Raw genomic sequence first — 57671 nt, forward strand, 5'->3', positions numbered from 1 at the left:
GTCAGGTTCCCTTCGACGGGTAAAAACAGTCGGTCCGGGTTCTTGATGGCCTCCTGGGAGGGCAGGGGGGCGTTGCCGATCAGGGCGTGGGCCCGACCCATGAGCAGTTCCTGGACGGCCTGGGGCTCCTTGTCGAAATATTTGCGTTGGGCCTTGGGAAAGAGATTTTCCGCGGCGCGCTGGGCCGTGGTCCCGGTGCGGGTGACGATGGTCACCTCGGGCTTGTTGAAGTCCTCCAGGGTGGTGAAGCCCGCGGCCTTTTCCTTGTGGGCCACCAGGGCCTGGCCGGTGAAGTAGTAGGGCATGCTGAAGTAGACCTGCTGGGCCCGATCCGCCCGGATGCTCATTCCGCCGATGAGCAAGTCGAACTTGCCGGTGAGCAGGGCCGGGATGATCCCCCGCCACGCCGTGGGCACCAGTTCGACGCGTACGCCGAGGTCTTCGGCGAAACGTTTGGCCACGTCGATCTCGAAGCCGATGAATTCCCCGGTCTTGTCCTGCATGGCCCAGGGCACGAAGGTGTCGAAGCCCACCCGCAACGCCCCGCGCTCCATGATGCCGGTCAGGGTGCTTTCCCTGGTGATCTGTTGGCTGATGTTCTGGGCCTGGGCCAGGGCGGCGACCAGCAGAATCAGGCCGACCGCCAGGGCCGCCAGACTGCTAAGGGCGAGTTTGCGTGTCGTGTTCATTTGTGCTCCTTTGAGTTGAGGTTTGATCCGGGCGACCCGGTGATTGAGCCTGGGACCGGTCCGCACAGAATTTGGCCGAGAAAGTCGCGGGTGCGCTCTTGTCTCGGGTTGTTGAAAAAGTCGTCGCTGGAGGCTTCCTCCAGGAGTCGCCCGTCTTCCATGAAGATCACTCGGTCACCGGCTTCACGGGCAAAGCCCATTTCATGGGTGACCACGACCATGGTCATGCCGTCCCGGGCCAGGCCCTTCATCACCTCCAGGACTTCGCCGATGGTTTCCGGGTCCAGGGCGCTGGTGGCCTCGTCAAAAAGCATCACCTTGGGATGCATGGCCAGGGCTCGAGCAATGGCCACGCGCTGCTGCTGACCGCCGGAAAGCTGGGCCGGATAGGCCCGGGCCTTGTCCGTCAGGCCGACCCGTGCGAGCAGGGCCATGGTGGCTTCCTCGGCCTCTTTCCGGGATTTGCCCCGGACCTGCTCCTGGGCCAGGTTGATGTTTTGGAGCACGGTCATATGCGGAAACAGGTTGAAGGACTGGAAGACCATGCCCACCTCGGTTCGGATGGTCAGCCGGTTTCGGGGATCGTCGTCCAAAGGCACGCCGTCGATGACGATTTCCCCGGAATCAATCTCCTCCAGGCCGTTCAGGCAGCGCAGCAGGGTGGACTTGCCCGAGCCGGACGGCCCGATGATCACAACCACCTCCTTTTGCCGTACGGACAGCGAAACATGATCCAGGGCGCGCAACCCTCCGGGATACGTCTTGACGATCTCCCGCACGGAGATGATTTCCGGGCCGAGGCGGACGTTTTCGCGTGTTGGTGCTTGTCGGGCTTCGATCATGGCGGGGATTGCGGTCATGCGGATGCTCTGGTTTTTTGGGTTCACGGTTTAACGGTTGCGGTCGCGGATGGTTTCAGGGAGTTATTTTTCTGACTTCTGACTTCTGACTTCTGACTTCTGACTTCTGACTTCTGACTTCTGACTTCTGACTCCTGCCCCCCCCTCATTCCGCCGTGCGCATCCGTTTGCCCAACTCCGCCACGAGCATGGACAGGGGGAAGGTGACGGCCAAATAGATGGCCGCCACGGTGAACCAGACCTCGAAGACCATGAAGGTGTCCGAGGAAACAATGTTGCCTTGCTGGGTCAGCTCATAGATGGCTATGGTGCTGGCCAGGGAGGAGTCCTTGATCAGGGTTACGCCCACGCCGGTCAGGGGAGGCAGGATGCGCCGGACGGCCTGTGGGACGATCACCTTGCGATAGGTGTCCAATTTGGACAGCCCCAGACTATGGGCGGCCTCCCACTGGCCTTTGTGGATGGAAACGATTCCGGCCCGGAAGATTTCCGAGGCGTAGGCCCCTTCGAACAGGGACAGGGCCAGGACGGCGGAGCCGAAGGCGCCTAGGCCGAAGACCGGGCCGATGACGTAGTAGATGAAGAAAATCTGGGTCAGCAGCGGGGTGTTGCGGATGAATTCCACGTAGCCCTTGGCCACGAGCCGGGCCGTGAACGAGTCGGAAAGCCGGAAGATTGCCGCAGTCAGTCCGAAGATCATGGCCAGGATCAGGCTCAGCCCGGAAATCTTGAAGGTCACGATCAGCCCCTGCAGCAGAGGCCCGAGCACCCAGCCGTCCTCGGTGAATTGGATCAGGTAGCGGGGCATGCGGTACCACTTCCAGTGATAGCCCATGCCTTGTTCGCCGCTGGCGATGAACCAGGCCACCGCGCCCAGGAACAGGCCGTAAAGCAGGAAGTCCCGGTAGTGGGCGGCCAGAAATCCAGATCGTGTGGCGGCCTTGGTTTGGACGGTCACGGCGCGACCTCGGTGAATGTGGTCGAAACGGGGAAGAATGCGCTGCGGCGTGGTGAAGAGAGGCGGCGGGGAGCGGGGGAAGCAAAGAAAAGAACGGGAGGCAAGGGCGGACGGAGCGGGGCGAAGCACGTTCTCACCGGACAACCTCCGGGGCCGAAGAACACCTCGGAAAGTCGGCGCGACCTGGAGGGCCGTCGGATTGGATTGGAGTCGCCCAAAGCGCGGGCTTGGGCGCGGGGCTGGCGAGCGACACTATGCATGACGCTCATACCGTAGGTTTCGGGGGTGAGGTTGTCAAATACGTCTGTTCGGATCAAGATACTAGGTGGACATTTCTCCAAGCATGGGAAACAGATGACGAACGGGACCGGGTTCGCCTAGGCCGCAGCCTCGAGGGTGTTTGACGATGAGTTGCTCAATAATCTATCAAATCGTTTTACGAAGCAGGGAAAACGTATTCATAATCGTACCAAGGAGCTTGTGTGATGCGGGATATCGCGCTGTTGCGAAAAAAGCAGGTCGGACTGCGGTTGCCTGTGTATCTTGTCGATGAAATTGACGATTTATCACGAATGCATGACTTGAACCGCAGCGAGGTCATCACCGAGGCCATCCGGAGCTACGTGGAAGAGCAGAAGGCTCAGCGGCTCCATATTGAGTTCGACCAGGCCGTCAAGGAGTTGAAATTGGCGATTCAAGAGGGCGGAACCACTACGCTGAGCGAGCTGATCCATGAGCTTGAAGATCTTTAGCCTGCCCAGCTTTGAAAGAGATGTCAAAAGGCTGCATAAGAAATACAAAAAATTGCCAGAGGACCTGAAGCGCCTTCAGGACACCTTGACGAACGATCCTCGGGCCGGGATCGCCCTTACCGCCTCATTGCACAAACTTCGCCTTTCCAACTCTTCGACGGCCACGGGGAAAAGCGTGGGATTTCGGGTTATTTACTACTATATCGACCGTCGGGGGCACCTGTATCTTCTCAAGCTGTATTCAAAGACGGAGGTGGCCGGCATCAGTGAGGACACGTTGAAGGCCATTCTTCAGGAGAATGGGTTGGCGTAGCATCTTCCGCGTTGCCTGGTTCGACAAGTCCGTCATTGCGCCTCAAGCTCGGGCAAAGGGTGGTCTTGGGAAGAGATCAGCAGCCGGATCTGTTCCCAGAGCGTTTCCCGGCCCTGGCGGGTCTTGGCGGAAAAGAAGACCGGGGCGGCTTCCGGACCCAGCAGCTCTATCCAGGCGCGCTTGGCGGCGGCGATTTCGCGCTGGGAGCACTTGTCCGCTTTGGTGAGCACGGGCAGGAGGGGTAGGCCCTGCTCCAGGGCCATGCCCGCCATTTCCTTGTCCGGGGCTTGGGGCGGCAGGCGGCTGTCCAGAACCAGGATCAGCCCCACCAGGCCCTTGTTGCTGGTCAAAAAGCGCCGCATCAAATTGCCCCAGGCGTTGCGCTCGCTTTTCGGGCGTTTGGCGTAGCCGTATCCGGGCAGGTCCACCAGGTAGTAGTGCTCCGGATGGACCAGATAGTAATTCAGGCTGCGGGTTTTGCCCGGAACCGAGCTGGTCTTGGCTAGGTTTTTTCGATTGGCCAGACAGTTCAACAGGGAGGATTTGCCCACGTTGGAGCGTCCGGCCAGGGCGATTTGCGGAACGGTGATCCGTTCCATCTGGTCCAGGGTATAAATGGTTTTTTCCAGGCTGACGCTGGAGGATTGTGGCGCTTGAGGGAGTTCCGGGCTTGTCATCGGGCGATTCCTGTACCATGATGCGGGGTTGAGGTGATAAGCGACGACGGTTCGCCGTCTCCTGTCTCCCCTACCCGTGGAAGATCAACTCTGCAAGGAGAAGTCTCGTGAAGTCGATCATCGTGTTGTTCCTTGGATTGCTTCAGGTCGTCCTGCTGTGCGCCTGTGCGCCCCGGGGCGCCGACCAGGGCTGGAAGTTTGCCGAGGAAGCCCCAACCGCGTTGTATCAGGAAACGGAGATCACGGTGTCCATTGTACCGGATCCGGTCATGGAATACGACGGAATGTGCGAGAAGCTGAGGGCCGCGTCCCGGGAACAGGGCGTGGAGGAATTGTTGCACATGTACGTCACCCAGGCGATGTTGCTGCGCCCTTCGCTCCCCATGACACTTCCCTCGAATGAGAGCGGAAACGCCGAGTTTCTGGAGGGCAGTCCAGAAACAGAGATCGCCGCTGCAAGCAATGAATCAAGTTGCGACCCTTGGCTGGACAGCGTCACGGGAATGGTTTTGCAGCGAACGGCCTTCTTTTCCACCCTGGTTCCGGAGCGACGCCTGGGAGGAGTGATCGACGCCCTGCAGGAAGACCAAACCATGGGGGGGATGCTTTCCAAGGCCTATGTTTCCTTGTGGGGCCCACCCCAGGGGCAGGCGCCGATCCCGGTGCTCATCGTCCAGCGTTCCAGCGGCCTGGAGCAAGGTATGGTCCAGGTCATCGGGGCCGGATTGATTACGCAGACCACGGACACGACGAGCCAGATGCGCATTCTGGAGTCCACCCGGGAGATATTTCCGGGCGATCTGTTCTTCCAGCTTCAGGTCAGGGCCGAAGGGTTGCCCATGGAAGGCGATTTGTTGCCGCTGGGGCCTGAAGTGGAGTAGGGGCACAAGGGGTTGAGACTGCTTTGACGAAACGCCGGGATAATCAGGAGGCTCCATGCAAGTTGTCCAGACACGAATAAGAGAAATCGAGTCCAGCCTCTCTCCGGATTCAATGGACTTGTGGCTGGAATTTGGAGATTTTTTACGCCAAAAAGATTTTCAGCAAAGAGGTGCTCAACCTCACAATCTCCTTGAACTGGCCGGTGGCCTGGAGCATTCAAAGAACTTTTCCGGCGATCCTCTCGAGATTCAGGAGAAATTGCGAAGTGAGTGGGATTAACTTTTTGCTCGACACGAACTTCGTCCTAGGGCTGTTGAAACGGGAGGAGCGTATCATCGAACTGGCATCTCATCGCAAAATCGTGCCCAAATTTTGCGGAGTGAGCGCCATAACGCGGATGGAGCTACTTGGTTTTCCCGGCATTGCCTCGGAGGAGGAGCAGCTTCTCAAAGAGCGGTTGAGTCAATTTCGATATGTGCCGATCACGAGAGAAATAGAAAACGTCGTGATCTCGCTGCGCCGAATACGGCAGATCAAGCTTCCGGATGCAATCATCGCCGGAACGGCCTTCTATCTCCGTGCCGAATTGCTTACTCTTGACCAGAGGCTGCTTGCACTTTCGTTTCGGCTGAGGGAAATCTTCGACCAAACTTCGCCTATCACGGATTGAGTAAGCGGATTGGGGGAATATCCGGTACGCTACTCACGCGACGAGGAGTCGACGGCCCGTTCCCTGTTCTTTTCAGCCAGCCGCATTGCCCGGCGAACCTTGGCCTCTTCGAAACGGTGAATTTCATCCGGCGTGGTGGGGTGGTAGGGCCGGGCCGGGGTGGGGCGGCCTTTTTTGTCCAGGGCCACGAAAGTCAGATAGGCCGAGGCGGTGTGCCGGATTTCCCCGGTCAGGAGGTTTTCCGCCTCCACCCGAACCCCGACCTCGATGGACGTCCGGCCCACCAGGTTGACGCTGGCCTTGAGCATGAGCAGGTCGCCGACATAGGCCGGATGGTGAAAATCCAGCCGGTCGATGGACGCGGTCACGGCGTTGCCCCGGACGTGCCGGATGGCCACGATGCCCGCGGCGGTGTCGATATGCTTCATGATGATTCCGCCGTGGATGCTGCCGTACGGGTTCGCGTCCTGAGGCAGCATCTGTACGGCCATGGTCAGGGACGTGTCTGAAGTGCAGGTGGTTTGCATGGTGGCTCCGTGTCGCCGAGGTGAGTTCGAGATGGATTTTTCCCGTTGCCTCAAAACGTAACAACAAAAGGTTTTATCGCGTGTACCACCCGAATATTGATCCCGTGGCTTTCGCCCTTGGACCGCTGGAGGTCCGATGGTACGGCCTGATGTATCTGATCGGCTTTCTGGCGGCGTGGCTGCTGGGGCATCTGCGGGCCAAGCGGCCGGGGTCCGGTTGGAATCCCCAGGAACTGCCGGACCTGATCACCTATTGCGCCTTGGGGCTCTTACTGGGTGCACGGCTAGGGTACGTGCTGTTCTACGACTTCGCAACATTCATCGACCACCCCCTGGAAATCCTGAAGATATGGAAGGGCGGGATGTCCTTTCACGGCGGCCTGTTGGGCGTGATGCTGGCCATCTGGCTCTACGCCCTGCGCAGCCGACGGAGTTTTTTTCAGGTGGCCGATTTCGTGGCTCCGCTGGCGCCCATCGGGATCTGCGCCGGGCGGATCGGCAATTTCATCAACGGCGAGCTCTGGGGCCGGGCCACGGACGCCCCGTGGGGCATGATCTTCGCCGACCCGAACGCCGGATTCATTCCCCGGCACCCGTCCCAGTTGTACCAGGCCTTTCTGGAAGGCCTGGTCCTCTTCGCTTTGCTTTGGTCCTTCTCGGCCAAACCCCGCCCAACCATGGCCGTTTCCGGATTGTTCGCCCTGCTCTACGGCGTGTTCCGCTTCAGCGTGGAATTCTTCCGCGAACCGGACGCCCACCTCGGCTTTGTCGCCTTTGACTGGATGAGCATGGGCCAGGTTCTTTCCCTGCCCATGATCGCGTTGGGGGGGGTGTTGCTTTGGCTGGCGGGGAGGCGGAAGGAAGAGGTCAGGAGTCAGAAGCCAGGAGTCAGGAGATAGAAGCCGGAGCATCGACGAACGGTGTAGGGTTGGTTGGCGATCTGAAAACATTCTTATCGTGCCCGTGCCCAACCGCTTGCGGTTGGGCACGGGCACGTTTTTTTTGGTCCTGAAACGAAGAGAAACGCTTCACGTCCGATATTTCGCGTTGATCCGGATGTACTCCTCGGTCAGGTCCGAGGTCTGGAGGGTGTAGCGGCCCTGGCCGCGGCCCAGGGTGATGTCCAGGTGGACGTCCTGGCGGCAGAGGGCCGCGGCCAGGAGATTGTCCCAGTCCATGGGTACCGGGGTGCCTTGGTGGAAGATGGTTTGTCCGGCCAGGGCCACGCTGACATGGTCGGGGTTGAATTCGGCTCCGCTGCGGCCCAGGGCGGCCACGATCCGGCCCCAGTTGGGGTCCTGGCCGTACATCGCGGTTTTGACCAGCGGAGAGTGGCCCACGGCTCGGGCGGCCAGTTCGGCCTGGCGGGTGCTTTTGGCCCCGCTGACCCGGATGTGGATCACCTTGGTCCCGCCTTCGGCGTCCTGGACGATCAGGCCGGCCAGTTCCGCGCACACTTCGGCCAGGGTCTTGGCCAGCGCGGCCAGTTCCTTTTTTCCCCGCACCACTCCGGCCCGTCCGTTGGCCAGGGCCAGGACGCAGTCGTTGGTGCTGGTGTCCCCGTCCACGGTGATCCGGTTGAAGCTGTGCTCCACGGCCGTGGACACGGCTTCCCGCCACCAGTCTTGATCCACTCCCGCGTCGCAGATGATGAAGCCGAGCATGGTGGCCATGTTCGGGCAGATCATGCCCGCGCCCTTGGCCATGCCCAGGACCCGGACCTCTCCGGTTCCCAAGGATAGGGAGCGCCAGGCCAGTTTGGGGTATTTGTCCGTGGTCATGATCGCCCGGGCCGCGTCAAGAGCCGTGGCCCGTCCCAGGCTTTCACCCAGGGCCGGCAGGGCCTGCTTCCAGCGTTCCAGCTTGATCCGGTCGCCGATGACCCCGGTGGAGGCGGGGAGGATTTCCTCCGGTGACAGTCCGAGGGCTTCGGCGGTCATGGCCAGGGCGTCCTGGCAGTCCGCCAGCCCCTGTTCCCCGGTGCAGGCGTTGGCCTGTCCGGCGTTGACCGCCACGGCCCGGACCGGACGGTCCGGAGAGCCGGAGGCCAACAATTCCTTGACCACCAACACCGGCGCGGCCTGGAACAGGTTGCGGGTCAGCGTGGCGGCCCAGACGCAGGGTGCGTCGCTGCGGATCACGGTCAGGTCGTTGCGCTGGGCGTATTTGAAGCCGGCTTCGGCCACGGCGAAATCAAATCCTCGAGGGACGGGAATCATGCGGGTTCTCCTGAAGGCGAGGTTGAGGTGGATGAGTCGGAGTCGGTCGGACTATGATCCGGTGATGTCTGGTCCGGTGGTGGCTGGGTTGGGCCGCTCAAGGGCAGGCGGACGGTGAATCGCGCCCCTTGATCCGGGGCGGACCAGACCGTGATCTCGCCGCCGTGGTCCTGGACCAGTTTGTAGCTCACGGCCAGCCCCAGGCCGGTGCCTTTGGCCTTGGTGCTGAAGAAGGGGTGGAAGAGTTTTTTCATGATTTCTTCCGGGATGCCCCGACCGGTGTCCTTGATCTCGATCCGGACGAAATCAGCGTCCTGGCCGGTGCTGATGAACAGTTCTCCGCCGTCGGGCATGGCTTCCAGGGCGTTTTTGGTCAGGTTGATCAGTACCTGTTTGATTTGGTTGGGGTCCAGCGGACATGCGGGTAGCTCCGGGGCTAAATCCAGCCGGGCGGTCACGCCTTGGGCAGCGGCTTGCTCCTGGAACAGGCCGGCCACCTGCCGAACCAGCTCGTTGAGCGCGGTTTCAACCAAGGAAGGACGGGGCGGCCGGGTGAAGTCGCGCACCTCCACGAGCAGATGCTCCAGCCGCTTGGCCTCCCCGGCGATGATTCCCAGCTTTTCCACGCGCGGATCGTCTTCGGACAAGGTGCGTCGGACCTGCTGGGCGAATCCGCCCATGAGCAGCAAGGGATTCTTGATCTCATGAGAGAGATGGGCCGCGGCTTCGCCAATGGCGGCGAAGCGCTCCGAGAGCATCAGTTTTTCCTGGGTTTGCAGCAGCTGGTCCATGCTTTGGCGGACCTTGTCCCGTTCCCTGCGCAATTCCGTTTCCGAGCGCCGGAGGTGCTCGGTTTTGGCGTCCACTTCCCGTTTCAAGGTTTCAGACCAGCGCAGGGCGATGAATAGGAATCCGGCGGCGGCAAAAAGCACGGCCAGGAAAAACAGCCCGACCATCAACCATTGCCGCGCCACCACCGGCTGCATCAAACCATAGACCTCGGTGTCCGGAGCGGCCAGTCCCACGGACCAGAAGCGGCGCTCTCCGTCGGGCCCTGGGGGCAGAGCCACGGGGCTGAAGGCCAGGAGCTTGCGCATTTCCCCGCTCACGTCCCAGTGCCAGCCCGAAATGTACCAGTCCGTTCCCTCCTCGCCGCGCAGCAGACGGGTTCGTACCAACTGGTTGATTCGTTCGTAGGAAATGTCCGGGTTTCGAGCTTGGCGGATCGTATAGGAGCTTTGACCGTGAAAGTCGCTTTCCACATGGAACAGGAAGTCGCCCTGGTGGTCGATGACCCAGGCGTATCCGGTCTTTCCGGAGCGGACGCCCGCGGCGTATCGCGCGGCCACGGCCTGGAGATCCAAAAGAAAAAACAAGACCTCCGGGCGTTCGGGCCTCGAAGGAAGGAGCAGGGGGGCCACGAAGCGTCCGGCAAATGGACCGGAGGCGAGGGCGAGAGGAGTTCCGAGCATGGCCTGGTTCGGATCCCGATCGGTGGAAAGCCGGGCCGCGTCCCGGTTGATGCCGGCCGATAGTTCCGAGGCTGGAACGTCTTCTCGGGGTGAGAAAAGCATGGTTCCAGGTTCAAGGGCGCCTTTGTCCGGGGTCGCCAGTCCGATCCCCAACACTCCCCATTCCTCGAAAAAGGAGAGGTAGTGATCCAGTCCGGCTTGATCCAGGGCCGGGCGACGTTCCGCGAGAAGCCGAAGGCCCTGTTCCAGAAGCTGGAAGTTTGTCTGAATGTCCTTGGCGATCTGTCGGGTCAGCCCGAGTTGTTGCTCGTTGAACTGGCTGGAGACGAGTTTTTCCAGTTCGGTGTCCGCCCGCAGGGCCAACCCGAAAACGGCCAGTATAATGGCGATGCAGGAAAGGACGAGGCCGGTCAGGAAGCGTTTGCGCATGGGGTGACGAGGCTGGTTGGTGAATTGGGTGGCGTCCCCGAACCATTCGCTGATTACGCCTTTGACCCTGGGAATTCAAGGCGTTTGATGGGCGAATCAAACCTCCAGTTCGTACTTCTTCAACAACGCGTAGAAGTGGGAGCGCGACAACTCGGAAATTTCGAGCATCCGGGGGATGTCGCCGCCGGTTTTGCGAATCAGGGTTTCCAAGTAGCGGTGTTCGCTGGCGGCCTTGAACGCCTTGAGGGACGGCAAGTCGCCTTCAAGAGGTGCGCCTTCCAGGAAATCCGGTTCGCCGTCACGAACCTCGGGCTTGTCGGCCGTCAGCCGCGCCCGGGTCACCTTGATGCGCAGATCCTTGGGCAGATGCATGGCGTAGAGGAATTTTTCCACGCCCGAGGCCACGAAGGCCCGCTCCATGACGTTGCCCAGTTCCCGGACATTGCCCGGCCAGTCGTAATCGGCCAGGGCGGCGAAGAAATCCGAGCCGAAGACCTTGGTCTTGATCCCGGAAGCGACGCACAGTCGCTGGATGAAGTGGGTGGCCAGGGGCTTGATGTCCTCGGGGCGCTGGCGCAGGGCGGGCAGTTGAAGTTTGATGGTCTTGACCCGAAAGTAGAGATCTTGGCGAAACCTGCCGGATTCGATCAGTTCGTCCAGATTTTGATTGGTAGCGGCGATCAACCGGAAGTCGCTCTCCTGCTCCCGGTTTTCTCCCAGAGGGCGGAACCGGCGCTCCTGAAGCACCCGGAGCAGGGACTTCTGCATGGCCAACGGCAGTTCCCCCAACTCGTCCAGGAACAGAACCCCGGTATGGGCTTGGCGGACAAGGCCTTCCCGGTCCGCCAGCGCACCGGTGAACGCGCCCTTGCGGTGCCCGAACAGGGTGCTTTCCAGCAGCGTGTCGGTCATGGCCGCGCAGTCCACGACCACGAAAGGGCAGGAAGCCCGGCGGCTGTTGGCGTGGATGGTCCGAGCCGCCAGTTCTTTGCCCACTCCGGTTTCCCCGGTGATCAGCACGTTGGCGTCGGAAACCGCGGCCTGGGCGATGACCTCGAAGCATTCCCGCATGGCCTGGCTGGAACCGATCATCCCGCTGAGGTCCAGGGTTCGTGGCGTGGTCCGGTCGCGTTGCTCCTTGTACTTCAAGGCCCGGTTGATGCTCAGGTTGATGTCCTTGATGGACGCGGGTTTGACCAGATAGTCCCAGACGCCGCCCTCGATGGCCAATTCCGCTCCTTCGGGGTCCCCCTTGCCGGTGAGGATGATCACCTCCGGAGGATTGGGTTGGGCCTTCAGTTCCGGAAGCAGGGACAGGCCGCTGCCGTCGGGCAGGTTCACGTCCAGGAGTAGCAGGTCGAAGGATTCGGATCGCAGCGTGCGGCGTGCGGCGTCCAGGCTTGCGGCCTGGCCCGAGGGGATTTGTTGTCGGCGCAGCAGGCTGGCCATGGTGGCGCGGATTTCAGGGTCGTCGTCCACGATCAGGATTCTCGGCACGGGAGAACGCCTCCAAAGGGGGTGATGCAGGTTGGCGCGGGCATGTTATTGTTCAGATCCTTGGTTAAGTTTGGGATCAGGCTTCTGGCCGGATGCCTGGTCCGTGGCCGGAATTTTGTTCATAACTTTGGAAAGAGCCGCTGACAGATCGGCCTTGTTGAAGGGTTTGGGGAGAACGAGCCGAATATTGTCCGCCGCCTCGCCCATTTTCAGAACATAGCTGCGACCGGAGACCAGGATAACGGGCAGATCCGGACGCATCAGCCCGGTCCGGCGGGCTAAGTCGATGCCGGTCAGGCCGGGCATGTCGTAGTCGGTGAGCACCAAGTCGATGTCCGGTCGCTGTTCGAGGATTTGCAGGGCCTCGTTGCCGGCCTCTGCGGAGAGGACCGTATAGCCGAGCTGTTCCAGGGTGCGGGGCGTGGTGGCCAACTGTTCTTCGTCGTCCTCCACGAACAGGATGACGCCGCTGCCTTTTAGGATGGGCGCGAGACGGGCGGGTAGCGCGGATCGATCCGCCGTAATCATGGGCAGCAGGATGCTGAACGTGGCCCCCTGGCCCGGAGTGCTGCTGACCCGGACCGCTCCTTTATGGTTTTTGACGATGCCCAGGACCATGGCCAGCCCCAAACCCGTGCCCTCGGCCTTGCCCTTAGTGGTGAAGAAGGGGTCGAAGATTTTGTCCAGGGTCTCCGGGGCGATGCCGGGGCCGGTGTCGCTGACGGTGAGCCGGAAGTACGCTCCGGGAGCGATGTTCAACTCTTCGGCGTCAGAGTCGGCGACCCGTGTTTCCTCCAGCCGGATCACCAGTTCTCCGCCAGTGGTCTGCATGGCCTGGAAGGCGTTGGTACAGAGGTTCATGAGCACCTGAGTGACCTGGGTCGGGTCCAGCATCACCGGATCGGTCTTGCCGGCGATGCTGTCGCGAATGACGATGTTGCGGGGCAGGGAGCGCTGGAGCAGGGTCACGGATTCACGGACCAGGGCGGGTAGATCCGTGGGGCGGAACCCTTCCTGTGAGGGACGGCTGAAGGTCAGGATGCGTTCCACCAGATTTCTGCCCCGGCTGGAAACCCGCAGGACCCGTTCCAGGTCCTCGGCCGTGGCTGACTCCGGGTCGATGTCTCCCAGGGCCAACTCCGTGGAATTGATGATTGAGGTCAAGATGTTGTTGAAATCGTGGGCGATCCCTCCGGCCAGGGTGCCGATGGCTTCCATTTTCTGGGATTGCAAAAGCTGACGTTCCAGGTTCATCTCGTGGGTGATGTTTTCCGCGGTGCTCAGGGTTCCGACCACTTCGCCCTTTTCGTTGTGCAGAGGCACCTTGTTGATTTCCAGCCAAGCGTTTTCGCCCTGGGCGTCCTGGACCGCGGTCTTGATCTTGCGCAAGGGGCGGTCATCTTCCACCACTTGACGATCCATCCGGGCCACCCAGTCCACGAATTCCGAATTGGGCAACATGGCCGCGTCGGTTTGGTGGAGCAGTTTGCGAGGCGATTCGATGCCGAAGAATTCGGCGAAGGCCCGATTCGCTCCCAGGTAGCGCTGCTTGCGGTCCTTCCAGCAGACCAGTTGCGGGATGGCGTCCATCAGGATTTCCAAAAAGGAGAGCTGGTGCCGGATTCTGCGTTCCACGGCCCGGCGCTGGATGATGTTCCGGATTAAAAAGCCCAGGACCACCACCAGGGTGAACAGGCTGACCATGATGACCTGAAAGACCTGCTTGTCCAACTCGTAAAAGGCTTCGGGCTCGTTGATGAACAGACTGTCGGCCGGAAGTTGGCGACGACTGATGTCGCGTTGCATCAGCACCTGGTAGTCGAACATGTACTGGTCCACGACCTCGGAGACCACCGGAATGGCCGACGGCGACTCGCCTTCCATGATGCGCAAGGCCATTTGTGCCGTGATCCTGCCGTGGAGGTGTCCGCTGAGCAGGCGTCCACCGACCATGCCGTGACCCAGCAGGAATTCCCAGTTGCTGTAGATGGGCAGGTCCGTGACCTGGGCTACGGCTTCCAGGACCTCCGAGGCGGACATGAACTGACCGCCCACGTTGTGAAAAAAGGGGATGAAGAATAAAAAAGCGTTGCGCGGCAGATCGCGGACCCGTTCCTGGATTTCCTCCAGCGAATATCGTTCCCAGAACTCGAACTCCAGTCGGTCCCCGAAATGGTGCTCAACGGCTTCGATCTGGTTGCGGATGGCCATCCCGGTTATGGACTCGTCGCCGATGACCACCAGCTTGTTTTTGTTGGGATGGATGCTCAAGGCCAGTTCCAGGGTGTCTCGAACGTCGATGTTTTCCAGGATGCCGGTGACGAAGGTCTGGTCGATTTCCTCCGGAGTGACGTCGTTCAGGCCGCAGAAGACCACCGGAATGTCGGGAAAAAGGCGATCGCGGTGTTCGAGGATGAAGTTGTAGGCGTCGTTGTCCGATACGATGACGATGTCGAAGTGCTCGTCGACGAATTTGTCCTGATAGAGCCGGAACAGGGTGTCGGCGATGATTTCATAGGGATATTTCTTGGCGTCCATGTATTCGATCTGGAGCTCGATATGGTACTGACCCTGCTCCAGGCCTTGCCGGATTCCCTCCTGAAGATGGTCCGACCAAGCATACCCGTTGTGATAGGAATTGAGGTAAAAGACCCGCCGTTTTTCCCGACCCGGATCGGGCTGGGAAAAGGCGGAAATCGCCGCGGCAGCCAGGAGCAACCCGCTGGTTAAAAATGCGGCGACGCAGAGGAGCGCCTTTCTTTTCTGGATCATGATGAAATGGTCATCCGCTGGTTTTCCCCTCTTTCCGATCTACAACCCGAGGATCAAGTAATCCGCATCCTTCGCGGTAATGTCCTGAAGGTCCATGTGGGCCGGGATGTCCGGTACAATGGAAACCTGCCGAATTTGCGGCGCAAGGCGGTGCACCTGAAAGGGCATGGCCGGCTTCCAGGCATGGACCGAGCCGGTAAGCACGACCATGGCGTGATCCGGACGGCTTTTCAGAAAATTCAGGGCGTGGACGGCAAAGGCGGCGTCCCAGACCAATTGGGCTTCGCAAAAGCGTTCAAACGAGCCTGCGTGGCCGTCAGACCCGACAAACCGCCGCAGGAAGGCTTCATACTCCGGATCAATGCGGCAGACGATGGGCGGCAGAAGTCCCAGCTCCTCCCTGCTCAGGGAGGCGAACCCCTGGCGGGCCACCTTTCGCGTGATCTCTCGCGGGACGTTCAGGCCGACCATGGGCACGCCGTGGTCGCGGCAGTAGATGAAAATGTTCCGATAGGCCGGCCATTGGACGCCCCAATTCCGGGTGAAAGCCTGAACCATTTCCGGCTCCGGAATGGTCCCGGCCACCCAGTTGTCCAGAATATGCTGCTCGTGGTGCTGGAACATCTCCAAGCCGACCGCCACGGGCATCCCTGACGTGTGCACCGCTTTGACTATGGCCAGTTGCGCGGTGTGATGCCGCGGATTGCCATGGGATTCACCGACAATCAGCAGTTCGGCGCTGGATAATGCTGGAAGGGCTTCGGTGAGCGTCGTAGACCGGGAATGGTTCAGGTCCCAGAGTTGGAGATCTTCCGAGGGGTGGGACGCGGCCGGGAAAAACGTCAGCAGGATGGTCAGGATAAGCGTAGTGCCGGTGAATCGGAAACAATTTGGAGCAAGCGCGTTCATGGCTGAAGATCCTTGATGAGGGGTGAGGCCAGAGCAGGCCAAGCACCGCGCAGACGGTTCTCGCCACGATGAAAGCCCAGATAACTGTCCTTGCCGTAGTGGGTGATCCGTCGGGCCGTATCCGCCACGGCCTCGGCGTCTAGATCCGTGTCGGAGCTGAACAAGCCGATGACGCCTTGGTCCCATGCCGGGTGGGGCAGGACGAGAAACAGGGTGTCCATTTCAACGGGACCCGCCGTGCTTGAACTGGGCTGCAAAGTTGGTTCCGGAGCTTTTTGGGCAGCTGTTTTTGCCTCCCCTTTTACGGGGATGAGCGCAGAGCCCGCCATGTCTCCGGTTGCCGGGTGCTCCGCGTAGGCCTCGGGCAGGGCCGCCAGGGCACGTAAAGCCTCGGTGTGGGGTAGTCCGAAAAACAGCAGCTGGGACGCCCGTCTTGCCTCTTCCTGGGCTTCCCGTTCATGCAGGATGCGCGCCCCTGGCTGGTTCATGCTGCGCAGAAAACCGCGTACGATCTCCTCTGGAACGTGGTCCATGGCGGTGCTTCGGATTACCAGCAAGTCGGATGCGCCCTTGATGCTGTTGACCGTCGGCGGGATTTCCTCCGGGGCCAGCAGGCGAAAAAGGTGGTGTTCCGGGTCCACCAGCAGACGCTGGGGAATGTCCGGGCTGATGAAGGACATCCTGGCCGTCCCGCCTTGGAGTTGTAGTGAGTGGGTCTGTGTTCCGGACGGCGTTTCCAGGTGCACGGGGACACTCAGGTCATAAAACGGAGCATTCTGGGCAAGCACGGCCTCCACCCGCCAGCCTTTGGTCTGCTCCGTGACATGAACGTCCTTTAGCCGCAGATCAGGTGCTCCCGGAGTCAGCAGCCACTGACGGGTAAAGGTTTCCCGGACCGGTGTGCCCCTGCTGTTCCCTTCGTGGTCCGGCCAGGTGTTCCATCCGGCAAGCTCAAAAGAATCGAACATATCCTGCCATGTGGCCTTCCGAAACAGCCATTGGTCATAAAAGGACCGCAGGGCGTCCCAGAATGCCTCCTCTCCCATCTGTTGGCGGATCATATGCACCAGGTACATGGCCTTGCCATAGCCCACCACCTGGGAAGCCGGATCGGAGCGGGACAAAAAGCGGGCAACCGGGAAATCGGCTTGGCCGGCCGCCAGCAGGGCATAGTCCCGCAGAATGCGCACCCGGTATTCCCTGGCAGCCTCCGAGGATTCCTTCTCTTGGGCCAGATAGTCGGCCACGTAGGTCGTCAGGCCCTCGCTCCAATTGCCCTGACTGTAGTCCACAAATACACCGTTGCCCCACCAGCAGTGGGCCACTTCATGGCGCAGGCTGGTTTCCGGAATGAACGGTAAACGCAGGATAGCCGAGCCCAACAACGTGTAGGAGGGCATGCCGAACCCGGACGGGAAGAAGTTTTCGACCACGGCGAAGTGATCAAAGGGGTAGGGGCCGTGGAGTTGCTCGTAGGTGGCCACATGTCGGGCAGCAGCTTCAAGGTAGATCTGGGCCAGGTGGTCGCTGCCCGGGAAAAAATACGTGGAGATCGGCACGGAATCCGTCTTGAGCTGTTGTTGGACATACCGGCCGGCGGAAAGCGGCATGCCCCGGCCGAGTTGGCCAACTTGCCAGCGGGAAATGCTCTGACCGTTCCGGTGCTCATGCCCCAGAAGCCGACCGGCGGTGACGGCCAGAATGCCCGCTGGGGCGACCACTTCCAGGTTGATGGGTGGATTCTGGTCCGAGGAGCGTGGGAACCACCCACTTTGACCTTGAAAGAAGACCCCTTGTTCGGTGATGGTGGCACTGACCCCGAACCCGGTATTGTCCGTGCTGAATTGGTGCAGGGGCACCGGGTCATGGAAGACTCCCGAATAGGTGATGGAAAGCCGCACGTCCTGGCCGACTTTGTTCATGCCGGGAGTGATCCGCAGCCGGCCGTTGGCGAATCGATGGGCCACGGGTTGACCGTCGAGGTGCACGGCATGCAGGTGCATTCGGGGATGCAGGAAGTAGTCCAGGGTGGCCGAGGCCAGGGGAGCGTACCGAATGACACTTTGACCGTGCAAGGTGCCGGTGGAGAGGTCCAGCTCAACTCGCAGGTCATGGGCAGCAGTACTTGTGAATTGGTCTGGAGAGTACTTGGCCTGAACCGGGAAGGCGCAGAGGAACACCAGCAAGGCCAGCACCGCTGCCCATGCCCGGCATTGAGACAAACTTCGGGGTGTGGACAGTGCTGGAAGTGTTCTCCATCCCGGAAGTGCGGGAAATCCTTGATTGCTGGGGACTATATGCCGGTTGTGGCCCCCACGCGACATTCGCGTATTCTTCCAACAGACTGGAAAGGGTGAATAACCCGTGATGTTCATGATCACCTTGCAATGATTGTATCGGCACGCGGTCGGCTGGTGGCGGGTGCAAAAACGTGATGCGCATCGGACAGTAGACAGGGAGTGAAAAGCAGGCGATGGTCAATATAAGCAGTTGGGATCACCACCTTCATGGTAACGTCTCGTTTTTTCGTTGGGCGCGAAAGTCCAGGAACGGATTGCCTCCGGTGCAAAGCTTCCAGGGCAACGTTAGTGATTGCCACACCATTTTTCAATCCTTGGGAGGGCAACATGCCGGTGGTGGCCATGCCGGCCGTGGGGCATCCGGCCGAAAACCCGGAGCAGCGGCCCAGAAAAGGCGTGGAGGATATTCTCCTGTAGTCTTTGCCCAACGTGTTGAATGGACGCGGAAAGCCGCCGAAGCGCCGGGAGAGCGTTTCGGCGGCTTTCATTTTTTCGGAAGCTTCCCGCCGGAATTTTTCGATTCCGGCTCGAAAAGTGGCGGGCATTGAAGCCGCGGGGTTCGTGCGAAATTTATTGGGCGGAGATAAGTCGGTAAAACTTGTGATCCTTGTCCACGGCTTCGGAGAAGACGGTTTCCGGTTTGGGCAATCCCGCGGCTTTCCAGGCCAGCAAGGGATCCAGGAACTGCTCACGGACGCACTCCTTGGGTTGGTGCAGGTTCTTGCAGACCGCCTGCAAAATCGGGAAGGCGTTGAACTTCTGGAAATAGTCGCGCAGAAATTGAAGCATGGCCAACGTCTGCTCGTTCAGTTCAGGACCTCCATGGTGCTTGAGAATCGCCTTGGCCACATCTTCGTTCCAACATTTCGGATTAAGCAAAAAACCGTCCTGGTCCACTTCACAGCTTTTACCGTTCAATTCGAGCTGGGGCATACGAATCTCCTTTCCAGAATTGGTGTTCAAGAGGGATTTGGTTTTGTACTCCGCACCTCCTGCGTAAAATATTCACCACGATTCGGCAAGGGCCACTTCAGTTTACGGCGTGGTGACGACCCGCCTCAGTCCTCTTCCGGCCAATCCCGTGCCAGTTCCACCAGTATCCGCACGCCGAAGCCGGTTCCTCCGGCGATGCCGTGGTCGCCTTTTTTCTTGGCAAAGGCCGGGCCGGCGATGTCCAGGTGGACCCATGGGGTGTTCTCCGGGACGAAACGCTGCAGGAACAGGGCCGCGTGGATCGCGCCGCCTTCTCTCGCGCCGACGTTTTTCAGGTCCGCGACTTCGCTTTTCAGCTCATCCTTGTAGTCTTCCCAGAGCGGCATGGGCCAGCAGGGCTCGCCGACCCGCTCGCCGATGCGTCGGACCTGTTGGGCCAGCGACTCCGGCGCGGCAAAGGCCCCGGCGATGCGCGGGCCCAGGGAGACCACCATGGCTCCGGTCAGGGTGGCCAGGTCCACGATGCCCAGCGGATCGTAACGTTTGCTGTAAGCCAGGACGTCGCAGAGCAACAAACGGCCTTCGGCGTCGGTGTTGATGATTTCCACGGTTTTGCCGGAACAGGTTGTGACCACGTCTCCAGGCTTGACCGCCTTGGGGCCGGGAAGGTTCTCGGTGCAGGGGATGATCCCCACCACCCGACGCTGGTCGTCGCCGTTTTGGCCCAGGCGGCCATGGACCTCGAAAAAGCCGAGCACTGCCGCGGCCCCGCCCATGTCCCCCTTCATCTCCTCCATGCTCTGGCTGGGCTTGAGGGAAATCCCGCCGGTGTCAAAGGTGATCCCCTTGCCGATCACCACCAAGGGCTTTTTTTGGTCCTTGGGGCCAGGCTTATCAGTTGTACCGGGCGTGCCGGGCGTGCCGGGCGCAGCGGGGGCGTTGGGGTGCGTGTCCAGAATGATCAGCCGGGCCTGTTCCCGGCTGGCTTGGCAGACAGCGGCATACGCCCCCATGCCCAGGGCTTCGATTTGGTCCGCGTCCATGACCTCCACGCCGAAACCGTGTCGCGTGGCCAGGTTCCGGGCCGTCTCGGCCAGGTATTCCGGGGTGGCCAGGTTGGCGGGCATGTTCACCAGGTCCCTGGCCAGGTTCAGCCCGTGACCCGTTGCCAGAGCCTTGTCCAAACGATCCTTCAGGTATGCGGCCGCTTGGTCGTTCACCTGGTCGTCCAGCAGGAAGCGTAGCTTTGGGGGCTGGCTGGAGGACTCGTCTTTCTCCGTCTTCAGTCTCTCAAAGCGGTACACGGCCGTCATGGCGGCGCAGGCCGTCTCCTCCACTGCCTGCGCGAGATCCAAAGCCGTGTCCGCCAGGACGTTGGTATTCAGGCCGATGTCGCTCAGTCGCAAGTCCATGGCGCAGCCTACGGCCGCGGCCACGGCCCGGCGCAGTTCCCGCGGCCCGAAGTTCTTGCGCTCGCCCAGCCCCACCAGGATCACGGCCGGGGAAGCGGTGCCGCTTGGCGGGAAAAAATAGCGCACGGACTTCGCTTTTCCGGAAAAGGCGGCCAAGCCGTTGTTCCCGGCCAACCAGCCGCCTTGCGCGGCTAACCAGGTCTCTAGGCCAGGCCAAGTCCGCAAGTCGGGCGATTTCTCAGTTTTTTTTTCGAACACGAAAAAGACCAAGGCTTCGCCGTCGAACTCGCCCTGGAATCGTAAGTTGATATCCATTGATCCTCCTGAGGTGAATGCTCCAAAAAACCTATTTCCGTAGCGCGAACCATGCTTTCCGTCCAGTCGTGCGATTTCGTCCGCACGGGAAAAGCGGTTCGGAATTCTTTTTCATCCCAGCGTATTGAGAAAAAACACCGTATCCATGGAAAAAGGCGAGGGTTGCTTCCGGGCAGGCAGGGTTATGAGCACGATGTCTTTGTTTTTTCCGGGAAAAAGTCGGAAATATCCTCGATTATCAACATTGCGAAGGTGCAATCATCCGGTTACGAACAGATTTCCCTCGAAAACACCCTTCCTCTCACTCCATTGCTCCGGACAATCCCGATCCGCACCGGAGCGTGTCCACTCCATGAGGAGATGATCATGCGCTACGCTCTGCCCCTCATTATTGTTCTGGCCCTGATGAACCTTTACCACGTGCTCAAACCCGTGGACGGGGTCGGCGGGCAGCCGGCGGTCCTGACCAAGGAGTACCGGTTCAGCCTGGAGAAGGACCTCGAACTGCTCAAGGCCCAGGACGAAATCCTGATCCTCAAGATGCTCCTCAACGGCTACCGGGAGAACAAGGGAAACCGGGAAAAAGAGCTGGGCAAGCTTCTTGAGGAAAATTTCGTACTTAAACAGATGATCAACGGCTATCGGGACGCCAACACCCATCGATTACGCCTGACCGCGTACACGGCCCGGCCCGAGGAATGCAACGACGACGTGGACAACACCGCGATCATGCAGACTCCGGTTTCCGGCTGGACCGTGGCCGTCTCCCGTGACTTGAAGGGCTGGCTGGGCAAACGGGTCTATATCGAGGGCTTCGGTGTCCGCCTGGTCAACGACCTGATGAACGCCCGCTACACCAACGCCATCGACGTCCTGGTGGCGGACGTGCCCACGGCCAAACGGATCGGCGTCAGAAAAAACGTCCTGGTAACCCTGGTGGAGCCGCTGGCAACGGACGTCACGGACCTGGATCGGGAATTGGTGGCCTTGTTCAGCAAAGGCTCGCGTATGGAATGACGGCGATTGTCAGGCAGTCAAAGCGCGGACGTGCGCCAGCGCGGCGAGGGCCATGGAGTGGAGGTCGTAGCCGCCTTCCAGCAGGGAGACGATGCGTCCCTGAGCGCCGTTTTTGTCGGCGATGTCCCGGACAATGGTGGTCAGCTCAGTGAAGTCGTCCGGGTGCAGGCGGAATCCACCCAGCGGGTCGGCCTCCAGGGCGTCGAAGCCGGCGGAGATCAGCACCAGTTCCGGCTGGAAGTCACGGGCCGCGGGCAGGAGGCGTTCCAGGAACGCCTCGCGGATCGGAGCAAGGCCGGTGCCGTACGGGAAGGGGCAGTTGATGGTGAAGCCCTCTCCGGCGCCGTCGCCGGTTTCGTGGGCCGCGCCGGAGTAGGGGTACCAGTTGCTTTGGTGGGTGCTGAAGAACAGGACGGACGGGTCGTCGTAGAAAATTTCCTGGGTGCCGTTGCCGTGATGCACGTCCCAGTCCACGATCAGGATCCGCTCCAGCCCATGGGCGATCTGGGCGTGACGGGCGGCCAGGGCCACGTTGTTGAAGAGGCAGAAGCCCATGCCTTGTTTGGGGCGGGCGTGGTGGCCCGGGGGGCGGACCACGCAGAAGACGCTCTTTACGTCTCCCTGGAGCACCGCGTCCACGGCGGTCATAGCTCCCCCGGCGGCATGCACCGCCGCGTCCCAGGAACCGGGGCCGACGTTGGTGTCTGGAAATCCCAGGCTGCGACGGCCTTCCTGGATGCGTCGCCGAACCAGGTCAATATATCCGGGGCCGTGGCAAGAGGCGAGTTCCTTCTCCGTCGCCGGCCGAGGGCGCAACCGCGGAAGTCCCGCGGTTTCCCGATCCTCTTCCAGGGCGCGGACCAGGGCCGTGTAGCGCATCGCGCTCTCCGGATGCCCGGCCCCGGCGTCGTGGACCGCGAAAACCGGGTCGTACAGCAGGGCCGTGGTCATGGACCGCATGGAAGCTCGTTTCTCATGTCGTCGCGACGCGATCAGCCCGTGCTGCCGGGATGCCGGGTGCGCAGATCAGCCGCGGCCTTTTCCACTCCGTCGATCATCTTCCGCCGATTCGCGTGCAGCTTTTCAGCCAGTTCCGGATCATCCAGAGCCAGAATCTGGGCGGCCAGCCAGGCGGCGTTGCGCGCCCCGGCGCTGTCCAGGGCCACGGTGCCCACGGGAAAGCCGGGAGGCATCTGGACCGTGGCCAGCAGCGCGTCCAGTCCGCCCAGGGACGAGGCGGTCAAGGGCACGCCGAGCACGGGACGGGTGGTTTTCGCGGCCACGGCCCCGGCCAAGTGAGCGGCCATGCCCGCCGCGCAGATGAACACCTTGCAGCCCTGATCCTCCAGCTCCCGAACCAGCCGCTGCACCCGCTCCGGGGTCCGGTGGGCCGAGGCCACGGTGAACAGGTGCGGAATGCCCAGGGAACCGAGCACTTCGGCACAGGGGGCCATCTTGTCTTCATCCGAGATGCTGCCCATGAAAATGGCGACTTTGGTCATATCAAGGCTCCTTAGTGTTTTTTTGGGGGGGAGGTGAAAGAAAAACCGCGTTGCCGCATCCGATAAAAATACCGACGAACGTTCCGCCGAGCATTTATCCAGATACGATCAACGCGGTCAAGAATACGTGTGACGAGCTGCTCCAGGGCGAAAATGGACGGTGAAGTTCATTGTCCCAGGCTGAGTTGCTTCTTGAGTTCGCCCCAAGGCACGTCCTCGCCCGCTTCCGCGAGAACGTTTCGGGCCTGCCCCACATCCAGACGGTCTTCCAGCAACTCAAGAAGCTCCAGGTCCTCCAGCGGAACCATCGCGGCTATTCTTTTTCCATGCCGGGTGAGGACGACGCGTTCCTTGGCATAGCTCGTCCGGTTCAACAGATCCGCGAAGTGATCTCTTGCCTGCGCGGTGGTAAGTGTCTCCATCGGTCCATTCCTGCTTTTTTTGTACAAAAAGTACAAGTGAGCCGTGATCTGGTCAAGCCCACCCGAACACGTTCAGTAAACAGCTTGTTCGGGCGGGCATTCAGCTCCCGCGGAAGAGATCGTGAGGAATCAACCCATGGGCGTATTCTCCACCAAAGCCCAGACTCCGCACGGGCAGCATTTCCCGCAGAAGCCGCAGCCGATGCATTTGTCCGGGTTGGAGACGCGTTCGTATTTGCCGTTGCCCAGGTTTTTTCGCTCGATGGCCGCGGTGGGACAGACCGCGTCGCACAGGCCGCAGTCCATGCACGAGCCGCAGGAGGAGCACTGGGAGGCGCAGTGCTCCATGTCGTTGTATTCGGTGATCCGGGGGTCGTAGTATTCCAGGGTCATCCGGGAGTAGTCGATGCGCTCCGAGGTTTCGCTGTACTCGATGGAATAGTCCTTGAGCCAGGCAGAATCCACCTGGGGGCGCTTGCCCGAAGCCATTTCGTCGATGGTTCTGGCCGCCTTGCGTCCCGCGCCGATGGCGTCGGTGAGCAGGCCGGGCTTGACGATGTCGCCGATGGCGAAGACCTGGGGGTCGGAGGTCTGGCCCATTTCGTTGACCAGCACGAAGCCGCGGTCCACGGCGATGGTCTCGGGCAGAAAGCCCAGGTCCGGCAGGTCGCCGATGGAGATGACCACGGTGTCCGCGGGGATGACTTCGCCGGTGGTCAGCAGCACGCCCTCCGGGGTGATCTCCTTGGTGAAGCAGGGATACCGGAAGACCGCTCCGGCCCGTTCGGCCTCCTTGCGCTCCTCGCCGAAGGAGGCCGGTTCCTGGATGTCGATCAGGGTGATCTCCTCCGCGCCCAGGCGGTGGGCCACGGTGGCCACGTCGCAGCCCACATTGCCCGCGCCGATGATCACGAGGCGTTTGCCCACGGGCTGGTTGTCCAGTTTGGCGTTCTTGAGAAAGGTCAGGGCCGGGATGATCCGCTCGGAACCGGGAATGGGAATGGTCCGGGGCTTCTGCGCGCCGGTGGCGATGACCACGTAGTCGAAGTCCGCCTTGAGTTGGTCGAACTCCTTGTGGGTCAGGTTCTGTTGGAGATGCACGTGGGGCAGAACCTTGCGCACCCGTTCGATCTCCGCCTCCAGAACCTCCTTGGGAATGCGCTGCTCGGGAATGGCCGTGGCCATCTTCCCACCCAAGACTTTTTCCAGGTCGTAGACCCAGGTGTCGTGACCCTTGAGTCGGAGCTGCCAGGCCACGGAGATTCCGGCCGGGCCGCCGCCGATCACCGCCACCCGTGCGCCGCCGAGGTCCGGGAGCTTCGGAGGCTTGGAGGAAACGCCCTTTTTGCCCAGCGGAGTGATGTCCACGGGCTGGAGGTTGCCGGCCACGCCCTTGGTGCAGCCCTGCATGCACAGGTGGGGACAGAGATAGCCGCAGATGGAGGCCGGAAAAGGGGTGAAGGCCAGGGCCACGTCCACGGCCTCGTCCACCTTGCCCTCGCGGATCAGCCGCCAGCGCTCCTGGACCGGCATGCCCGTGGGGCAGGCGGACTGGCAGGGGGCCAGGTACTTGCGGTGCTCCCAGACCGGAACGTAGCGGCGCAGATCCCCGGTGGTGATCAGCGGGACGGGACTCCGGTCCAGGTCGGTCAGGTCGCCGATCATTCCGCCCCGGCCCAGTTCCTTGTCCCAGACGTCGCGATGAAACTGGGCCATGGAGCGGCGCTTGGCCCCGACCTTTTCCATGGGCGTGCGCGCGGCGATGCACTGCCATTCTTCGCGCACCGTGAGCTTTTTGAGCAACCGTTTGCGTTTGATTCTGCCCAGGAACAGTTCCATATTTTCGGTCAGCCAAGTCCATTCCTCGTCGGAAATGGGGATCAGCTTGGCGTCGGCCTGGCTGTAGCCGTGGATCGGGCCGCGAAAGAATATTTTGCCCCCGACCATGCCCACACAGGGCCGGTAGCCCAGGACGTTGCGCGGGTCCTGGGCCTCATGGCCGCAGATCACCGCGACGCCGCCGGCCATGAATTCGGCGAAATAGTCCCCGGCCGAGCCCAGGACCCAGAGTTCCGGATGGGCGAACCGGGGATTGTACTTGGTCATGGTCATGCCCCGGGAACCGATGTTCCCGGCCACCCAGACCTTGCCCTGGGCCATGGCGTTGCAGGCCCCGTTGGTGGCGTAGCCGTGGACCACAATTTCCGCCCCGGCATTGAGCCAACCGATGTCGTCCGAGGCCGGACCGTGAATCTCGATGGTCGTACCCGGCGAGCCCATGGAGCCGGTGCGTTGCCCCGGAGAGCCGGTGATCTGAACGGTGACCGGCTTGTCCTGGGGCTGAAAGATCCGTCCGCCGATGCCGTGTTGGCCGAAAGCGGCGATATCCAGATTGCACGCCCCGCCGCGCACCGCCTCCTGGATGCGCTCTTCCAGAATCCGGGAAGACACCCGCCCAGCTTCGTCCTTGCCGGCGATGTGAACTGTTTTTGCCTTGCTCATTGCTCTGCCTCTTCAGGTTTGTTTTCTCTGGAATCGCCATCGAAATCGTGATCGAAATCGAAATCGACTTCATCATATCCATGGCCCGCCAGGTCTTCCTTTACGCAATACCCTCTTCCGCCTAATCCACTGAGCATTTGGGCCATGCGGTCCAGCTCAACCTTCCGTGCACGGCTTTCGCTATCAGCAAGCGCTTTCCCGATCACCAGAACATCCTGGATCGCTGCGCATTCCAGGGCTGATCCGCGGGCGATTTCAAAGTATCGCCTGCGGTCGGCCTCAGCCGTCTTGCCGTTTCCTTCGGCAATATTCAGCGGTATGGATTGGCTGGCTCGAAGCCATTGATCGCGCGCTGTCCGGTAGATTCCGCTCAGATTGGCGGCCTTCTCGAATCCCCATGCCACATAGCTTATCGAGAGGCGAATATACGTCGAGTTTTTCGTGTCCGATGGCCATATTTTTCGATTTCGATTGCGATTTCGATTTGGATTTCGATAAAAGCCAGGTAAAGGCGGCATCACTAAACCACGTACTTGATCTGCAATCGCTCCGCCGCGGCCCGGTCCGCGATGCCCAGGGCGTCGGACATGCCGATGGGCAGGGAGGTGGAGCGGCCCAGGGGGGCGACGATTTTCTTCAGCTCCGTGTCAAAGCCCACGTACACGTCCACCACCCGCTCGGCCACCTGCTCCGGGTCCAGCCGCCGATACAGGCGCGGGTCTTGGGAGGTGATGCCCTTGGGGCAGCGGCCGATGTTGCAGATGTTGCAGCGGTCGCCCTCGGAGCCCAGGCAGCCGGCCGCGGCCTGCATGATGTACTTGCCGATCTGGACCGCGCTGGCCCCGAGCATGATCAGGGCCGCGGCATTGGCCGCCAGGTTGCCGTTCTTGCCCGTGCCGCCGCCGGCGATGATCGGCAGTTCGTTCTGTTTGCCCAGCTTGACCAGGTTCAGATAGCAGTCCCGCAGATTGGAGGCGATGGGGTGGCCCATGTGGTTCATGGACACGTTGTAGGCCGCCCCGGTACCGCCGTCCTCGCCGTCGATGGCCAGCCCGGCGGCGTAGGGATTGCGGGTCAGGTTGTTCAGTACGGCCAGGGACGTGCTGGAGGCCGAGATCTTCGGATAGACCGGCACCCGGAAGCCCCAGGCCATGCTCATGGACTGGATCATCTTGGCCACGGCCTCCTCAATGGAGTACTTGGTCTGGTGGGTGGGCGGGCTGGGTAGGCTGACCCCCGGCGGTACGCCGCGGATGGCGGCGATGAGCTGGTTGACCTTGTGCCACTGGAGCAGGCCGCCGTCGCCGGGCTTGGCGCCCTGGCCGTACTTGATCTCCACGGCGCAGGGGTCTTCCTTCATGTGCGGGATGGCGTGAACGATCTCGTCCCAGCCGAAGTAGCCGCTGGCGATCTGCAAAATCACGTACTTCAAGAACCGGGAGCGGAGCAGCCGGGGCGGACAGCCGCCCTCTCCCGTACACATCCGCACGGGCATGCCCAGTTCCTCGTTCAGGTAGGCCACGCCCATCTGCAACCCCTCCCACATGTTCGGGGAGAGCGCGCCAAAGCTCATGGAGCCGATCATCAGCGGATAGATTTCCCGTACCGGCGGCATCCAGCCATTCTCCCGCCGGGTCTTGAGGGCCTCGGCCGGGGGCAGGATGCGTCCGATCAGGGTACGCAGCTCGAACTCGTGGCGGCCGGCATCCAGGGCCGGGTCGGTGAGCATGGAAATGCGCATGAACTTGATCTGATCCAGAACGCTGTCCCCGGCATTGCGCCGACCGCCCCGGGTTCTGGGCTGCCCCCCCCGGTCGCGGTGGAAGCGGAGCAGGTCCGTGGATTCGGACTTGTGGGGCTTGATGGCGTTGTTCGGGCAGACCATGTTGCACATGGCGCAGCCGATGCAGGCATAGGCCGGGTCCGTGCGCTGGCGGATGCCGTAGTAGATATTGGAGGTGGACGAGGGCTTGTCCTGCTGACCAGAGGGCTTGTCAGGCGTCCGCTTGTCCAGCAGGCCCAGGGGCGGGGTGAAGATGGTCCGCTTGCGGAACGTCCCGAACTCGATGGCGTTCACCGGGCAGACCGCGGTACACCGCCCGCACAGGGTGCAGGTCTGGATGTCCCAGTCGATCTGCCAGGGCAGATCCCGCTGGCTTAGTGTTGACGGGGTAACGGCTGTGTTTGCCGGCATATTCGTACCTCCTGACAGTCCGGCGAAACAATGGCCGTGTCAAGGTGCATGGGTTGAAAATCCTTGGACTTGTCGCGATCCGGAATGGCCGCGTCCAGGCCGCAGGCCTCGGAGGAAAAGGCGTACAGTCCGGGCCGTCCGCCGACGATTCCGGGCCGTAATTTCTTGCGGTCCTGGACCATGAACATGGTCTTGTCCGGCAAACAGCCGATCACGCAGTTCGGGCCGTCGATGATCAGTCGGCGGCAGGCCTGTTTCATGGTGTGCAGAAAGTCCCGGTCCGGATGGGCTTCCAGGTCGTCATCCTGGAGCGGGGTGATCACGTGCTTGTAGGCTTCCAGGCTCAGTCCGAGACCTTTCAGGGTGAAGTGCAGGATATGGGTGAACACCTCGGAATCGGACTGGTATCCTTCATATCCCGGCACGCCCTGGCTGCCCAGGTACTCCTTGATGGGCACGAAGGCCGTGTTCTCTCCGTTGGTCATGGTGGAGACGCCCTGGATGAAAAAGGGGTGGCAGGCGTAGAGATTGATCCCGTAGTTGGTGTTCTGCCGACCCTGGGCCAGAATCCGCCCTGCATACACCTCTTCCCGGTCCAGCCCCAGATAGGCCCCGATCTCCATGGGATCGCCGACCTCCTTGATCATCAGCACGTCCGGCCAGAAGCTGAAGACAACGATGTCTTCCTCGGCCTGGCCCATGTGGCGCAAAGCTAGGCGGGTCTTGGTCAGTTCCTGTTCGCGCACGGCCGGGGCCAGATCGGCCCAGGCCGACGGCGGTTCAAAGACCTGGGACAGATAGATATCCCGTTTCGGGGTGCCCGGAGGCGGGGTCTCTTTGGCTTCCAGGGTCAGCCGGTATTTGGGCGTGAAGCCCTGGCTGGACATGAATTCTTCCATCCTTTGCACACCGGCATGGGTGAAGATGCCGGAAAGGATGGGCAGGTGCTTGCAGTCCTGGAAGGGACCGGCCAGGTCGGTCAGAAACAGACCGATTCCCGAACCGTCATGACCTTCCTTCATCACGTCCAGCGCCTCGATGGCCCGCATCGGAGAAATGGGGACGGAGCTGGTCAGGGAGAACAATCGGCACATGGATTCTACTCGTGGGGCAAGAGGGGGAGAGATGGGCATCCGGATCGCGGTCCGGATGCGGACCTGGGTTCAAAAAAATGACAATTTTTTTCAATTTGCTCTAAAATGACAACCAATTTTTTATTGATGATACAAAAATGTAGCTTCAGGGAGACGAATAAATGGCAAAGCGGCCATCTGTCAACGCTCCACAACCAAAAAAAACACGCACTACCGCATTTTCAGAGTACAAGACCAAGTCGCCTCAGGCATGCTCGACGAACTTTAATCCGCGTGGATACTAGCCTGAGAGGACGTAAAAACGAATTCTTTTCGCGGTCGGAAATGACGACTTGCCATTTTTGAAAGGTGTGTAATGAATGCGCAAGACCATGGCAAGGGATTTGGGCCATGGATTGGGAGGGCGGTGAAGCAGGTCGGTTACGGGGAGGGGTTGATCGGCGAGAGGAGTGCGGGGGGAGATTCAAGGGCTGGGCCGGTTGTTCCGGCCTTCTGTCCCTATGGGCCCGTCTCCCGTGGACCGTCCGGCCGAGGGACGCGAGGGCGATTGGGTTGGCGGGACATGATCTTGATGCCTTCGGAGGTGAACTGTTTGATTCGGGCGATGAATTCCCGGGGATCGTCCCGGCCCTGGGCGATGTCCTCCAGGGCTTTTTCCCAGACATGGGTGATCTTGGCCGAGGTGAGATGGGGGACGGTGGATTCCACGAAGTCGATCAGGGTGATCCCGGTGTCCGTGGCGATGAGGCGCTTCTTGTCCCGGCGGACGTAGCCGCGCTCCACCAGCAGTTCGATGATCGCGGCCCGGGTGGAGGGTCGGCCGATGCCCACGGCCGGGGCGGGACGGGATTGGTCCTCCAGGCCCATGAGGGAGTTCAGCGCGGTTTCGCGATCAGATCCCGGCTCGGCGCCGTTTTCCGCACTTGTCGGGTTGTCGCCCGCTTGCGAGCCTGAAGTATCGAAATCCCCTCGCTCCATGGCCGCCAGGAGGGTCTTTTCCGTGAAATGGGATGGGGGCTTGGTCTTGCTGGCCTTGACCTCGGTGGCGTCCACATGGATTGGGCTGCCTTGCTCCAGGGCCGGGAGGACCACGTCGTCGCCCTTGCGCCAGGGCTCGGCCACCAGCCAGCCGGAATCCAGGAAGACCTTGCCAGCGGCCTGGAGCTTTTGCCCATCCACGTCCAGAAGCATTTTCGTGTTGCGGACCCCGGCTGCGGGCAGAAATGCGGCGATGAGCCGTCGGGCCACCAGGTCGTAGATCTGTTTCAGGCGTTGATCCATGCCCGAGGAGGGCGTCTTGCCCGTGGGCAGAATGGCGTAGTGGTCCGTGACCTTGGCGTCGTTGACGCAGGCAAAGGATGCTCCGGACTTCAGGCGCTCCAGGGCCAGGTCGGTCAGGGGCTTGTAGCCTTTGGGCAGGGCGGCCAGGCGCTGGGGCATTTCCTTGAAGATTTCCTGGGTGATGTACCGGCTGTCCGTACGCGGGTAGGTGATCACCTTTTCCGCTTCGTAGAGCTTCTGGGCCATGTCCAGGGTCTGTTTGGCCGAAAAGCCGTACTTGGCGTTGGCCTCTTTCTGCAGCGCGGTCAGGTCGTAGAGCAGGGGCGCGGCGATGGTCACGTCCTTCTGCTCCAGGGTCGCGACCACTCCGTCCAGGCCGTTCACCTTGTCGGCCTGGTCCTGGGCGTCCCGTTTGGTCTTGAACCGGTCCGCGGCAAAGTCCGGCGGGGCCAGGACCTGGGCCGGAAAGGGCTCGCCCTGGGGAAACCGCGGGGAAGAGAGCGTAGCCGTGCAGGTAAAGAAGGGCTCGGAGACAAAGGCGTCAATGGCCTTGCGCCGATGGACCAACAGGGCCAGGACCGGGGTCTGGACCCGGCCGATGCTGAATTTGTCCCCGCCCTTGATGGTGTAGGCCCGGGAAAAGTTCATGCCCACCAGCCAGTCGGACTCCGAGCGGGCCCGGGCCGAGGCGGCCAGGTTGTCGAAGCGCCCCCCGGGTTGCAGTTCGGCGAAGGCCTTGCGGATCCCGGCGTCGGTATTGTCCAGAATCCACAAGCGGCGGAAAGGTTTGGCGCACCCCAGGTAATCGTAGAGGTGGCGAAAGATCAGCTCGCCTTCCCGGCCCGCGTCCGTGGCCACGATGATTTCGCCCACGTCCTCCCGGGCCAGTAGGCCGCGCAGGATTTCAACCTGCCGGGCGGTGTTCGGCAATTCCTTGAGCAGGAAGCGCTCCGGAAACATGGGCAGCGTGGCGAAGGACCATTTCAGCCAGGCCGGGTTCTGCTCGCCGGGAAAGGCGTAGCCCAGCAGATGGCCGATCATCCAGGACACCACGTAGCGGTCGTCCTCCAGAAAGGCCGCGGAACGGGCCTTGGCCGGGGCGATTTTGAGCACCCGGGCCAAATCCCGCCCGGCCGAGGGCTTTTCAGCCAGGATCAGGATTTTCATCGGAATTGTCGCGGATCGTGGTTCAATGCCCGATCCACTTCAGCCGGTACAGGTCCCGCCGTCGGCTCTTCATGTTTCGCACGCTGCCCTGGCGGCGCAGTTCCTTGAGCAGGTCCAGGTCCACATCCGTGATCAGAGTGGTTTCCGTGTTCGGGGTGGTTTCCGCGGCAATGGCGTCGTGGGGAAAGGCGAAGTCCGAGGGGGTGAAGATGGCGGACTGGGAGTACTGGATGCCCATGGTTTCCACCTTGGGAATGTTGCCCACGCTGCCGGAGATGACCACGTAGCATTCGTTCTCGATGGCTCGGGCCTGGGCGCAAAGGCGCACCCGCAGATAGGCGTTCTTGGTGTCCGTCCAGAAGGGAACCAGGAGGATGTTCGCGCCGCGCTCCACCAGCAGCCGGGCCAGCTCCGGGAATTCGATGTCGTAGCAGATCAGGATGCCGATCCGGCCGATGTCCGTATCAAAGGTCTTCAGCGCCTCGCCCCCGGTCAGGCCCCAGGAGCGATTTTCCTCGGGCGTGATGTGCAGCTTGTACTGGGCGTCCCAGGTTCCGTCCCGGCGGCAGAGAAAGGAGACGTTGTACAGTTTGTGGTCCCGGTACTCCGGCACCGAGCCGCTGACGATGTTGATGTTGTAGGCCAGGGCCAGGCGCATCAGCTCCTCGCGCAGCACCTCGGTGTACTCGCCCAGCCGACGCATGGCCTCGGGCGGACTCTCGTCCTCGTACTGGGCGATCAGCGGGGCGTTGAACAGTTCCGGAAACAGGACCAGATCCGTGCCGTAGTCCGAAACCGTGTCCACGAAGAACTCCACCTGCTGTTGGAAATCGTCGAAGGACGCGAAGCGGCGCATCTGCCATTGGACCGCGCCCAGCCGGACCACGGTCTTGCGTCCGCCGATCAGTCGGGTCTTGGCCTCGTAGTAGATGTTGTTCCATTCCAGGAGCACCGCATTGCCCTCGGACTGGTGATCCGTAGGGTAGTAGTTCTTGAGCAGCCGCTTGATGTGGAAGTCGTTGGAGAGCTGGAAAGAAAGCACCGAGTCGTAGATTTCCTTGCGCTTGACCCGGTTGATGTATTCCTGCGGGGAGATTTCGTCCTTGAACTTGCGATATCCCGGAATCCGCCCGCCGACGATGATCCCGCGCAGATTCAGCTTTTCGCAGAGCTCTTTGCGGGCGTCGTACAGCCTGCGGCCCAGGCGCATGCCCTGGTATTCGGGATCGACGATGATCTCGATGCCGTAGAGGTAGTCCCCCTCGGGTTCGTGGTTGGACAGGGTTCCGTCGCCCACCACCTGCATGTAGGTGTGCTTGCCGACATAGTCCGCGTAGTCGATCATCATGGTCAGGGCCACGGCCACGGCCCGGCCCTTGTCCTCGATGCAGATCTGTCCTTCGGGAAACCGGTGGATCATGGCTTCAATCTGGGACTTTTCCCAGGGAGTGTCCACGGTTCGGTAGACCCGCTGCATCATGGCCCGGACATCGGCGTAGTCCTCGGCGTGCAGGTTGCGCAGGTTCAGTTTGTGGGAGACGGTTTTTGACATGGTGATAGCACGTTCTCTATTTAAAATGGTTTGTCGCGGGGTGTCGGGGTCGGGAGTGAGCGGTTTTTGGTTGGACCGAAAAGGGTTCCGCCTGTGCTTCCTTACAAAAGGAGCGCGGGCCGGGCAAGGGGAGCGGATTGCCTCGGTTTCACGATTCGAATGCGTCGAGTTGGCGCAACGCTTACAGCCGTGCCGCTTTACTTTCCCCGGAAAGTGGATATTGTCCGGCCTTGCTCTTGCGTGATTGGAATTGAGCCCCTTCTTTCGTCGCCTCCATCGGCCCCCTCTCGCCGGTCAGAGTCCAGCCCGAACGAATTCTCGAGCCCAGAGCTTTCCCCTACCTCGCCGAAGTTTCGGCACGCAGTCCGTATCACGCCGTTTTGCGGATTTTCATCTCTTTTATTTTGGAGTTATTGTGAATTTTGAAGCCTTTGCGCTGGATAAGCGCATCATGGTCGGCGTTTCTCGCGCCGGATACCAGGTCCCGACCCCCATCCAGATCCAGGCCATTCCGCCGTTGCTGGAAGGGCGGGACGTTCTCGGTTTGGCCCAGACCGGCACGGGCAAGACCGCTGCTTTTGCCTTGCCTATTTTACAGAAACTGCTCGCTCTGGATGTTCCCAAACAGGGACCGGTCCGGGTTTTGGTCCTGGCCCCGACCAGGGAACTGGCCGTGCAGATCCACGAAAACTTCGTGGAATTGGGCGCTGAAACCGGGATGCGCTGCGCCGCGGTCTTCGGCGGAGTGAACCAGAACCCCCAGGTCAAGAGTCTGAGCCGGGCGACCATCGTCACGGCGTGCCCTGGTCGTTTGCTGGACCTGATGAACCAGAAGCTGGTGGATCTGTCCAAGGTGGACACCCTGGTTCTGGACGAGGCGGATCGGATGCTGGACATGGGCTTTGCTCCGGACATTCGGCGCATCGTTTCCCGGTTGCCCGGCAAGCGCCAGACCATGCTTTTTTCCGCGACCATGCCCGACGAGATCCGGAAGTTGACCCGTGAGTATCTGCGCGATCCGGTGGAGGTGAAGGCCGAGATCACGGATCGCAAGGCGTCCATCTCCCATGCGTTTTATCCCGTTCCGGGCCATCTCAAGGCCGGGCTGCTGGAAGAACTGCTGCGGTCCACGGACCACGAAACCATGCTGGTCTTTACCCGGACCAAGCACCGGGCCAAGTCCCTGGCCAGAAAGCTGGAAGGCAAGGGCTGGGCCGCCACGTTCCTGCAGGGCAACATGTCCCAGAACCGGCGCCAGGAGGCCATGATCGGCCTGCGCACCGGCAAGTACACGATCATGGTGGCCACGGACATCGCATCACGGGGCATCGACTGCGAACGGATTTCCCACGTGATCAACTTCGACATGCCGGACACCACCGAGAGCTACACCCATCGCATCGGCCGCACCGGTCGGGCCGAGCGCACCGGGGAGGCCCTGTCCCTGGTCACCCGTGAGGACGACGAGCAGGTCCGGGCCATTGAGCGCAAGTTCGGCGGCAAGATTGAACGACGAACCGTGGAAGGCTTCGACTACGCCGCACCCGGCAGCGTGGAGCCGGAACGGGACCGGGACGGCGACCGTTCCCGCCAAGGCCGATCGTTTCACGGTCGGTCCGGTACGTCGCGAGGGATGTCTCAGGGCCAGTCCCAGGGCCAGTCCCGGGGCCGGTCCCGAGCTGGGGCTGAGAGCCGGGCTCGATAGATTCCGTCGCGAATTCTGAACCAAAAGGCCCCGGAGTGATCCGGGGCCTTTTTGTTTTCGTCTCCAGAATCGGAACGTTCGGGGCGGCTTGTATCCGGGCCGGCGGGCCTGGGCCATTTTGTTCTCTGGCAAATATCCATAATTTCGGAGTGGTAGATTGCAGGGGGGGCAAGGGGAACCTCCAAGGGTGGGCCGGCAATCATCGAAATCGCTGTCGAAATCGGAATGTTGCCGGAAATCGATTTCGATCACGATTTCGATTTCGATACCGATCCAGAGTGCCCGTGGTTCGAGAACAAAATTGCCCTGGTCGGCGGGTCTGGGCTGGTTGTCATTTGCAGACCGTCGCGGTAGGCATTCGAGTGCGACGATATCTTTTATCAGCCGGTGGAGGCGGGGGGGATGATGGGTGGGAGATGCACCGTGCCGCGAGGGATCGCGGTTTTTGATCCGATTCGCGGAGGCGTGAAAGGCCTCGCCAAGGGGCTTGTCTGGCTGGGACTCGCCCTGAGCCTGTTTTTGGGGGGCACTCCTGGAAGCGCGGGCGTCGCTCGGGCGGAACAGGGCTCGCCGCGCACTTTCGGCTATGAAATGTTCGACCGGCACGGTTCGGTCATGCTGCTGATCGAGCCGGAGTCCGGGGTGATCATCGACGCCAACCGGGCGGCTGCGGATTTCTACGGGTATCCACGCGCCCTGCTCCGGACCATGACCATCCAGGACATCAACGCCTCATCTCCCGAGGAAGTCCGCCAGGAGCGGGAGGCAGCGGCCCGGCAGGACCGCAACTACTTCGTCTTCGAGCATCGCCTGGCCGACGGCCGGATCCGGATGGTGGAGGTGACCTCCTGGCCCATCAAGTTCGGCGACGCCACGGTCCTGTTCTCCATCATCCAGGACGTCACCGACAGGGCCGAACTGGCTGCGGCCATGGAGCGGCGGACGAAGCATTTCTTCTGGTCCCTGGGATTGGGCATTTGCGCCCTTCTGGGCATCATCGCCGTCCTCGTCCATGTCCTGAGACGGCGCAAACAGGCCGTTCTGGCCCTGGACGCCCAGGCCCGCTTCCTGCACACGATCATCAATTCCCTGAGTTATCCCTTTTACGTCATCAACGCGGAGACCTACGCCATCGAACTGGCCAACCGGGCCGCGCTGCCCGACGGCATGCCGCCGGAGGGACTGACCTGTCATCGCTTGACCCACCAGGTGGATCATCCCTGCCACGGCCTGGAGGAGCAATGTCCGATGCGGATCGTCAAGCAAACCGGGAAGCCGACGATCGTTGAACATACCCATCGCGACCAGCAAGGCGTCAAGCGCATCGTCGACGTCCACGCCTACCCGATCTTCAACGAGGCCGGAGAGGTGGTCCAGGTGATTGAATACTCCCTGGACGTCACGGACCGGCGCAAGATCGAGGAAGCGTTGCAGCAGGCCAATGCGCGGCTCGAGGAGGCCATGGGGCAGGCCAAACGCATGGCCATGGCGGCGCAGGCGGCCAACGTGGCCAAGAGTCAGTTTCTGGCGAACATGAGCCACGAGATCAGGACGCCCATGAACGGCGTGATCGGCATGACCGGCCTGCTCCTGGACATGAATCTCACGGAGGAGCAACGCGGCTACGCGGAGATCATCCGGACCAGCGGCGAAAGCCTGTTGTCGCTGATCAACGACATTCTGGACTTTTCCAAGATCGAGGCGGACAGGCTGGACCTGGAAGAGGTGGATTTCGATCTGCGGGCCGCGGTGGAGGATACGATCCAGGTCCTGGCCCACAAGGCGCACGAAAAGGGTTTGGAACTGGTCTTGCGGATCGACGCCGAGACGCCCACCCTGCTGCGCGGCGATCCCGGCCGACTGCGGCAGGTTCTGTTGAACCTGTGCGGCAACGCCATCAAATTCACCGCCGCCGGCGAAGTGGTGACCGAAGTCGCCCTGGAGCGGACCACGGAAGACGGCGTCCTGATCCGGTTTACGGTGCGGGACACGGGCATCGGTATTCCAGAAGAAAAACTCGCCGAGATTTTTGATCCTTTTCATCAGGTGGACGCCTCGGTTTCCCGCAATTTCGGCGGGACCGGCCTGGGGCTGACCATCTCCAAGCGGCTGGTGGAGATGATGGGCGGCAGCCTGGGCGTTGAGAGCACGGAAGGCCAGGGCTCCACGTTCCGGTTTACGGCGGCCTTGGGTCGGCAGGAGCGGGAGGCCGACGCGGCTCAACCGTCCTTGTTCGGCGACATGCGGGATGTTCGGGCACTGATCGTGGACGACAACGCGACCAACCGGCTGGTGTTTCGGGAGCAGCTCAGCCGGTGGGGGTTGCGCTGCGATGAGGCCGAGGGGGCGGAAGAGGCGTTGGCGGCCTTGCGCCAGGCTCACGCCGGGGGCGATCCGTTTCGGGTCGCCCTGCTGGACATGCAGATGCCGAAAATGGACGGCGCGAACCTGGGCATGGCCATCAAGGCGGACCCGGACCTGCGCGACACCGTGCTGATCATGCTGACCTCGTTGGGGGTCTATGGCGACGCTCGGCGCATGGATGAGATCGGCTTTGCCGCGTACCTGCACAAGCCGGTCAGGCAGTCGCAGCTTTTCGACTGCCTGCAGACGGTGCTCACCGGCCCTGAATCGGGACGCCCGCTCCAGCCTGCCCGGCCCTTTGATCCCGAAGCCGGGCTGGCCATGGAGACGGATCGTCGGCGACGGGCGCGAATCCTCTTGGCCGAGGACAATCCGGTCAATCAGATGGTCGCCGTGAAGATCCTGGAACGGCTCGGATACAAGCCGGACGTCGTCGCCAACGGTCGGGAAGTGCTCGAAACCCTGGAGAGCCGGAGCTATGACCTGGTGCTCATGGATGTCCAGATGCCGGTCATGGACGGGCTGGAGGCCGCGCGGGAGATCCGTCGTCGGGAGACGGAAAGAGATGCTGGAATGCTGGAATACGAGGATGCCGGAATTGAGAAGTCGGGAAGAGGCGCTGATACTTCAGCCTCTACAGAGCAGTCAGCGCAACAACCCGTCTTGGACAATACTCCCCTATCCTCTCGCAATACTGCATTCCAGCATTCCAGCATTCCAGAATCTCAGGAGACGAGAATCCCGATCATCGCCCTGACCGCCCACGCGATGCAGGGAGATCGGGAACGATGCCTTCAGGCCGGGATGAACGACTACCTGAGCAAGCCGTTGCAGCCGGTGGATCTGCTCCAGATGCTGCGCAAGTGGCTGAAGCGCGATGACGACGAAACGTCGGGCCGGGCATCGACGCCTGTGCCGGATACCGCGCCGCCAGACGCTGATTCAGACGATCCGGGCGTTTTGGAGGACTTCGGCGCTGTTCAGACGGACCGCTCGGCGTCCGTTCCGGTGTTCGACAGGGCGAACCTCATGGAGCGCATCGGCGACGATGAGCAGGTCGCCAGGCAGCTGGCGGCATTGCTTCTTACGGATGTGCCTCGGCACCTGGATGAACTGGAGACGGCTCTTGGCGACAAAAATTCGACCACGGTCCGGGAAATCGCCCACACGGTCAAAGGCATCGCCTTGAACTCCGGGTGCCTGGCCTTGGGGGGGGTGGCCAAGGAAGTCGAAGACGCCGCGACCCGGGGCGATCTTGGACGGCCCGGCGAATTGATGCCCGAGTTATGGAAGGAATTCGATCGGCTTCGGGAAGTTCTGCTGGAAGAATTCGGAGAAACGGCCTAACGGCCCGGAAGGACCGGGGTGCGCGGTTTGTAGGGATACGGCGCGCCGTGCTCCTACGCTTTCGAGGCCGCGGGCTCTGAAAGGGAGGAGGACCGCATGTTTGGAAAGAGTTTCAAGCTGTTTGAGGCGTTCGGCTTTGAATTCAAGGTGGACCCGAGCTGGATCGTCATCGCGGTGCTGGTGACCTGGTCCCTGGCCGTGGGCTTTTTTCCGCACGTGCTGGAGGGCCTGGAACCGCTGGATTACTGGAAATTGGCGCTGATCGGCGCTTTTGGCCTGTTTTTCTCCGTCCTGTTTCATGAATTCTGGCATTCCTGGGTGGCCCGGAAATTTGGGGTCGAGGTCCGGGGCATCACCCTGTTCATTTTCGGCGGCGTGGCCGAGATGAGCCAGGAGCCCAAGACCCCGCAAAGCGAGTTCTGGATCGCCATCGCCGGCCCCTTGGCCAGCCTGTTTTTGGCCCTGAGTTTTTATCTGATTTACGACTCCGGCATCCGCTTCGGCATGGGCGAGGCCCTGAACAGCGTGTTCATGTACCTGGCCCTGGTCAATCTGATTCTGGCGATTTTCAACCTGATCCCGGCCTTTCCCATGGACGGGGGCCGGATTCTGCGGGCCGCGCTCTGGAAGTTCAAGAAGGATCAACTCTGGGCCACCCGGGTCGCGACCAACTTCGGCATGACCTTCGGCCTGGTCCTGATCGGGCTCGGTCTGCTGAACGTGCTTACCGGCAACCTGGTCGGCGGCTTGTGGTACTGCCTGATCGGCTTTTTCATCCGCTTCGCGGCCCGGAATTCCTATCAGCGCATGGCTGTGAAGCAGGCCCTGGCCGGAGAGCGGGTCCGGGCCTTGATGAAGCCGCCGCTGACCGTTACCGGCGCCATCACCTTGCAGGAGTTGGTGGAGGACTACGTGTATCGTTATCATCACAAGTTCTACCCTGTCCGGGACCAACACGGCGTCCACGGATGCATCACCACCCGGCAGGTCGGGGAGGTGTCCCGGGAAAAATGGCCGACCACCCAGGTCCGGGAAGTCATGAATCGCTGCTCCCTGGTCAACACCGTAGCCCCGGAAGAGGACGTGGTGGACGTGCTCCAGAAGATGAACGCCGCGGGCCTGAGCCGGATGATGGTCATGGAAGGGCAAAGCCTGGTGGGGATCATCTCCCTGAAGGACATTCTGGGCTATCTCACCGCCAGGATGGAGTTGCAGGGGGAGCAAGGACTCGGGGAGTAACAGTCCGCTGAAAAACTCCCAATTGCCGCGTTGCTAAAAAAAGTTCAAACTCTCACGTATCAGGACATACGCTTCGACCTTGAGCTTTTTTTGCTCCTTGCACTTGAGGTTTTTGAGCGGACTGTTGAAGAATCACTTTTTTGATACGCGGATGGATGTGATTATGGAAAGAACGTGGCTGGTCGGATTTTCAACGGAGCATGCCGGGGTGATGCGCGCCGCGCTGACTCTGGGGCTGGGGCTGTGTGGCCTCAAGATTGATTTTGTTTGTGAAATGTTCGCGTCGCAATATGGCGGCGACGTCGAGGGCGAAAGCAGGATGGCCGAGCGCTTCGACCGCAAGCCGGAAGATCCAGCGTGCCTGGCCTTGCGGGAAGCCTTCGCCCGCTTGGTTCAGGCAACCGCTTCCGCACCGGCGAGCGTCGAGGAAATCGAAGACCTCGCGACCTGCCTCGAAAAAATCCAGGCCGCGCCCGTTGACGCCGAAAACCGGGCCTCGGCAACGTTTTCCACCGCCGAACTGTCCAGCCTGCGGACAGCCTGTGAACTCTACGCTAGGCTGGCCATCGGGCAGGGTTGGGCCGTGGCCGGTTACCTGGGCTGTCCCGAGGACGCCGCCCAGGCGGCCCAGGCCTTTGACCAACGCTTCAGGGAAATCTTCTTCCCCGAACTGCGGGGCGACGCCTACTACGGAATCAACAGCCAACTGGTCCACGACAACGCAAGGGTGGCCTGGGACGTCCTGCAGGTGGTCCGACAACACCTGGCCTTCCACGCCCTGGGCAAGGTCGTCGGCCGGGACAAGCGAGACGTCCGAACCATGAAAGGCCCGGATTTCGACGACCCCATGCAGCGGTCGCGCCTGGAATTGATCCGCTGTGTCCCGGAAAATCCGTAGTTATTCAGATTATCACCGCGGCGTCATCGAGCCGTGGTTGAAGGGTCGTGTCGGAGCCAACCCGACAAGAGCGCTCGCGGCAATGGGGAGGCTGAGGTTTTATTGACGGGGTCTGCAGGGGGTTGTACAGGTTTCCTGTACAACACAAACAGGAGGCCAGCCATGCTGCAAACCACCTACACCAATGCCAGGGCCAATTTCAGCACCCTCTGCGACGCGGTTGTCGATGACCGTGAAGTCGTCATCATTACCCGCCGCAATGAACAAAGTGTCGCCTTGGTCGCCGCGGACGAGTTGTCCAGCCTGATGGAAACAGCCCACTTGCTGCGTTCTCCCAAAAATGCCAGACGCTTGCTCACGGCTTTGAACCGCGCCTTGGAAGATGAAGGCGAGACCGGAACGCTCCAGCAACTGAAGGTCGAGGTCGGCCTTGCGGAGTAGGCCGCGCACCGCCGTATTCCAGCCGGAATTTCGGGAAGACCTGCGCCACTGGGTCAAAACGGAGCGCAAGACCGCCCTGCGCATCCTGGATCTCGTGGAAGTGATCCTCCGCGACCCGTTCCAAGGCATCGGAAAACCCGAACCCCTCAAACACCTCGCCCCCGGCATTTGGTCCCGACGCATCACCCAGGAACACCGCCTCGTTTATCTGGTCCGGGATGAACGGATCGATTTTCTCCAGGCCAGATATCATTACTGATTTCTTGTATAACCCCGCATCTCGCGCAGAAAGTTGTCGGGGTTGGATTCGATGGTGGCCAAGCTTCAATGAGGCCGGGGCAGAAATGCCCCGGAAAACGGTTCGTGTCTCGTGCCAGATTTTGCATAGCCTTGTAGAGTTGCGCCAGCGACGCTGATCTCGGACATCGTAGCAGACGGTGTACAGCCGTTCCATGTTCGGCCTTGGGTGATGGGATAGTTTGGATGATGCGGAATACGGTTTCTGTGTTGGCGCAGTCGGTGGCGTATGACTTGCCATCATCCGCGGCCAGTTGCAGTTGTACGTTTTTTCGTACAACTCGTGGTACCCCTCTTTGTTAAGATTCTGACCCCTGACCCTCTCCAACGCCTCCGGTTCATCCCCACGTGTGTGGGGAACGCGCCCTGAACAAATCGTCGATCTGCTCCGGGGTCGGTTCATCCCCACGTGTGTGGGGAACGCTGACCCTGGATGACGACCTCAAGGCCCAAGGGCGGTTCATCCCCACGTGTGTGGGGAACGCACCTACTGAATCAACTCCCACCTTGATAATGTCGGTTCATCCCCACGTGTGTGGGGAACGCGTTCATCAGGCGCGTTGTTTCGGCGATGATTTCGGTTCATCCCCACGTGTGTGGGGAACGCCCGCGTAGTTTGCGCCAGCGGCCATGACGGCGCGGTTCATCCCCACGTGTGTGGGGAACGCTCCACGACCTGCCCGTGTTCGTCCCTCTCGAACGGTTCATCCCCACGTGTGTGGGGAACGCTCCGGGCCGACCACGCGGACGGGAGTCAACGCCGGTTCATCCCCACGTGTGTGGGGAACGCAGCAGGATGCCGTCAATGGCGGCGTCACGGGTCGGTTCATCCCCACGTGTGTGGGGAACGCTCCACGACCTGCCCGTGTTCGTCCCGCTCGAACGGTTCATCCCCACGTGTGTGGGGAACGCGGAGTTGATGTGCAGGTTGATGTGCCGGGTGCCGGTTCATCCCCACGTGTGTGGGGAACGCCATATACATCTATAAGTTCATCTGCGCGCTTGAGGTTCATCCCCACGTGTGTGGGGAACGCTTTGGGCATGACAGCGCCTTTGGCCAGGAGCACGGTTCATCCCCACGTGTGTGGGGAACGCTCTCGATCAAGATGGAAACCCAACAGGGGGAACGGTTCATCCCCACGTGTGTGGGGAACGCTTGATGTCCACGGCCATGCCGGGCACGTACGCCGGTTCATCCCCACGTGTGTGGGGAACGCCATTGGCAACGCCGGAAGAGTGATTCCGACCCCGGTTCATCCCCACGTGTGTGGGGAACGCCGAAGACAGTAAAGTCGAGGCGACCGTGGGGTCGGTTCATCCCCACGTGTGTGGGGAACGCTACATTTCTAAATGCTCGGATATCAAGCAAGCCGGTTCATCCCCACGTGTGTGGGGAACGCGCGACGAAGGAGCAAGGAGCCCCGCCAGGGGCCGGTTCATCCCCACGTGTGTGGGGAACGCAAGGGCGTCTGGGTCGAATACTACACCGCCGACGGTTCATCCCCACGTGTGTGGGGAACGCGAGCCCAAGCTGCGACTGATTCAGGCCCCCAGCGGTTCATCCCCACGTGTGTGGGGAACGCTTCTCTTTTAATCTTTTGCAGAACTTCCATATCGGTTCATCCCCACGTGTGTGGGGAACGCATCAATGAGGGTTACTGGGGAATCCTCAGTAGCGGTTCATCCCCACGTGTGTGGGGAACGCCGAAACCACTTTGGCTTCTCTCACATGGCGGGCGGTTCATCCCCACGTGTGTGGGGAACGCTGGATGGTGCGACGCTCGAATCAGTTGACGTTCGGTTCATCCCCACGTGTGTGGGGAACGCTCCAGGTACACAGATTACACGGATTCGCTCGGCGGTTCATCCCCACGTGTGTGGGGAACGCCTTGCTGTACTTTGTTGATTTCCTAGGCGTTTTTTAAGGGGCAAAGTTGCACCGAATCAAAGTCAACATTGTCAGCTGCTTGCAATCTCATCCTGTTCGCTCCCCTCCTTCTCCTCGGGCAGGAAGGAAACCAGTTTGATTCCGTCCATTTCCACGGGGATACGTCGATTGGTTCCCAGGGTTTGGAAGTCGAAGCCGGATTCGGTGTTCGTGGTCCAGGCCATGACCGCGTTGCCCTGGTCGATTCCGTCTTTCACATTGGCCCAGATCATTTCCCTGACTCGTCGCGAGACCTTGCCCACATACACTCCGGCCCGAACCTCCAGCAACCACAAGGCCAGTCGTCCGCGCAACCTGGGCGGGGCGTTTTCAACCACGATGACCAGCATCGCCGATGTTCTCCTTGTTCGGGATGGCCGGGGCCACGGCCTCGGGGTGGGCTTCGGGCACGTTCAGGCCGCCGGCGGCCAGGATCTCCTCGATTGATGGGATGATCTTGCGCAGTAGGCGCGTCTGGCGGAACACTTCCCGGCAGGCCAAACGCACGTCGCGCTCCGGATCACGGGGTTTCTTGGCGGCGACTCGAAAAGCGACGGGGACCACGGTCTCGAACTTGAAGATGTCCGCGATGTCGTACACGAAGGATTGCGGCTTGCCGGTGTGGATGAAGCCGATGGCCGGGGCGTATCCCGCAGCAAGAATGGCCGCCTCGCTGATGCCGTACAGGCAGGCTGTGGCCGAACTCAGGCACCGGTTGGGAATATCGCCGCTGCCCCAGTTGGTGTGATCGTAGTTGCGCGTTTTCCAGGAAACGCCGTACTGCTTGGCCAGGAGTTCATACATCTTGCGTACGCGCACGCCTTCGATGCCGCGCAATTGATCCACGCTCCTTCTAGCCGGGGGTTCCTCTTTGAAGCGCATGGCGTACATCTTGCGCACCACCTTCAACCGGGCATCATCGTCCAGGGCCAACTTGGCCTGATAAAGCAACCGGTCCGCCCTGGCCCCGCCGGGCTGGCCCGCGGAATACAACCGGACACCGGAATCGCCGGTCCAGAGCAAGAGGCAGCCTACGCGCGAGGCCAGGGCCACGGCGGCATGGGAAACCCGGCTGCCCGGTTCGAGCATCAGGCAGGTCACGCCGCCCACGGGAATGTGGGTGCGCGCTCCGCGCTTATCCACCACCACGAACGCGCCGTCCAACACGTCCAGATTGCCTTTTTCCACAAACAGCACGGAAACCCGGTCCTTGATGGGAATGGGCTTGAGAGGAGGAAGGATCGGGCTCATGGTCAAGCGACTCCAGGTTTGAGGTAGGCTTGAAAAGGGACAAAGAAATCATCTGGTGCGCGGTGACCGGCAACGCCGGGTTGATCGTCTCCGGTGGGCCGCACCTGTTGAACTGTGTTCATGCACCTGTTCCCATCGTCTCCTCGGCGGTCCGGCTCCGGCGCTTCACGTATCAAGAACGCCTCCGCAGAGGATGATCCGTCGGCAGCATTTCCCGCATCTCGCGCAGGAAGTCGTCGGCGTCCTTTTTCGTGTGATACTGCTTGCGCGTTTTCTCCGTGAGGTGACGCTGGCCCTTGATCCCGCAGTTTTGCAGATGATCGGCCCACGCCCGCAACTGCCGGGAACAGCTCTCGGCCAGGGATTTCAAATTTGAGATTTGAGATTTGAAATGGGCGTAGCCCGGTCGGCGTTCCAGAAAGCAGAGCATGGACCGGACCTCCCCGGCGGACCCCCTGGCGATGTACAGAAAGGCCAGCAGTTCGTTGGTCGTGCCGCGCTCGAACCCTTCGGCGATATTGTTGGAAACCGACAAAGCCGCCCGCTCCAACTGATCCCGCAAACTGAAACTGCTCCGCCACTCTTTCGACTCGGTCATGTCGTACACGCCTTCAGCCAGCCGGATGGCCTCCTTCCAGACGGGAAGGTCTTCGAAACGGTTGAAGGTGGGCATGGGGGCTCCTGTATCATGGTCTGCGGACAAGCATCAGACCGCATCCCAGACCTTTAGCGCATCCCAACCCCTGTAACAGAGTAGTCTTCGCCTTTTGGGAATCAACAACATGTGCAAATCCTTTCAAATCAAGAACTGAAAGGGTAATCGGCCGCAGTCCGGGCTTTTTTCGGACTTGGTATCTCTGGTACGTATCAACCATCAACGTCTCTGTTTCAACTGCGAACCCTGTATCATTCTCTCTTGATTGCAACCATTCGCTTGCAGCGTCGTGCGCGACGACAGTTCGGATCGGCAAGTCCCAATCTTTCACTCCTTCATCAAGCAATCGCTTTCTGCGATCCTGAACGATGTCGTGACGGACCTGTCTGCCGTTGGCGTCTCTGGTCTTTCTGACGGCATTGAGACGGAGAGAAAAGAAAACCCTGTCCCCGGGTTTCAGTTTTGGGTCGTACTCTTTCAGTTCAATATCCCATATATTTTTTTTGTCCGCCGGTGACCTTTTCGAGATCACGATGAAGCGACCATTATCCAATGGTCGGTAGATGAAGTCCCGTTTCCTGTCCGGGTGGTCGGCAAAGAGATCCCACAAGGCCTGATGTTCCTCATACATTCCCAACCGCGCCGATTGATAAGGATCGAGTCGCAGTCTGCAGATATACATGCTCAACCTCCTTGATCCAACAACTTTTCGGATAGACTGATCATGACTTCCTGTCTGGTCGTGAACTGGCGTCGTCCATGGTGCAACGGCTGGTCCCTCGTGCTCATGACCTTGATCTGTCCTTTCATGCCCTCGTATGGCTCCGAGAAGAAATGAACAGCCCTCGGGGCAGTTGCGATCTCTCTGACTACAGCGTCCACTGGATACCGATCGAGAGCCTCGATTGGCCCATCGGCTTCCGCAAGCATGGGATTGAAAGGCAAAGCCGGGGGACAACTCTTTCGTCCAAGGTACGGCAGCAAGCGCGGACGAGTGAGACTTTCCTCAAGCATTTCCAGGGATAGTTCGTCCTCTTCCTTTTTCGACCAGAGGCAGACAATGAAAAGCGCATCCATAAGATACTCTCTTCTGGAGAGAATTGTGGTCAAGTCTTCGTCAGAACCGAGAAATGGTCCCAACTCGTCTTTCCTGCAAAAGAAAACCCGTTTCTTTTTTTCTCGGGAACTTTGCACCGTATGATAATCCGTCAAACGCATCCCCGGGGCGTCCACACGCACCATTATCCCTATGCTGTCAGCGAGTTTTTGAAGGCGTTCTTCTTCGTGGCGGCGGATACCCAAGCACGCCGAAATCAATCCAAGGAGGGCCGACCGCGTCGGGCGGCCCGATGTCGGCCGTATTTCTCCCACGGCCACGTCACCCCAGGACTGCAAGGGGCCATAGAGTTGGAATATGAGATATTTCGTCACGGCATTACTCCGCTACAAAGCCGCAGATTTCATCAAGCTTCCCTGTTCCCTGAGCGGCGTTGAAGGACTTGGATTCGCTGATGACTCCGTATACGTTTTCCATTTTGCTCTTGGTTTTTTCAATGCATGTTACCGCTTTCTCCAGCAAATCATCACCTGAAACAGGTTTGAGAAAGGCGACGGAAAGTGTGCGGGGCTGGGCGTCGCCCTTTTCCGCGAGGCAATAGGAAGCATAGGCCCGGGAGGCGAAGCTGTTCTGTTTCCCGCCGGGGCTGATGGTGCAGGCGGCACGGCAAAGGGCCTGCAAGGTGCGGGACGTCAAATCCTGATCGTCGCCGAGATTTTCCTTCAGCAGCTCACGATCCACGCACACATACAGATAGAACAGTCCAGCACCGAATTCGGCGATGCCCATATGCCCCGCGCCGGAGTCCTCGACATTGAGATCATCCACGGCGGTGAAGAAGTCGTCCTCGACCTCTGTCTTGTGAACCGTCATGGCATGAGCAACCTGAACGGCGGCCTCGATGTTGTAACGTCTGCTCGCGGCGAGCATACGGCCGAAAAGGGCGATGTCCGCGGCCTGGTTCTCCCTCCGCAAAAGCTCGAGTTGGCCGCCTTCGGGCACGGCGCCGTTCGTCCGGCACTCTTCGATCAGTCGCTCTATGCCCTTGATTTCGCTGGGACTGAAATGAGCCAATTGCTCGATTTCCAGGTCCAGGAGCGGATCCTTTTCAATCTCTTCTTTTTTCGTGGGAAGAGACTTGGTCTTGCCGAAAACTCCGGCAATAGCCTTCGCGATTTCTTTTGATTTATTATCAACATCCTTTGATGCGATTCCGGATATGGAGGTAACATCACGATCCTCGATCAAATCTGTCAGTTTTCTTCCGGATTCCAAACTGATGTAGACATACTTGCCCATCTCTTTGGTTCTGACGCCGATTTCTTTGCCAATGGCCTGCTGGAAGACATCGGAAGTACGCCAGGCTCTTTTCAAGCTTTGAGAGGAGACCCTCAGCCGTTGTGTATTGCCCATGATCACGGTCTTTGGTCGGCCAAGGTCGTCCCTGTTCAGATTGGAAGCCGGATAGCTGGTCAGAATATGCAGCTGAATGTACTTGCTCATTGTTCTCTCCTTTCCAAATGGATTAAGCTGAAGTGTAATATGTGGCTGCCCAGTTCTTCCTGGTTTTGTCGTTCCACCAGAATGCCCCCTGGACCAAGCTTTTTGGTTCGACCTTGCTTTCCAGGTATTTTGTGAGTCTGACGAGCATCGTAAACAGATCGTCTCTCTTTTCCACTGCCAAGAGTTTTCGAAACCGGACATCTCTAACATCTTGGCTGCCTTTGTCCGTGGTGGCGAGCTGTTTGGCGAAGTGCCCCTCCTGGAGCAGATTTTTGGCATGCGCCAGTACGCCGATGCCGACAGCCAACTGCTCCGCCTCCTTTTCACTCAGCAAGATTCCCTTGTGCAGCAGGCGCTGGCGGAAATCTCTCTGAAAAGCTGAAGAGACGTAGACTTCAAAGGGAGTTTTCGCCCTGCGCAGTTCAGCCCTGTTTCCTCGATTGGAGGCTAGGTCGTCGAACCACTCCAGAACTGTTTCCCAGAACACCTCGTTTTTAAGAAAGGTCCCGAATGATTTCATCTCTGAATCGACCTCCATTTTTCAGGGAGCTCGAGGATTTTCCGCAAGGCTGCCCCGTTGAAGTTTCTCATCCTGAATTGGGCGGCATGGATTCGCCGGGCGTGGTCCGGGTGGAACAAGGCGCTCTGGACTTCAGCTTGAAACAGCTTCTCACATGCCTGCTCCAAAACATGCGCCCACCTGAGCCTCAATTTCAAAAGATCTTCTTCAGACTCATGCTCGAGCACCGGAACCATCGTTCTGACGAGTTCGTAAAACGAGGCTTCCGTGTACCCCCAAAACATGCCCGAAGCGTTGGACAGTCTCGTCTGGTCGGCGCTCACGTCCCTGCGTTTGATTTCGTGAAATAGTCCTTCCTTCAAGCCGAACATCAGATTGCTCTTGACCTTGTCCGCCGCTTGGACAAGCTTTTCCACCCATTCCCGGAAGTCCTCGCGGTAATCGTCCGCGACTGCAACGAAGGGCAGTTCTCCTTCGCACCACTGGCGCGGCTTCATGTTGTCCATGTCAAAACCACTGGCCAGAATTCTAGCTGAGCCGTTGGGGCTACTCTTTCGTTGCCGGTGAATGCACAGTGCTGGCTTCACGGAGCCTCTGTCCTCATGGATATTACCATAAACCAGGCCTAGCCAGTTCACATATCCGGTGATGTTCGCAGCGCCCTTCACAGCAAGAGGGGGAACATCCCCGGCTTGGTAGCGATATGGCGTCAAGGGATGCGTCCATCCGTCACCGTAATTGTATCCATAGGGACGCTGGATATATTCTTTGACTACAGTGGTTCCCTGTAGAGAGCAGATCGAGCAGGTTTCCGGCGCGGACGTTTCTTCGGGCAGGAGCAATATCCGGCGGGGCATCCCCCAGTAGGCGTGAAGAAAGTGAACGTCCTGGGGCAGGATCTCACTCCCTTTTTTCTCGCTTGTCCGGGTTGGTGCGGCCCAAGGAAAAACACTGCCCGGTATTGTATGAGATGCGGGAAGGCTTTCCACACCTTTTTCGTTAAGCGGAAGGACGTTGAGCCAAATTTTCTCCCAGAGTGTTTCGCCCAAGGTGATGGTCGAAAGAGGCCCGCCGCCCCTGAGCGACGTCCTGTTGCCTTTTCCTCCCGAAGGGGCAAAGGCCTGCAATGTGAAAAGCCCCATGGCCGCGCAGGGAGGACAAAGGGCTTCCACACGCCCCCGCTTGACGAAAAAGTCGCTGTTCAATCGCAACGCATTGTCCCCTGGTGAATCGATGAGCAGGCCGGAAATGTGGTTGACGCTGCTGTCCGATGCCGAAAGCTCAAAGTCTTGCAAAAAGAGCGGCTTTTTCTCGAACAGGTTGAAGTAACTTTTGATCCGCTCCATTGCCTGCAGGAGTTCTTCCGGAGCAGGGGGTGAGACAAGCTTTTCCTTCCATTCCGTCGCATCCTTGGGAGGAAAAATCGTTTGGACCAATCCGATCAAAAACTCGAACATGGCGCTTCGAAAATCCATGCGTGGGAGACTCAAATCCACACAAGGCGGGTCACCGCCGGACACCTCCCATGGAGCAATCTTATCTGTACTCCCATCCACACGGCGTACGGATATCCAGCGCTCCTGAATGAGATTGAAATTCATCCATCCCCTCCTTTTGTTTTGTCATGTCGACAATTCAAATGATAGTCAGACCCGTCCTGGCATTGTATTTAACAAGCACTTCATGTCCTTTCATATTCACAGCCTTTCCCGTCCATTCTTCATTTTCCGACGGAAAGAGCGGCATGAGCACGCAGTACTTGCCTTGGTCCGGCATACTTTCCTTGAACTTTTCCAGCTCTTGCTTGAGAGACGAATCAGCGATCAAAGGTTCCTTGACCTTATGTGCGCTGACCGGAACCTCGGATCTGGCGCAGGCCGTCGCGGTCATCCTTCCCGGAACCCACAAGTTGATCTTGCCGTTTTGCACCGTGCAGAGGCGGAGGCGAATCGTGTCCTCTCCCAAACGCGTTGGAACCCGGACGTCTTCCTCCCAACGCATGTCGGATGCGTCAATCGAGTATCCCTGGTCGAGCTTGAGCGTGTTCAGGTAGGCCATTGTCTGCTTGGCCCGATCGTCGCCTTCGGCCTTTTGGTCGGCTTCGAGCAGGATTTCCGGAGCTTCCAAACCTCCATAAGCGTTTTCCATCAGATTCCGCGCCTTTTCGGGAAGCTCAATGCGGCCTTCCTGCTTGAGCAGATGGGCCGTGCGCCAGAGCACGGCTTGTCGGGGGTAGACCCAGACGGAATCGCCGAGAAGATTTGCATACCAGGTTCTTGAGACCGGTTCCGGTTCTGGAGAAAGAACAATCATAAGCGGTTTTTCGTAGCCGATCGGACGAGCAAATGGAAACACGAACCGGTGACAGCGTCCCGCCCGTTGAATCATCAAATCCATGGGAGCCAGATCGGAAAGGAGAATGTCCCAGTCCAAATTGAGCGATTGTTCCAGAACCTGGGTCCCGATCACAATTTTCCTCTTTCTAAGCTCAGGTGTGGAGTTCTTGCCGAAGAGTTCGAGCACGCGTTTTTCGATGTCCAATCGATCGGCCATAACAAATCGGGCATGGAAAAGAGTAACGTCTTCCTGTGGAATCCCCTCTGCCAGCAACCGTTCGTAGGCGGCGACGGCGTCGTTCACGGTGTTTCTGATCCAGCAGGAGCAAGCCCCAGCCGCATGCGCCTGGTGCAAGGCCTCGAACATGTCGTCCGGGTTGTCGGTCAGTTGGACCGCGACATTGATTTTCCGGGTCGATTCAAGAGGAACTTCCAGATATCCTTCATCCGAAATGCTGGTGGCCAATGGAAAGCTCTCGCTCTCCAGATCCGGGGCTTCGAGTCCCCGGCCGGCAAGATAGGACTGGACAAACTGTTTGCGAAGCGCCTTGGTCAGGGTGGCCGTGAGCAGGATGACGCTGGCGCCCATGGCTCCCAAAAAGGTAAGCAAGCTCTGGAGGATCTTGCCGGTATACTCATCATAGGCGTGAATTTCGTCCGCAATGAGCACTGTGCGGGAAAGGCCCAGCAGTCGCAGGCACTGGTGCCGTGCCGGAAGCACTCCAAGCAATGCCTGGTCCAGGGTGCCGGCCCCGCATGGCGCAAGCAGGGCCTTCTTGCGGTTGTCCGAAAGCCACCGACTGCATTCCGGCCCGCTCTCTTCTTCTTCCAAATGGGCCGATCCGGTCGAGGCGTTTTCCAGTTCAATGGACCCTAGAAATTCCTCATGGATTGCCCGCGCGCCGTGGGCAAGCACGAGAGACGGTCTGCCCCTTTCCGCGAAAAGCGCCCGATAGGTCTTGGCCATGCGTGAATACATGGCGTTGGCCGTGGCCATGGTCGGTAAGGCAAAGAAAAGCCCGCTAGCCTCTTCGGTGGACATGATTCGGTGGGCGCGGAGAAGGGCGGCCTCGGTTTTTCCGCTACCGGTCAAGTCCTCGAAGATATGCAACTGTGGCCCTGGATTGGGGAAAACATCCATGAGCGCGTAAGCTTGCAGCGAGGTCGGTTTTGCATCCGGAGGGAGGTTGGGGAGAAGGGTATGGAAGGTTCCCTGACGGCACGGCTCGGGGTGCAAAATGCCGCATTCCTCGACCGCCTTGTCCGCCTGGGCGAGAGCGGTCGGCCAATAGTCTTGTAACGGCACGGCCGTTGGCTCATAGCGAAACCACTTTTCGGAAGATCCGATCCAGTCTGCGAGTACGAGCAGGCCGGAGAACAGCCAGGACAATCGCCGAAACGATTCCTCATCGTCAAAGAGAAACGGCATGTCTTTCAGGAAAAGCCAAATCGCCTGATCCACAAAGGACGTGGCCGCATCCTCCGCGCCACGGAAATGGCGGCGATTTTTTCCAGGAGACGTCGGTTTGCCGTGGTGGCCGTAAGCCGCTTCGGCCAAGGCGTTCAAGGAGATGATCTGGCGACTGCGCAAGCAGAAAGGTTCATTTTCCAGCTTGGAGCGAATATGGGCGTTCCAGAACCAGGAACCCAGTTCTGTGTGGTGGACTTGAGCGGTCGTGCCCGTCATCTTCCTTCCCAGCAATGATACGAGATCAGGGAGTTTTTCCTGGAATGCGGGAGAGAATTTTCCCATGTCGTGAAGTACGGCAAAGAAGAGGAGAAGCGGGAGGATGTCCTGAATTGGTCGACCGGAAAGGCGAACGATGCGTTTTCTGATCTGTTCGTCCTTTTCGATCAAGACCTGTACAACCGCGGCGACATCCAGGCAGTGGTAGACGAGCAGATGATGTCTGCCTGTCTCTTTGCTCCATTTTCCCCAGAATGGATAAACTATATCATTCATTATCAAACTCTCTCGATCCGAAACTTTTTGCATTCTCTCTGAGAAACCCAATCCGCCGCTCCGGCTGCTCCTCGGTCTCCAGCAACTGCCGCAACGCTTCGAACACGACGCGGAACTGTTCGTCGTACTTGGCTTCCATGTCCTCGATTTTTCGGCGCAGGTCGTCGTGGGTGGCCAGCATTTGGCGGAGCTTGGTGAAGGCGCGCATGATCTGGATATTGACCTGGATGGCCCGTTTGCTGTTCAGGACCGAGGAAAGCATGGCCACGCCTTGCTCGGTGAAGGCCATCGGGAGGTAACGCGTACCGCCCCAACTTGAGGTGCCAAAATGGCACCTCAAGTTCGTGATTTCATCCGGTGTCATTTCGAACATGAAATCGTCCGGGAATCGATCAATGTTTCTACGCACTTGTCTTTTGAGAACTTTCGTTTCCACCCCGTACAATTCCGCCAAATCCCGATCCAACATAACCTTCACGCCGCGCAGCAAAAGAATCTTGCCGGTGATGGCTTCCAGGGGAACAAGGTCCGTCATGTTTTTCCTCCCTGACGTCATCTGGAGTTTCGATCCAGAGTGACCGTTACGAAGATTGTGATAACTCCACCCGCCCCCGTTCGTTTGGGAGCAACGGCCTTGTTCCATGATTGTTCCGGAGAAATCAAATTGTCTCGGCGGCCTGTGGTGATTGCCGGATTGGTCGGATCATGGACGTGATCCATACCTATCATGGCACAGGCTCAAAACCTGACCCAGTCAAAAATATTGTTTCGCCGCGGCCAGGATTCGTTCCCGCACGGCCAGGCGCAGTTCTTCCGGCTCCAGCACCTCGATGTCCGGGCCGTACTTGAGGATTTCCATGACCAGTTCGCGTTGGTCCCCGTAGGGTAGGCGCAGTTCGTAGGCCTCGCCGCACCATGCGCCGGACTGGTCCGGGTGCCAGACCTCGCTTTCCACCCAGCGGGCAGCCTGGCCGGTGAAGCGCAGGGTTGCGGTCCGGTCCGGATTGCGCAGGAAAATGCCGAAGGAGTCGTGCATCAGGGCGTCCAGGGTTTTGTTGTCCGGCATGTTGGCCTGTTCGGGCAGCACCTGGGCTTCGACGATCCGGTCCAGGGCGAAGGTGCGGCGGTCGTCGGCCTGGTCGCAGTGGGCGAGGAGGTACCAGGCGTCCCGGTAGCGGAGCAGGCGGAAGGGGTGGATGGTTCGTGGGCTTGGGGTCTGTTTGTCCGGTCCGTGATAGAGCAGCCGGATCTTGCGGGAGCCCAGCAGCCCGGCGGCCAGGGCTTCGAAGACCGGCGGATGGACCGGACGGGGGCGCATGGGATGCAGCAGAACGCGGTGGATCAAGTCGTCCACGTTGAGCCCCATGTCCTGCACGGCCAGGCGCAGGCGCTTCAGGAGATCTTGCAACGGCCGCTGGAGCAGGCCGGGTTGGGTGGACTCCAGGAACTGGATGGCCGCCAGCACGGCGTAAAGTTCGGACTCGTTGAACCAGAATCCGGGCAGCTCGAAGGCCCCGGCCGCCGGATCGTACCGATAGCCTCCGGCGTCGCGGTCAAAGACGATGGGCGCGCCCAGCATGTCGCGCATCTCGGCGATGATCCGTTTGACCGTGGCCTGGGAGCATTCCAGTTCGTCCTGGATGCGGGCGCGGGGAACGGGCTGGTTGTGGGTGTGAAAGAGCCGATGCAGGGCGTAGATGCGTTGGGCGCGGTTCATGCCTCCCTCCTGTGGAAGTCAGTGGTGGCTTGGCGCGCCGCGATCTTTGGTCCGGCGCGGGTCAGTGGTCGTGGGGCAGGGCGTGGGGGATCAGGGAGTGGGGTTTTTCCTGGCCGTGGGCGGTCATCAGGCTGTCGTCGGCCATGATGGTTCGGGCTGGTCCGTGGGTTACGATCCGGCCCCGGTCCAGGAGCACGACCCGAGTGCAGACTTCCAGGGTCAGTTCCAGGTCGTGGGATGCTATGAGCAGGGTCTGATCGGATTGCTTGAGCAGGCCGATCAGGCGGCGACGAGCCCGGATGTCCAGGCCGGCGCTGGGTTCGTCGTAGATGATCACCTTGGGGTGCATGGCCAGGGCTCCGGCTATGGCCACGATCCGTTTTTCGCCCTCGGAAAGGTGGTGGACCGGACGTTGGGCCAGGTCCTGGGCGCCTACGGTGACCAGGGCGGTCTGGACCCGCTCGGCCACCTGTTCCTGGGTTAATCCCATGTTGCGCGGCCCGAAAGCCACGTCCTCCCAGACCGACGGGCAGAAAAGCTGGTCGTCGGACTTCTGGAAGACCAGGGCGATTTCGGGATTGAAGCTCCCGCCGACCACTGGCCGGTCCTGGACCAGGACTTCGCCGGAGGTGGGCTTGAGGATGCCGCTGATGATCAAAAACAGCGTGGTTTTTCCCGCGCCGTTGGGGCCGATCAGGCCGAGGCGTTCGCCGGGGGCCACGTCCAGGCGCAGGTTTTGGAGCACGTCCGGCTTGTCCGGGTAGGAGAAGCACAGATCGTTGAGCCGGATGGCGGATGTCGGGGATGAGGTCACGGTGGGCGGGGTCACGAAAAGATGAGTGGGGTTAGCAGTGTGTTGAAAAAAGCCAGATTCTGCAGGCTGTTCAAAAAACCCGATGGCAAGGCGCAAAAAAAGCTCAAGGCCGAAGCGTATTTCGTCATACGTGAGGGTTTGAACTTTTTGCAGCAACGCAGCTAGCGGGGATTTTTCAACAGTCTGTTAGAGGGTCATGTCAAGCCAGATCAGAAGCCCGGTCGCTACGCAGACCGCGGCCAGGGCCAGGAGATCGGCCGGAGCGGCCTTGAATTCATCACGGGAGACGGGCTGGTGACCGTATCCGCGCAGGCGCATGGCATTGTACACGCCCTGGGAGCGTTCATATCCGCGCAGGATCAGGCTGCCCGTCAACCAGGCCAGGGTGGACAGGTTGCGCCAGGGCCATCTCTGCTCCACATGGCCGCGCAGACGCATGGAAATCCGCATCCGACGCAGATCCGCGGAGAGCACCTCCAGATAGCGGACCACCAGCAGGGCCATGTCGGCCATGACGTACGGCAGCCCCAGGGCCTGCATGGCTTTGATGGTTCTGAGCAGGGGCGTGGTGCCCAGCAAGACCGCCGCCAGGGTGACGATGCAGAAAAAGCGGGTGGCCACGAGCATCGCGGCCTGGAACCCTTCCCTGGTGACGGTCAGTCCGCCCCATTCCACGAGGGGGGTGAATCCGCTGATGAGCGGCAGCAGGATGATCAGGCACAGAATGACCAGCGAAGGGTAGCGCAGCCGCCGGAGCAGCAGGTCGAGGGGATAGCGGGACATGGCGACGACGGTCAGGGTCAGGGCGATCATCATCGGCAGGACGCGGAGATTGGAGACGAAGGAAAAGGTGAAGGCCAGCAGAAGCAGGCCGATCAGCTTCATCCGGGGGTCCCAACGATGCACGAAGGGCGACTCCGGAGAGATGGAAATGGTGTGGGCAATCATACGCCGTCCAGAATCATCGGGTGGACCCGCAACAGGAATCCGGCCAGCAGGCCGGTGAGCAGACCTTCCAGAACGGCCAGGGGAACGTGGGCCAGGCCCAGGGCCAGGATGGCCGAGCGTTCGGCCGCGGCGCTGAGATGGGCCGGAAGGCTGGTGAGCAGGATCAGGGCGAAAATCAGCACGGAGAGGGCAATGCCCGAAAAACCCGCCAGAAAGCCGAACACGGTGGTCCGCCTGGGAGACGCGGGGTGGATTGCTCCGCCGCGTGCGCGGAGGTGAAACACGCCGGCCGCGGCCAAGGCCGGCAGGCCGAGGATCACGCCGTTGACGCCCAGGGTGGTCAGCCCGCCGTGACCGAACATCACGGCTTGGAGGAACAGGCCGATCAGGATGGCCGGAAAGGCGAATACTCCCAACAGTGCGCCCAGCAACCCGTTGAGCACAAGATGGACGCTGGCCGGCGGGATGGGGATATGGATCAAGGAGGCCACGAAAAAAGCGGCCGTGAGCAGGGCGGCCTTGGGAATGTCGGCTCGGGGATCCTCGCGTTTGTTGATGGCCCGGATGCACAGCCAGCAGATGGAGATGGACGCGGCATAGCCGCCGAGGGTGACGGGCAGGGGCAGGATTCCGTCGGGGATGTGCATGCGCGGGGTCCTTTTTGGATCGTGAATCGTATCTACTCAGCACATTTTGTGTCCGCTCTTGCTCCGGCAATCGGGGTCGGCGCTTCGCTATCGGGATCGGAATCGGAACAGGAAGAATTGGAACGCTTCCCAGCGTTTTCGATTCCGATCCCGATTCCGACTCCGACCCCGGCAACAGCATTACTCTGTGCTGAGTAGTTACCGTGAATCAAAACCTCAATGACAGGAGGTGCCTACCAATTCTGAAATGTTTGTGTCAAGGGCGCTGAATGTGCCACTATTTCGTAAAAAATATATAGATGTGTTGTTTTTCCCGTGTTTCGGTTGTTTTGACATTCCGTTTGAATCGATTACAAAAGGAAGAGTTGCCGCAGACTGCACCGAGCAGGAGGCTTTTTTCACCTTCCAGCCCAGGAGGCCTGCATATGACCCATCCCAAGAACATCACCGACATCGCCGCGCTGTCCGGACTGTCCCCGGAAGAGCGGGAACGCCTGCGTCCGGTTATGGATACGTTCGATTTCCTGTCCAACGAATATTATTTGTCGCTCATTGACTGGACCGATCCGGATGACCCGATCCGCAAGGTCATTGTGCCCTGCGTCGAGGAACTGGAAGAGTGGGGGCACTTGGACCCGTCCAACGAGAGCAAGTACTCCGTGATGCAGGGCGTGCAGCACAAGTACGAGAGCACGGCGGTGTTTCTGGCCAGCGACGCCTGCGGC

General features: G+C 60.3%; 52 protein-coding genes and 1 CRISPR repeat array (2 of these 53 only partly in view). Of the genes, 15 read left to right on the plus strand and 37 right to left on the minus strand.

Annotated elements, in window-relative coordinates; all coding sequences use genetic code 11:
- From DESLA_RS0101585 to DESLA_RS0101595, 3 genes are all read right to left on the minus strand, one after another.
- Positions 1-689, minus strand: the 5' portion of a protein-coding gene (locus DESLA_RS0101585) for a transporter substrate-binding domain-containing protein (RefSeq protein ID WP_028571126.1). Its footprint begins 154 nt before the window's first position; only the first 689 of its 843 coding nucleotides appear in the window; it begins with the start codon at positions 687-689; the stop codon falls past the left edge of the window.
- Positions 686-1477 (minus strand): amino acid ABC transporter ATP-binding protein, encoded by a 792-nt coding sequence (locus DESLA_RS18050; protein WP_211239076.1) that lies wholly within the window; start codon positions 1475-1477, stop codon positions 686-688. The genes DESLA_RS0101585 and DESLA_RS18050 overlap by 4 nt, the downstream gene beginning before the upstream one ends.
- A 217-nt stretch (positions 1478-1694) precedes the next feature.
- On the minus strand, positions 1695-2507 hold the full coding sequence (locus tag DESLA_RS0101595) for an amino acid ABC transporter permease (RefSeq protein ID WP_245589983.1): 813 nt from the start codon (positions 2505-2507) through the stop codon (positions 1695-1697).
- A 485-nt stretch (positions 2508-2992) separates the two neighbouring features.
- On the opposite strand from DESLA_RS0101595, the gene DESLA_RS0101600 reads away from it, so the two are divergent.
- Both DESLA_RS0101600 and DESLA_RS0101605 read left to right on the plus strand, forming a co-directional pair.
- Positions 2993-3259, plus strand: coding sequence for a ribbon-helix-helix domain-containing protein (locus DESLA_RS0101600; RefSeq protein ID WP_028571128.1), 267 nt, complete (start codon positions 2993-2995; stop codon positions 3257-3259).
- Positions 3240-3572, plus strand: coding sequence for a type II toxin-antitoxin system RelE/ParE family toxin (locus DESLA_RS0101605; protein ID WP_028571129.1), 333 nt, complete (start codon positions 3240-3242; stop codon positions 3570-3572). Before DESLA_RS0101600 ends, DESLA_RS0101605 begins: the two co-directional genes overlap by 20 nt.
- A 32-nt stretch (positions 3573-3604) precedes the next feature.
- Here DESLA_RS0101605 and yihA read toward each other — a convergent pair whose 3' ends face one another.
- Positions 3605-4249 (minus strand): ribosome biogenesis GTP-binding protein YihA/YsxC, encoded by a 645-nt coding sequence (gene yihA / locus DESLA_RS18055; RefSeq protein ID WP_051434277.1) that lies wholly within the window; start codon positions 4247-4249, stop codon positions 3605-3607.
- A 107-nt stretch (positions 4250-4356) separates the two neighbouring features.
- On the opposite strand from yihA, the gene DESLA_RS21360 reads away from it, so the two are divergent.
- From DESLA_RS21360 to DESLA_RS18065, 3 genes are read left to right on the plus strand one after another with little or no spacing between them, the layout of a single operon-like run.
- Positions 4357-5130 (plus strand): hypothetical protein, encoded by a 774-nt coding sequence (locus tag DESLA_RS21360; protein ID WP_028571130.1) that lies wholly within the window; start codon positions 4357-4359, stop codon positions 5128-5130.
- Positions 5131-5185: 55 nt separating this feature from the next.
- Complete coding sequence (locus tag DESLA_RS0101620) at positions 5186-5410, plus strand: hypothetical protein (RefSeq protein ID WP_035261198.1); 225 nt, start codon at positions 5186-5188, stop codon at positions 5408-5410.
- The gene (locus tag DESLA_RS18065; protein WP_051434278.1) at positions 5397-5801 is read left to right on the plus strand and encodes a type II toxin-antitoxin system VapC family toxin; all 405 of its coding nucleotides are present in this window, start codon (positions 5397-5399) and stop codon (positions 5799-5801) included. The genes DESLA_RS0101620 and DESLA_RS18065 overlap by 14 nt, the downstream gene beginning before the upstream one ends.
- 29 nt (positions 5802-5830) lie before the next feature.
- On the opposite strand, the gene DESLA_RS0101630 is transcribed toward DESLA_RS18065, so the two are convergent.
- Positions 5831-6328 carry an acyl-CoA thioesterase gene (locus tag DESLA_RS0101630; protein ID WP_028571132.1) on the minus strand — a complete coding sequence of 166 codons (498 nt, stop codon included), beginning with the start codon at positions 6326-6328 and terminating at the stop codon, positions 5831-5833.
- An 80-nt stretch (positions 6329-6408) separates the two neighbouring features.
- Here DESLA_RS0101630 and lgt point away from each other — a divergent pair, with 80 nt between their 5' ends.
- Positions 6409-7227, plus strand: coding sequence for a prolipoprotein diacylglyceryl transferase (gene lgt / locus DESLA_RS0101635; protein WP_028571133.1), 819 nt, complete (start codon positions 6409-6411; stop codon positions 7225-7227).
- 129 nt (positions 7228-7356) lie between these two features.
- On the opposite strand, the gene argJ is transcribed toward lgt, so the two are convergent.
- From argJ to DESLA_RS0101680, 9 genes are all read right to left on the minus strand, one after another.
- Complete coding sequence (gene argJ, locus DESLA_RS0101640; RefSeq protein WP_028571134.1) at positions 7357-8547, minus strand: bifunctional glutamate N-acetyltransferase/amino-acid acetyltransferase ArgJ; 1191 nt, start codon at positions 8545-8547, stop codon at positions 7357-7359.
- A complete protein-coding gene (locus DESLA_RS18070) occupies positions 8544-10448 on the minus strand; it encodes a sensor histidine kinase (RefSeq protein ID WP_051434279.1) in 1905 nt (634 codons plus the stop codon). Before DESLA_RS18070 ends, argJ begins: the two co-directional genes overlap by 4 nt.
- A 96-nt stretch (positions 10449-10544) precedes the next feature.
- Positions 10545-11945 carry a sigma-54-dependent transcriptional regulator gene (locus DESLA_RS0101650; RefSeq protein ID WP_028571135.1) on the minus strand — a complete coding sequence of 467 codons (1401 nt, stop codon included), beginning with the start codon at positions 11943-11945 and terminating at the stop codon, positions 10545-10547.
- A 45-nt stretch (positions 11946-11990) separates the two neighbouring features.
- Positions 11991-14717 (minus strand): ABC transporter substrate binding protein, encoded by a 2727-nt coding sequence (locus DESLA_RS18075; protein ID WP_084031807.1) that lies wholly within the window; start codon positions 14715-14717, stop codon positions 11991-11993.
- Positions 14718-14756: 39 nt separating this feature from the next.
- Positions 14757-15626, minus strand: coding sequence for a ChaN family lipoprotein (locus tag DESLA_RS0101660; protein ID WP_028571136.1), 870 nt, complete (start codon positions 15624-15626; stop codon positions 14757-14759).
- Positions 15623-17821, minus strand: a complete 2199-nt coding sequence (locus DESLA_RS23095; protein ID WP_051434280.1) for a M1 family metallopeptidase — start codon at positions 17819-17821, stop codon at positions 15623-15625. The genes DESLA_RS0101660 and DESLA_RS23095 overlap by 4 nt, the downstream gene beginning before the upstream one ends.
- 182 nt (positions 17822-18003) lie before the next feature.
- Positions 18004-18471: a hypothetical protein gene (locus DESLA_RS22675; RefSeq protein ID WP_156932830.1), complete on the minus strand. Its 468-nt coding sequence runs from the start codon at positions 18469-18471 to the stop codon at positions 18004-18006.
- Between the two features lie 25 nt (positions 18472-18496).
- The gene (locus tag DESLA_RS18085) at positions 18497-18859 is read right to left on the minus strand and encodes a TusE/DsrC/DsvC family sulfur relay protein (protein ID WP_051434281.1); all 363 of its coding nucleotides are present in this window, start codon (positions 18857-18859) and stop codon (positions 18497-18499) included.
- Between the two features lie 125 nt (positions 18860-18984).
- Positions 18985-20586, minus strand: coding sequence for a leucyl aminopeptidase (locus tag DESLA_RS0101680; protein ID WP_035261201.1), 1602 nt, complete (start codon positions 20584-20586; stop codon positions 18985-18987).
- 366 nt (positions 20587-20952) lie between these two features.
- Here DESLA_RS0101680 and DESLA_RS21365 point away from each other — a divergent pair, with 366 nt between their 5' ends.
- Complete coding sequence (locus DESLA_RS21365; protein WP_156932831.1) at positions 20953-21603, plus strand: 3D domain-containing protein; 651 nt, start codon at positions 20953-20955, stop codon at positions 21601-21603.
- Between the two features lie 9 nt (positions 21604-21612).
- Here DESLA_RS21365 and DESLA_RS0101690 read toward each other — a convergent pair whose 3' ends face one another.
- From DESLA_RS0101690 to DESLA_RS0101730, 9 genes are all read right to left on the minus strand, one after another.
- Entirely contained in the window at positions 21613-22563 is a 951-nt protein-coding gene (locus DESLA_RS0101690) for a histone deacetylase family protein (protein WP_035261205.1), read from the minus strand.
- 32 nt (positions 22564-22595) lie between these two features.
- Entirely contained in the window at positions 22596-23105 is a 510-nt protein-coding gene (gene purE / locus DESLA_RS0101695; protein WP_028571139.1) for a 5-(carboxyamino)imidazole ribonucleotide mutase, read from the minus strand.
- Between the two features lie 167 nt (positions 23106-23272).
- A complete protein-coding gene (locus DESLA_RS0101700; protein ID WP_028571140.1) occupies positions 23273-23527 on the minus strand; it encodes a type II toxin-antitoxin system Phd/YefM family antitoxin in 255 nt (84 codons plus the stop codon).
- Positions 23528-23656: 129 nt separating this feature from the next.
- Positions 23657-26029 carry an FAD-dependent oxidoreductase gene (locus DESLA_RS0101705; protein WP_028571141.1) on the minus strand — a complete coding sequence of 791 codons (2373 nt, stop codon included), beginning with the start codon at positions 26027-26029 and terminating at the stop codon, positions 23657-23659.
- Positions 26026-26547: a four helix bundle protein gene (locus DESLA_RS22135; RefSeq protein ID WP_084031809.1), complete on the minus strand. Its 522-nt coding sequence runs from the start codon at positions 26545-26547 to the stop codon at positions 26026-26028. Before DESLA_RS22135 ends, DESLA_RS0101705 begins: the two co-directional genes overlap by 4 nt.
- A 2-nt stretch (positions 26548-26549) precedes the next feature.
- Entirely contained in the window at positions 26550-28223 is a 1674-nt protein-coding gene (locus tag DESLA_RS0101715) for a glutamate synthase-related protein (protein ID WP_028571142.1), read from the minus strand.
- Positions 28187-29317: a class II glutamine amidotransferase domain-containing protein gene (locus tag DESLA_RS0101720; protein ID WP_028571143.1), complete on the minus strand. Its 1131-nt coding sequence runs from the start codon at positions 29315-29317 to the stop codon at positions 28187-28189. The genes DESLA_RS0101715 and DESLA_RS0101720 overlap by 37 nt, the downstream gene beginning before the upstream one ends.
- A 498-nt stretch (positions 29318-29815) precedes the next feature.
- Positions 29816-31765, minus strand: a complete 1950-nt coding sequence (locus DESLA_RS18100) for a DNA topoisomerase (protein ID WP_051434283.1) — start codon at positions 31763-31765, stop codon at positions 29816-29818.
- Between the two features lie 22 nt (positions 31766-31787).
- Complete coding sequence (locus tag DESLA_RS0101730; protein WP_028571144.1) at positions 31788-33317, minus strand: bifunctional GNAT family N-acetyltransferase/carbon-nitrogen hydrolase family protein; 1530 nt, start codon at positions 33315-33317, stop codon at positions 31788-31790.
- A gap of 415 nt (positions 33318-33732) precedes the next feature.
- Between DESLA_RS0101730 and DESLA_RS18105 the strand changes: the two genes are divergently transcribed.
- The 6 genes from DESLA_RS18105 to DESLA_RS0101760 all read left to right on the plus strand — a co-directional run bounded on the left by DESLA_RS18105 (position 33733) and on the right by DESLA_RS0101760 (position 41570).
- Positions 33733-35022: a DEAD/DEAH box helicase gene (locus DESLA_RS18105; protein WP_035261208.1), complete on the plus strand. Its 1290-nt coding sequence runs from the start codon at positions 33733-33735 to the stop codon at positions 35020-35022.
- A gap of 423 nt (positions 35023-35445) precedes the next feature.
- Positions 35446-38733: a response regulator gene (locus DESLA_RS18110; RefSeq protein ID WP_169732580.1), complete on the plus strand. Its 3288-nt coding sequence runs from the start codon at positions 35446-35448 to the stop codon at positions 38731-38733.
- Positions 38734-38829: 96 nt separating this feature from the next.
- Complete coding sequence (locus tag DESLA_RS0101745) at positions 38830-39972, plus strand: site-2 protease family protein (protein ID WP_028571145.1); 1143 nt, start codon at positions 38830-38832, stop codon at positions 39970-39972.
- A 163-nt stretch (positions 39973-40135) separates the two neighbouring features.
- Positions 40136-40870: a hypothetical protein gene (locus DESLA_RS0101750; RefSeq protein ID WP_156932832.1), complete on the plus strand. Its 735-nt coding sequence runs from the start codon at positions 40136-40138 to the stop codon at positions 40868-40870.
- Between the two features lie 162 nt (positions 40871-41032).
- Positions 41033-41311 (plus strand): type II toxin-antitoxin system Phd/YefM family antitoxin, encoded by a 279-nt coding sequence (locus DESLA_RS0101755; protein ID WP_028571147.1) that lies wholly within the window; start codon positions 41033-41035, stop codon positions 41309-41311.
- On the plus strand, positions 41301-41570 hold the full coding sequence (locus DESLA_RS0101760) for a Txe/YoeB family addiction module toxin (protein ID WP_028571148.1): 270 nt from the start codon (positions 41301-41303) through the stop codon (positions 41568-41570). The genes DESLA_RS0101755 and DESLA_RS0101760 overlap by 11 nt, the downstream gene beginning before the upstream one ends.
- A gap of 372 nt (positions 41571-41942) precedes the next feature.
- Positions 41943-43496: direct repeats of the CRISPR family, unit length 29 nt; unit sequence CGGTTCATCCCCACGTGTGTGGGGAACGC.
- 71 nt (positions 43497-43567) lie between these two features.
- Here DESLA_RS0101760 and cas2e read toward each other — a convergent pair.
- Together cas2e and cas1e are read right to left on the minus strand one after the other, a co-directional pair.
- Positions 43568-43885 (minus strand): type I-E CRISPR-associated endoribonuclease Cas2e, encoded by a 318-nt coding sequence (cas2e, locus tag DESLA_RS0101765; RefSeq protein ID WP_028571149.1) that lies wholly within the window; start codon positions 43883-43885, stop codon positions 43568-43570.
- Positions 43866-44786 carry a type I-E CRISPR-associated endonuclease Cas1e gene (gene cas1e / locus DESLA_RS0101770; protein WP_028571150.1) on the minus strand — a complete coding sequence of 307 codons (921 nt, stop codon included), beginning with the start codon at positions 44784-44786 and terminating at the stop codon, positions 43866-43868. Before cas1e ends, cas2e begins: the two co-directional genes overlap by 20 nt.
- Positions 44787-44815: 29 nt before the next feature.
- Between cas1e and DESLA_RS22680 the strand changes: the two genes are divergently transcribed.
- Complete coding sequence (locus DESLA_RS22680; RefSeq protein WP_156932833.1) at positions 44816-44983, plus strand: hypothetical protein; 168 nt, start codon at positions 44816-44818, stop codon at positions 44981-44983.
- Here DESLA_RS22680 and DESLA_RS22145 read toward each other — a convergent pair.
- The 12 genes from DESLA_RS22145 to cbiM all read right to left on the minus strand — a co-directional run bounded on the left by DESLA_RS22145 (position 44959) and on the right by cbiM (position 56946).
- Entirely contained in the window at positions 44959-45459 is a 501-nt protein-coding gene (locus DESLA_RS22145; RefSeq protein ID WP_084031810.1) for a four helix bundle protein, read from the minus strand. The two genes, DESLA_RS22680 and DESLA_RS22145, sit on opposite strands and share 25 nt — an antisense overlap.
- A gap of 13 nt (positions 45460-45472) precedes the next feature.
- Positions 45473-46123: a type I-E CRISPR-associated protein Cas6/Cse3/CasE gene (cas6e, locus tag DESLA_RS0101780; protein ID WP_028571151.1), complete on the minus strand. Its 651-nt coding sequence runs from the start codon at positions 46121-46123 to the stop codon at positions 45473-45475.
- Positions 46124-46125: 2 nt separating this feature from the next.
- A complete protein-coding gene (gene cas5e, locus DESLA_RS0101785) occupies positions 46126-46872 on the minus strand; it encodes a type I-E CRISPR-associated protein Cas5/CasD (protein WP_028571152.1) in 747 nt (248 codons plus the stop codon).
- A 4-nt stretch (positions 46873-46876) separates the two neighbouring features.
- Positions 46877-48001 carry a type I-E CRISPR-associated protein Cas7/Cse4/CasC gene (cas7e, locus tag DESLA_RS0101790; RefSeq protein ID WP_028571153.1) on the minus strand — a complete coding sequence of 375 codons (1125 nt, stop codon included), beginning with the start codon at positions 47999-48001 and terminating at the stop codon, positions 46877-46879.
- A gap of 22 nt (positions 48002-48023) precedes the next feature.
- Complete coding sequence (gene casB, locus DESLA_RS0101795; protein WP_028571154.1) at positions 48024-48521, minus strand: type I-E CRISPR-associated protein Cse2/CasB; 498 nt, start codon at positions 48519-48521, stop codon at positions 48024-48026.
- Entirely contained in the window at positions 48518-50122 is a 1605-nt protein-coding gene (casA, locus tag DESLA_RS18120) for a type I-E CRISPR-associated protein Cse1/CasA (RefSeq protein ID WP_051434285.1), read from the minus strand. Before casA ends, casB begins: the two co-directional genes overlap by 4 nt.
- A 34-nt stretch (positions 50123-50156) precedes the next feature.
- On the minus strand, positions 50157-52853 hold the full coding sequence (locus DESLA_RS0101805; RefSeq protein ID WP_084031812.1) for a CRISPR-associated helicase/endonuclease Cas3: 2697 nt from the start codon (positions 52851-52853) through the stop codon (positions 50157-50159).
- Positions 52813-53463: an ORF6N domain-containing protein gene (locus DESLA_RS0101810; protein WP_245589984.1), complete on the minus strand. Its 651-nt coding sequence runs from the start codon at positions 53461-53463 to the stop codon at positions 52813-52815. Before DESLA_RS0101810 ends, DESLA_RS0101805 begins: the two co-directional genes overlap by 41 nt.
- A gap of 111 nt (positions 53464-53574) precedes the next feature.
- Positions 53575-54537: a helix-turn-helix transcriptional regulator gene (locus DESLA_RS0101815; protein WP_028571157.1), complete on the minus strand. Its 963-nt coding sequence runs from the start codon at positions 54535-54537 to the stop codon at positions 53575-53577.
- A 61-nt stretch (positions 54538-54598) separates the two neighbouring features.
- Positions 54599-55366: an energy-coupling factor ABC transporter ATP-binding protein gene (locus tag DESLA_RS0101820; RefSeq protein ID WP_028571158.1), complete on the minus strand. Its 768-nt coding sequence runs from the start codon at positions 55364-55366 to the stop codon at positions 54599-54601.
- Positions 55367-55537: 171 nt separating this feature from the next.
- Complete coding sequence (gene cbiQ / locus DESLA_RS0101825) at positions 55538-56299, minus strand: cobalt ECF transporter T component CbiQ (RefSeq protein WP_035261211.1); 762 nt, start codon at positions 56297-56299, stop codon at positions 55538-55540.
- Entirely contained in the window at positions 56296-56946 is a 651-nt protein-coding gene (gene cbiM, locus DESLA_RS0101830) for a cobalt transporter CbiM (protein WP_028571160.1), read from the minus strand. Before cbiM ends, cbiQ begins: the two co-directional genes overlap by 4 nt.
- A gap of 425 nt (positions 56947-57371) precedes the next feature.
- Here cbiM and DESLA_RS0101835 point away from each other — a divergent pair, with 425 nt between their 5' ends.
- Positions 57372-57671, plus strand: partial view of a KamA family radical SAM protein gene (locus DESLA_RS0101835; protein ID WP_051434286.1) — the start only. The gene runs 813 nt beyond the window's last position; only the first 300 of its 1113 coding nucleotides appear in the window; it begins with the start codon at positions 57372-57374; the stop codon falls past the right edge of the window.

Origin of the sequence: Desulfonatronum lacustre DSM 10312 (genome assembly GCF_000519265.1) — a bacterium.
Lineage (GTDB): Bacteria > Desulfobacterota > Desulfovibrionia > Desulfovibrionales > Desulfonatronaceae > Desulfonatronum > Desulfonatronum lacustre.

Bases quoted from the DNA above. Each gene is read 5' to 3' on its own strand.
- DESLA_RS0101630 (WP_028571132.1), bottom strand. From the start codon at position 6,328: ATGCAAACCACCTGCACTTCAGACACGTCCCTGACCATGGCCGTACAG.
- DESLA_RS0101680 (WP_035261201.1), bottom strand. From the start codon at position 20,586: ATGGATATCAACTTACGATTCCAGGGCGAGTTCGACGGCGAAGCCTTG.
- cbiQ (WP_035261211.1), bottom strand. From the start codon at position 56,299: ATGATTGCCCACACCATTTCCATCTCTCCGGAGTCGCCCTTCGTGCAT.
- DESLA_RS0101755 (WP_028571147.1), top strand. From the start codon at position 41,033: ATGCTGCAAACCACCTACACCAATGCCAGGGCCAATTTCAGCACCCTC.
- DESLA_RS0101620 (WP_035261198.1), top strand. From the start codon at position 5,186: ATGCAAGTTGTCCAGACACGAATAAGAGAAATCGAGTCCAGCCTCTCT.
- DESLA_RS18085 (WP_051434281.1), bottom strand. From the start codon at position 18,859: ATGCCCCAGCTCGAATTGAACGGTAAAAGCTGTGAAGTGGACCAGGAC.
- DESLA_RS0101700 (WP_028571140.1), bottom strand. From the start codon at position 23,527: ATGGAGACACTTACCACCGCGCAGGCAAGAGATCACTTCGCGGATCTG.
- casA (WP_051434285.1), bottom strand. From the start codon at position 50,122: ATGAATTTCAATCTCATTCAGGAGCGCTGGATATCCGTACGCCGTGTG.
- cas6e (WP_028571151.1), bottom strand. From the start codon at position 46,123: ATGTATATCTGCAGACTGCGACTCGATCCTTATCAATCGGCGCGGTTG.
- cas7e (WP_028571153.1), bottom strand. From the start codon at position 48,001: ATGAGCAAGTACATTCAGCTGCATATTCTGACCAGCTATCCGGCTTCC.
- DESLA_RS0101745 (WP_028571145.1), top strand. From the start codon at position 38,830: ATGTTTGGAAAGAGTTTCAAGCTGTTTGAGGCGTTCGGCTTTGAATTC.
- DESLA_RS0101805 (WP_084031812.1), bottom strand. From the start codon at position 52,853: ATGCAAAAAGTTTCGGATCGAGAGAGTTTGATAATGAATGATATAGTT.
- argJ (WP_028571134.1), bottom strand. From the start codon at position 8,547: ATGATTCCCGTCCCTCGAGGATTTGATTTCGCCGTGGCCGAAGCCGGC.
- DESLA_RS21365 (WP_156932831.1), top strand. From the start codon at position 20,953: ATGCGCTACGCTCTGCCCCTCATTATTGTTCTGGCCCTGATGAACCTT.
- DESLA_RS22675 (WP_156932830.1), bottom strand. From the start codon at position 18,471: ATGCCCGCCACTTTTCGAGCCGGAATCGAAAAATTCCGGCGGGAAGCT.
- DESLA_RS0101750 (WP_156932832.1), top strand. From the start codon at position 40,136: ATGGAAAGAACGTGGCTGGTCGGATTTTCAACGGAGCATGCCGGGGTG.
- DESLA_RS0101600 (WP_028571128.1), top strand. From the start codon at position 2,993: ATGCGGGATATCGCGCTGTTGCGAAAAAAGCAGGTCGGACTGCGGTTG.
- cbiM (WP_028571160.1), bottom strand. From the start codon at position 56,946: ATGCACATCCCCGACGGAATCCTGCCCCTGCCCGTCACCCTCGGCGGC.
- DESLA_RS18075 (WP_084031807.1), bottom strand. From the start codon at position 14,717: ATGATCCAGAAAAGAAAGGCGCTCCTCTGCGTCGCCGCATTTTTAACC.
- cas1e (WP_028571150.1), bottom strand. From the start codon at position 44,786: ATGAGCCCGATCCTTCCTCCTCTCAAGCCCATTCCCATCAAGGACCGG.
- DESLA_RS0101660 (WP_028571136.1), bottom strand. From the start codon at position 15,626: ATGAACGCGCTTGCTCCAAATTGTTTCCGATTCACCGGCACTACGCTT.
- casB (WP_028571154.1), bottom strand. From the start codon at position 48,521: ATGAAATCATTCGGGACCTTTCTTAAAAACGAGGTGTTCTGGGAAACA.
- DESLA_RS0101690 (WP_035261205.1), bottom strand. From the start codon at position 22,563: ATGCGGTCCATGACCACGGCCCTGCTGTACGACCCGGTTTTCGCGGTC.
- cas2e (WP_028571149.1), bottom strand. From the start codon at position 43,885: ATGCTGGTCATCGTGGTTGAAAACGCCCCGCCCAGGTTGCGCGGACGA.
- DESLA_RS0101730 (WP_028571144.1), bottom strand. From the start codon at position 33,317: ATGTCAAAAACCGTCTCCCACAAACTGAACCTGCGCAACCTGCACGCC.
- DESLA_RS18100 (WP_051434283.1), bottom strand. From the start codon at position 31,765: ATGAAAATCCTGATCCTGGCTGAAAAGCCCTCGGCCGGGCGGGATTTG.
- DESLA_RS0101715 (WP_028571142.1), bottom strand. From the start codon at position 28,223: ATGCCGGCAAACACAGCCGTTACCCCGTCAACACTAAGCCAGCGGGAT.
- DESLA_RS0101810 (WP_245589984.1), bottom strand. From the start codon at position 53,463: ATGGAACAAGGCCGTTGCTCCCAAACGAACGGGGGCGGGTGGAGTTAT.
- DESLA_RS22145 (WP_084031810.1), bottom strand. From the start codon at position 45,459: ATGCCCACCTTCAACCGTTTCGAAGACCTTCCCGTCTGGAAGGAGGCC.
- yihA (WP_051434277.1), bottom strand. From the start codon at position 4,249: ATGACAAGCCCGGAACTCCCTCAAGCGCCACAATCCTCCAGCGTCAGC.
- DESLA_RS0101720 (WP_028571143.1), bottom strand. From the start codon at position 29,317: ATGTGCCGATTGTTCTCCCTGACCAGCTCCGTCCCCATTTCTCCGATG.
- DESLA_RS0101605 (WP_028571129.1), top strand. From the start codon at position 3,240: ATGAGCTTGAAGATCTTTAGCCTGCCCAGCTTTGAAAGAGATGTCAAA.
- purE (WP_028571139.1), bottom strand. From the start codon at position 23,105: ATGACCAAAGTCGCCATTTTCATGGGCAGCATCTCGGATGAAGACAAG.
- DESLA_RS0101705 (WP_028571141.1), bottom strand. From the start codon at position 26,029: ATGAGCAAGGCAAAAACAGTTCACATCGCCGGCAAGGACGAAGCTGGG.
- DESLA_RS22135 (WP_084031809.1), bottom strand. From the start codon at position 26,547: ATGCCGCCTTTACCTGGCTTTTATCGAAATCCAAATCGAAATCGCAAT.
- DESLA_RS18070 (WP_051434279.1), bottom strand. From the start codon at position 10,448: ATGCGCAAACGCTTCCTGACCGGCCTCGTCCTTTCCTGCATCGCCATT.
- DESLA_RS0101815 (WP_028571157.1), bottom strand. From the start codon at position 54,537: ATGAACCGCGCCCAACGCATCTACGCCCTGCATCGGCTCTTTCACACC.